General features: G+C 43.3%; 54 protein-coding genes, 1 pseudogene and 1 riboswitch (2 of these 56 cut by a window edge). Of the genes and pseudogenes, 18 read left to right on the forward strand and 37 right to left on the reverse strand.

All coding sequences use genetic code 11. From position 1 onward, the window contains the following. Both J5566_RS03460 and J5566_RS03465 read right to left on the reverse strand, forming a co-directional pair. Positions 1–3,417, reverse strand: partial view of a discoidin domain-containing protein gene (locus tag J5566_RS03460; protein ID WP_208562087.1) — the 5' portion only. Its footprint begins 1,701 nt before the window's first position; only the first 3,417 of its 5,118 coding nucleotides appear in the window; the start codon lies at positions 3,415–3,417; its stop codon lies beyond the left edge, outside the window. 201 nt (positions 3,418–3,618) lie between these two features. Then, positions 3,619–4,464, reverse strand: a complete 846-nt coding sequence (locus J5566_RS03465; RefSeq protein ID WP_208562088.1) for a DegV family protein — start codon at positions 4,462–4,464, stop codon at positions 3,619–3,621. 130 nt (positions 4,465–4,594) lie between these two features. Here J5566_RS03465 and J5566_RS10505 point away from each other — a divergent pair. Continuing rightward, positions 4,595–4,852 (forward strand): annotated as a pseudogene (locus tag J5566_RS10505) (TetR/AcrR family transcriptional regulator); the annotation flags it as partial. Between the two features lie 170 nt (positions 4,853–5,022). On the opposite strand, the gene proC reads toward J5566_RS10505, so the two are convergent. The 4 genes from proC to J5566_RS03490 all read right to left on the reverse strand — a co-directional run bounded on the left by proC (position 5,023) and on the right by J5566_RS03490 (position 11,024). Continuing rightward, positions 5,023–5,808: a pyrroline-5-carboxylate reductase gene (gene proC, locus J5566_RS03475; protein ID WP_208562090.1), complete on the reverse strand. Its 786-nt coding sequence runs from the start codon at positions 5,806–5,808 to the stop codon at positions 5,023–5,025. A gap of 9 nt (positions 5,809–5,817) precedes the next feature. After that, complete coding sequence (locus J5566_RS03480) at positions 5,818–7,056, reverse strand: glutamate-5-semialdehyde dehydrogenase (protein WP_208562091.1); 1,239 nt, start codon at positions 7,054–7,056, stop codon at positions 5,818–5,820. Between the two features lie 9 nt (positions 7,057–7,065). After that, the gene (gene proB, locus J5566_RS03485) at positions 7,066–8,142 is read right to left on the reverse strand and encodes a glutamate 5-kinase (protein WP_208562092.1); all 1,077 of its coding nucleotides are present in this window, start codon (positions 8,140–8,142) and stop codon (positions 7,066–7,068) included. Positions 8,143–8,561: 419 nt separating this feature from the next. Then, on the reverse strand, positions 8,562–11,024 hold the full coding sequence (locus J5566_RS03490) for a bifunctional DnaQ family exonuclease/ATP-dependent helicase (RefSeq protein WP_348002274.1): 2,463 nt from the start codon (positions 11,022–11,024) through the stop codon (positions 8,562–8,564). Between the two features lie 236 nt (positions 11,025–11,260). On the opposite strand from J5566_RS03490, the gene J5566_RS03495 reads away from it, so the two are divergent. Further along, positions 11,261–11,896: an MBL fold metallo-hydrolase gene (locus J5566_RS03495; RefSeq protein WP_208562094.1), complete on the forward strand. Its 636-nt coding sequence runs from the start codon at positions 11,261–11,263 to the stop codon at positions 11,894–11,896. A 33-nt stretch (positions 11,897–11,929) separates the two neighbouring features. Here the strand turns inward: J5566_RS03495 and ftsX are convergent, their stop codons facing one another. From ftsX to J5566_RS03525, 6 genes are all read right to left on the reverse strand, one after another. Next, positions 11,930–12,859, reverse strand: a complete 930-nt coding sequence (gene ftsX / locus J5566_RS03500; protein ID WP_208562095.1) for a permease-like cell division protein FtsX — start codon at positions 12,857–12,859, stop codon at positions 11,930–11,932. Continuing rightward, positions 12,852–13,544 (reverse strand): cell division ATP-binding protein FtsE, encoded by a 693-nt coding sequence (gene ftsE, locus J5566_RS03505; RefSeq protein WP_208562096.1) that lies wholly within the window; start codon positions 13,542–13,544, stop codon positions 12,852–12,854. Before ftsE ends, ftsX begins: the two co-directional genes overlap by 8 nt. Before the next feature lie 37 nt (positions 13,545–13,581). Next, a protein-coding gene (gene prfB, locus J5566_RS03510) for a peptide chain release factor 2 (protein WP_208562097.1) occupies positions 13,582–14,677 on the reverse strand; the annotation gives its coding sequence in 2 pieces (ribosomal slippage) (positions 13,582–14,604 and positions 14,606–14,677; 1,095 coding nt in all). 31 nt (positions 14,678–14,708) lie between these two features. Then, positions 14,709–15,836 carry a tRNA epoxyqueuosine(34) reductase QueG gene (gene queG / locus J5566_RS03515; protein ID WP_208562098.1) on the reverse strand — a complete coding sequence of 376 codons (1,128 nt, stop codon included), beginning with the start codon at positions 15,834–15,836 and terminating at the stop codon, positions 14,709–14,711. 5 nt (positions 15,837–15,841) lie between these two features. Then, positions 15,842–16,333: a hypothetical protein gene (locus J5566_RS03520; RefSeq protein WP_208562099.1), complete on the reverse strand. Its 492-nt coding sequence runs from the start codon at positions 16,331–16,333 to the stop codon at positions 15,842–15,844. A 127-nt stretch (positions 16,334–16,460) separates the two neighbouring features. After that, positions 16,461–16,817 (reverse strand): TM2 domain-containing protein, encoded by a 357-nt coding sequence (locus tag J5566_RS03525; RefSeq protein WP_208562100.1) that lies wholly within the window; start codon positions 16,815–16,817, stop codon positions 16,461–16,463. 135 nt (positions 16,818–16,952) lie between these two features. On the opposite strand from J5566_RS03525, the gene J5566_RS03530 reads away from it, so the two are divergent. Continuing rightward, complete coding sequence (locus J5566_RS03530) at positions 16,953–17,339, forward strand: hypothetical protein (protein WP_208562101.1); 387 nt, start codon at positions 16,953–16,955, stop codon at positions 17,337–17,339. Positions 17,340–17,360: 21 nt separating this feature from the next. Here J5566_RS03530 and J5566_RS03535 read toward each other — a convergent pair whose 3' ends face one another. From J5566_RS03535 to J5566_RS03545, 3 genes are all read right to left on the reverse strand, one after another. Then, a complete protein-coding gene (locus J5566_RS03535; protein WP_208562102.1) occupies positions 17,361–20,045 on the reverse strand; it encodes a cation-translocating P-type ATPase in 2,685 nt (894 codons plus the stop codon). 295 nt (positions 20,046–20,340) lie between these two features. After that, positions 20,341–20,730 carry a DUF1934 domain-containing protein gene (locus tag J5566_RS03540; RefSeq protein ID WP_158454318.1) on the reverse strand — a complete coding sequence of 130 codons (390 nt, stop codon included), beginning with the start codon at positions 20,728–20,730 and terminating at the stop codon, positions 20,341–20,343. A gap of 1 nt (position 20,731) precedes the next feature. Further along, positions 20,732–21,625 (reverse strand): sulfite exporter TauE/SafE family protein, encoded by an 894-nt coding sequence (locus J5566_RS03545; protein ID WP_208562103.1) that lies wholly within the window; start codon positions 21,623–21,625, stop codon positions 20,732–20,734. 97 nt (positions 21,626–21,722) lie between these two features. Here J5566_RS03545 and J5566_RS03550 point away from each other — a divergent pair, with 97 nt between their 5' ends. From J5566_RS03550 to J5566_RS03570, 5 genes are read left to right on the forward strand one after another with little or no spacing between them, the layout of a single operon-like run. Then, complete coding sequence (locus tag J5566_RS03550; protein ID WP_208562104.1) at positions 21,723–23,036, forward strand: HD domain-containing protein; 1,314 nt, start codon at positions 21,723–21,725, stop codon at positions 23,034–23,036. Further along, positions 23,026–23,835, forward strand: coding sequence for a sugar-phosphatase (gene yidA, locus J5566_RS03555; RefSeq protein ID WP_208562105.1), 810 nt, complete (start codon positions 23,026–23,028; stop codon positions 23,833–23,835). The genes J5566_RS03550 and yidA overlap by 11 nt, the downstream gene beginning before the upstream one ends. Continuing rightward, positions 23,835–25,052 (forward strand): aminoacyltransferase, encoded by a 1,218-nt coding sequence (locus tag J5566_RS03560; RefSeq protein WP_208562106.1) that lies wholly within the window; start codon positions 23,835–23,837, stop codon positions 25,050–25,052. Before yidA ends, J5566_RS03560 begins: the two co-directional genes overlap by 1 nt. Then, the gene (locus J5566_RS03565) at positions 25,052–26,290 is read left to right on the forward strand and encodes an aminoacyltransferase (protein WP_208562107.1); all 1,239 of its coding nucleotides are present in this window, start codon (positions 25,052–25,054) and stop codon (positions 26,288–26,290) included. The genes J5566_RS03560 and J5566_RS03565 overlap by 1 nt, the downstream gene beginning before the upstream one ends. A gap of 10 nt (positions 26,291–26,300) precedes the next feature. Then, on the forward strand, positions 26,301–27,539 hold the full coding sequence (locus tag J5566_RS03570; protein WP_208562108.1) for an aminoacyltransferase: 1,239 nt from the start codon (positions 26,301–26,303) through the stop codon (positions 27,537–27,539). A 143-nt stretch (positions 27,540–27,682) separates the two neighbouring features. On the opposite strand, the gene J5566_RS03575 is transcribed toward J5566_RS03570, so the two are convergent. The 11 genes from J5566_RS03575 to J5566_RS03625 form a co-directional block, all read right to left on the reverse strand. After that, positions 27,683–29,308, reverse strand: a complete 1,626-nt coding sequence (locus J5566_RS03575; protein WP_208562109.1) for a putative polysaccharide biosynthesis protein — start codon at positions 29,306–29,308, stop codon at positions 27,683–27,685. Between the two features lie 395 nt (positions 29,309–29,703). After that, entirely contained in the window at positions 29,704–30,456 is a 753-nt protein-coding gene (gene tpiA / locus J5566_RS03580) for a triose-phosphate isomerase (RefSeq protein ID WP_004298713.1), read from the reverse strand. Positions 30,457–30,629: 173 nt separating this feature from the next. Next, complete coding sequence (tuf, locus tag J5566_RS03585) at positions 30,630–31,826, reverse strand: elongation factor Tu (RefSeq protein WP_024531546.1); 1,197 nt, start codon at positions 31,824–31,826, stop codon at positions 30,630–30,632. A 253-nt stretch (positions 31,827–32,079) separates the two neighbouring features. After that, positions 32,080–33,021, reverse strand: a complete 942-nt coding sequence (locus J5566_RS03590; protein ID WP_208562110.1) for an anti sigma factor C-terminal domain-containing protein — start codon at positions 33,019–33,021, stop codon at positions 32,080–32,082. Continuing rightward, entirely contained in the window at positions 32,981–33,514 is a 534-nt protein-coding gene (locus J5566_RS03595; RefSeq protein ID WP_348002275.1) for an RNA polymerase sigma factor, read from the reverse strand. Before J5566_RS03595 ends, J5566_RS03590 begins: the two co-directional genes overlap by 41 nt. Before the next feature lie 124 nt (positions 33,515–33,638). Next, entirely contained in the window at positions 33,639–34,613 is a 975-nt protein-coding gene (locus tag J5566_RS03600; RefSeq protein WP_208562111.1) for an anti sigma factor C-terminal domain-containing protein, read from the reverse strand. Beyond that, positions 34,594–35,097 carry an RNA polymerase sigma factor gene (locus tag J5566_RS03605; protein WP_208562112.1) on the reverse strand — a complete coding sequence of 168 codons (504 nt, stop codon included), beginning with the start codon at positions 35,095–35,097 and terminating at the stop codon, positions 34,594–34,596. Before J5566_RS03605 ends, J5566_RS03600 begins: the two co-directional genes overlap by 20 nt. 113 nt (positions 35,098–35,210) lie before the next feature. Further along, positions 35,211–37,907, reverse strand: a complete 2,697-nt coding sequence (ppc, locus tag J5566_RS03610) for a phosphoenolpyruvate carboxylase (protein ID WP_208562113.1) — start codon at positions 37,905–37,907, stop codon at positions 35,211–35,213. 20 nt (positions 37,908–37,927) lie between these two features. Then, positions 37,928–39,148 carry a cell division peptidoglycan polymerase FtsW gene (ftsW, locus tag J5566_RS03615; RefSeq protein WP_208562114.1) on the reverse strand — a complete coding sequence of 407 codons (1,221 nt, stop codon included), beginning with the start codon at positions 39,146–39,148 and terminating at the stop codon, positions 37,928–37,930. Positions 39,149–39,257: 109 nt separating this feature from the next. Continuing rightward, positions 39,258–39,632 (reverse strand): DUF4430 domain-containing protein, encoded by a 375-nt coding sequence (locus J5566_RS03620; RefSeq protein ID WP_244228943.1) that lies wholly within the window; start codon positions 39,630–39,632, stop codon positions 39,258–39,260. Next, on the reverse strand, positions 39,629–40,126 hold the full coding sequence (locus J5566_RS03625; protein ID WP_208562115.1) for an ECF transporter S component: 498 nt from the start codon (positions 40,124–40,126) through the stop codon (positions 39,629–39,631). The genes J5566_RS03620 and J5566_RS03625 overlap by 4 nt, the downstream gene beginning before the upstream one ends. A gap of 120 nt (positions 40,127–40,246) precedes the next feature. Here J5566_RS03625 and J5566_RS03630 point away from each other — a divergent pair, with 120 nt between their 5' ends. From J5566_RS03630 to lysS, 6 genes are all read left to right on the forward strand, one after another. Further along, complete coding sequence (locus J5566_RS03630) at positions 40,247–41,098, forward strand: glycoside hydrolase family 25 protein (protein ID WP_208562116.1); 852 nt, start codon at positions 40,247–40,249, stop codon at positions 41,096–41,098. 21 nt (positions 41,099–41,119) lie between these two features. Further along, positions 41,120–41,215, forward strand: a riboswitch (TPP riboswitch). Positions 41,216–41,257: 42 nt separating this feature from the next. Beyond that, on the forward strand, positions 41,258–41,806 hold the full coding sequence (gene thiT, locus J5566_RS03635; protein WP_208562117.1) for an energy-coupled thiamine transporter ThiT: 549 nt from the start codon (positions 41,258–41,260) through the stop codon (positions 41,804–41,806). Between the two features lie 70 nt (positions 41,807–41,876). Further along, a complete protein-coding gene (locus J5566_RS03640) occupies positions 41,877–42,719 on the forward strand; it encodes a DUF368 domain-containing protein (RefSeq protein ID WP_208562118.1) in 843 nt (280 codons plus the stop codon). Continuing rightward, entirely contained in the window at positions 42,719–43,201 is a 483-nt protein-coding gene (locus tag J5566_RS03645; protein ID WP_208562119.1) for an aminoacyl-tRNA deacylase, read from the forward strand. Before J5566_RS03640 ends, J5566_RS03645 begins: the two co-directional genes overlap by 1 nt. A 2-nt stretch (positions 43,202–43,203) precedes the next feature. After that, positions 43,204–43,827, forward strand: a complete 624-nt coding sequence (locus tag J5566_RS03650) for a histidine phosphatase family protein (RefSeq protein ID WP_208562120.1) — start codon at positions 43,204–43,206, stop codon at positions 43,825–43,827. Positions 43,828–43,916: 89 nt separating this feature from the next. Beyond that, positions 43,917–45,407 carry a lysine--tRNA ligase gene (gene lysS / locus J5566_RS03655; protein ID WP_208562121.1) on the forward strand — a complete coding sequence of 497 codons (1,491 nt, stop codon included), beginning with the start codon at positions 43,917–43,919 and terminating at the stop codon, positions 45,405–45,407. Between the two features lie 392 nt (positions 45,408–45,799). Here lysS and J5566_RS03660 read toward each other — a convergent pair whose 3' ends face one another. The 4 genes from J5566_RS03660 to J5566_RS03675 form a co-directional block, all read right to left on the reverse strand. Continuing rightward, positions 45,800–46,858, reverse strand: coding sequence for an LLM class flavin-dependent oxidoreductase (locus J5566_RS03660; protein WP_208562122.1), 1,059 nt, complete (start codon positions 46,856–46,858; stop codon positions 45,800–45,802). A gap of 125 nt (positions 46,859–46,983) precedes the next feature. Next, entirely contained in the window at positions 46,984–48,231 is a 1,248-nt protein-coding gene (locus J5566_RS03665; RefSeq protein WP_208562123.1) for an ABC transporter permease, read from the reverse strand. Continuing rightward, on the reverse strand, positions 48,231–48,926 hold the full coding sequence (locus J5566_RS03670; protein ID WP_208562124.1) for an ABC transporter ATP-binding protein: 696 nt from the start codon (positions 48,924–48,926) through the stop codon (positions 48,231–48,233). The genes J5566_RS03665 and J5566_RS03670 overlap by 1 nt, the downstream gene beginning before the upstream one ends. After that, the gene (locus J5566_RS03675) at positions 48,907–50,061 is read right to left on the reverse strand and encodes an efflux RND transporter periplasmic adaptor subunit (RefSeq protein ID WP_208562125.1); all 1,155 of its coding nucleotides are present in this window, start codon (positions 50,059–50,061) and stop codon (positions 48,907–48,909) included. Before J5566_RS03675 ends, J5566_RS03670 begins: the two co-directional genes overlap by 20 nt. Before the next feature lie 202 nt (positions 50,062–50,263). Here J5566_RS03675 and gor point away from each other — a divergent pair, with 202 nt between their 5' ends. Together gor and J5566_RS03685 are read left to right on the forward strand one after the other, a co-directional pair. Continuing rightward, positions 50,264–51,613, forward strand: a complete 1,350-nt coding sequence (gene gor / locus J5566_RS03680; RefSeq protein ID WP_208562126.1) for a glutathione-disulfide reductase — start codon at positions 50,264–50,266, stop codon at positions 51,611–51,613. An 88-nt stretch (positions 51,614–51,701) separates the two neighbouring features. After that, positions 51,702–52,238 carry a biotin transporter BioY gene (locus tag J5566_RS03685; protein WP_208562127.1) on the forward strand — a complete coding sequence of 179 codons (537 nt, stop codon included), beginning with the start codon at positions 51,702–51,704 and terminating at the stop codon, positions 52,236–52,238. A 10-nt stretch (positions 52,239–52,248) separates the two neighbouring features. Here the strand turns inward: J5566_RS03685 and J5566_RS03690 are convergent, their stop codons facing one another. Next, a complete protein-coding gene (locus J5566_RS03690; protein ID WP_172043706.1) occupies positions 52,249–52,461 on the reverse strand; it encodes a YdbC family protein in 213 nt (70 codons plus the stop codon). A 93-nt stretch (positions 52,462–52,554) separates the two neighbouring features. Between J5566_RS03690 and J5566_RS03695 the strand changes: the two genes are divergently transcribed. After that, positions 52,555–52,881, forward strand: a complete 327-nt coding sequence (locus tag J5566_RS03695) for a hypothetical protein (protein ID WP_208562128.1) — start codon at positions 52,555–52,557, stop codon at positions 52,879–52,881. A gap of 15 nt (positions 52,882–52,896) precedes the next feature. On the opposite strand, the gene J5566_RS03700 is transcribed toward J5566_RS03695, so the two are convergent. Both J5566_RS03700 and J5566_RS03705 read right to left on the reverse strand, forming a co-directional pair. Then, the gene (locus J5566_RS03700; protein WP_158455375.1) at positions 52,897–54,186 is read right to left on the reverse strand and encodes a peptidase U32 family protein; all 1,290 of its coding nucleotides are present in this window, start codon (positions 54,184–54,186) and stop codon (positions 52,897–52,899) included. A gap of 1 nt (position 54,187) precedes the next feature. Further along, complete coding sequence (locus J5566_RS03705) at positions 54,188–55,117, reverse strand: peptidase U32 family protein (protein WP_208562129.1); 930 nt, start codon at positions 55,115–55,117, stop codon at positions 54,188–54,190. 152 nt (positions 55,118–55,269) lie between these two features. Between J5566_RS03705 and J5566_RS03710 the strand changes: the two genes are divergently transcribed. Further along, a complete protein-coding gene (locus J5566_RS03710) occupies positions 55,270–55,569 on the forward strand; it encodes a DUF3270 family protein (protein ID WP_208562130.1) in 300 nt (99 codons plus the stop codon). Between the two features lie 74 nt (positions 55,570–55,643). Here the strand turns inward: J5566_RS03710 and J5566_RS03715 are convergent, their stop codons facing one another. The 4 genes in view from J5566_RS03715 to hprK are tightly spaced (at most 1 nt apart) and all read right to left on the reverse strand, a layout consistent with a single transcriptional unit that may run on beyond the window. Beyond that, the gene (locus J5566_RS03715; RefSeq protein ID WP_208562131.1) at positions 55,644–56,207 is read right to left on the reverse strand and encodes a YtxH domain-containing protein; all 564 of its coding nucleotides are present in this window, start codon (positions 56,205–56,207) and stop codon (positions 55,644–55,646) included. Between the two features lies 1 nt (position 56,208). Continuing rightward, the gene (locus J5566_RS03720) at positions 56,209–56,601 is read right to left on the reverse strand and encodes a DUF948 domain-containing protein (protein WP_208562132.1); all 393 of its coding nucleotides are present in this window, start codon (positions 56,599–56,601) and stop codon (positions 56,209–56,211) included. After that, complete coding sequence (gene lgt, locus J5566_RS03725) at positions 56,601–57,386, reverse strand: prolipoprotein diacylglyceryl transferase (protein ID WP_208562133.1); 786 nt, start codon at positions 57,384–57,386, stop codon at positions 56,601–56,603. Before lgt ends, J5566_RS03720 begins: the two co-directional genes overlap by 1 nt. After that, positions 57,386–57,671, reverse strand: the 3' portion of a protein-coding gene (gene hprK / locus J5566_RS03730) for an HPr(Ser) kinase/phosphatase (RefSeq protein ID WP_208562134.1). Its footprint extends 653 nt past the window's final position; the window shows 286 of its 939 coding nt (coding positions 654–939); the start codon falls outside the window, past its right edge; it ends in the stop codon at positions 57,386–57,388. The genes lgt and hprK overlap by 1 nt, the downstream gene beginning before the upstream one ends.

Raw genomic sequence — 57,671 nt, forward strand, 5'->3', positions numbered from 1 at the left:
ACTGCCAATATAGGCAGTCGGCAAGGTCAAACTCACCTGCTTACCACCGGTTGCTTGACGGGAAAGGGTATCTACTAGCTCCCCATTGACATACAGCTGACTCATTCCAATCGAACCTTTGAAGGTTAGATGAACCCATTGGTCCCTCGGCAAGGTATAGTTAAAGGAATGATCATAGCCTTCAAGGGACAAACCGACTTTTCCAGTTTCTTTTTGAACCAGTTTTATGGCATCTCGACCTGACTCCATCAAAATCTGTTGGCCTTGGGCTGAAGCATCCAATTTTACCCAGACAGAAAGGCTGTTCTGAGGACCAACTTTCTCAAGCGGTGTCTTGAAATAAGAAGAACCGCCAGCTAAACGCAAGGCACGACCTGCTTGACCATCCGCAAATGAGATGGCATGTTCTTGGCTCCCATCAAAATTATTACCTGAAAAATCTTCTATATTGTCCAAATCAAACTTGTAATGCAGCAAAGTCTCCCCAAGACTGTTGATCTGGTGATGGGGATTGTAATTGGCAGGCTTGCCAATGGCTTCCACTGCAGCCAAGTATTGTCGATAGCTACCTCCATCTCGGTTGCCCCACATCTTGGCCGTCAAGGCTGGTAGCACTGCCTCAAAACGCTTGTAGATATCTTGTTCTAAGACACCGTTGGCACGGCGGTCAATCATATCATTCCAAATGGCAAAGGCAGCACCTTTCATCTGCTCAGAACCAGCAGGGATGATGGTATTGCCCATCTTATTGACTTCCCATTGATTGTAGAGTCGCTCAGCATTGAGGTAGTCGGCATAGTAACCAGCTGCAGGCACGATATACAGATCCCCATCCAAGGTATTAATCAAGGAGTAGCCTAGCTGGTACATATCCGCTGGCCTTGCCCAACCTGTTGACCAGATATTCATCTCCGTACCTTCCACACGGACTGGTGTTGTTCCTGGTTTTGCAGTCAAGCTCCCCCAAAAGCGCGGTGTTTTCCCTCGATCAATAGCAAAGCGCAAGAGCTGATCTGTGAAGGCACGAAAGGCTTCGTTGTTACCTTCAAATTCATCCACGCCGATGTGAATGGTGTCGGTTTCCTCAAATACAGGATCCTCACCTGTCAGGTATTCATCCCAAACACTCTTAATAAAGGCTAGACTTTCTGGATTGGAAACCTCCAGATGATCCGCCCATCGATTGACTGTTCGATCCGTCATGGTCAAATCTGGACGAACCTTGGTAAAGGCTAGAGCATGGGCTGGCGCATCAAATTCTGGCACAATTCGAATACCCCGATTCTTAGCAAAGGCAATCAGCTCCTTAAATTCTGCCTTAGAGTAAAAGACATCCTTTGCTGTCAGGTCTGCCTTGTTGAGACCGCCATTGCCTCCTTCTTTAATGTCTGATTCCAATCGAAAAGCTGAATAAGCACCGTAAGGATTGCCTTCGCGTTGGTATTCTTCAACCCAGATGTAATTATCATTGAGGTGGAGCTGGAAGTCATTGAACTTATACCAAGAGAGAGCTTTGATCATGTCCTTCAAAACGGAGAGCTGGATCGGTTTTCTCCCTACATCCAACATAAACCCACGGGTTTCATATTTAGGATAATCTCTGGCAATCCCTTTGGCAATCTGGTCTGGATTTTGGTTTAACAATTGCAAGAGGGTCTGGGTGGACCAAAATGCACCTGTAACTTGATTGGCCTCCACCTTAATATGGTCTCCGATGGTTAGGAGATAGCCTTCTTTTTTCAAGCCAGGATCACGATCATTGAGTTCAAAGTAGAAATCGCCAGCCTGTGGCGCCTCACCGTAAACAAGTGCAATGCTTCTTCCTGTGATAGCTTCATAGTCTTCCTTAAAACTTTGGACAGCATAGGCTAAGGCCTCTCGGTCATCCTCACGAACAACAATCCTGCTAGTTGCTCGCGCTTGAAAATGGCCAGTATGCCCCTTCCATTCAGCTAAACCTGGTGCGACTGTCAGCTTGGCATTATCAGACTCTTCTACTCGGTAGAGTCCCTCCACCAGGACAACTCTAGCTGGTGTTTCATAAACCTGATCCCCTCGTCGAAGACGGTAATTGTAGCTAACCGTCGTATCCACTAGTGGCCGGTAAATAGTTAAATCTCTATCCAGGATTTGCTCCAAATCTGCCCCGATAAATTCAATTTCGACACCTTGAGGAACCTGTGGTAGACTCCAACGGGTCAAGTCCCTAGTCAGGATTGGAATTTCCAATCGTGCAGCAATGTCACTCAGACTTTCTTCCTGCCGTGCGATAACTGCTTCCTTAAAGACTTCTATCTCATATACAGAAACGGTGTCCCAGGTAACCTGCCGACCATCTTTGGTTTCCCCGCTCGCATCAAACTGGTCAATCACTAGCTTGAGATAGCGACCAGTTTGGCTAGTTGACAGTGAAAAAATCTCCTTGAAGTCACTTGGTTTTTGAGTACGTATCAGGACATCTCTCCATTGTTGCCCATCATCTGATACTTGGAAGCGATAGTTGGAAGCATTTTTACGTTCCCAATCTACCGTGATTGTGGAAAAGGTCTCTCTTTGTCCTAAATCAATCTGGATAAATTTTGGACTATGGCCACGGTCACTCGCCCATCGTGTTGTCCCATTGCCATCTGTTACCCTGTCAGCTGATAAATTGGCTACTTCCTGACCATTTGCTTGGACTGATTTACCTTTGGCTAAATTGGTCAAGACCGCCTGCCCCAGCAACTCGATTTCATAGAGTGAAACGGACGGCCAGTTGAGTTGACCTCCGTCATACTGGTCAATCAAGAGCTTAAAGTAGCGGGCTTCAACTGCTTCTTCTAGCTGAAAACGAGTATCGAGTGCCACATGTTCTGTGCCAGCTTTACGGTAAACCGTTCGATAGGTCTGATTATCATCCGAAGCCTGCAGTTGGAATCCTGTGACATTATCCCTTTCCCAGTAAATAGCTACTTCTTCCACCCTCTTGGGACTTCCTAGGTCCAGTTTAAGTTGACGGTCATCTGTGCCCATCTCTGTTCCCCAACGCGACTGGTCCAGATTGGCTGCTGAACGATTGATAATCCCATCGACAGCTCGACTAGCTGGAAATTCATTCTCCTGGTTATCCGCAACTACCTGGGCACCTTGGGCATGATTAACCCAATGACGCTCACCAGCGCTTGCTTGGGAAAAGTTGGGCTCGGTTAGATCTGCTAGCTTCTCTTCTTGGTCTGGAGAAGAAGATCCTGACTCATCCTGTAAAACCACCGAATCTACTGCTACAGCTTCCTCTTGCTCTCCCTGGACAGGATGAGCTAGCTCATGGTCTGTTTCAAGTGCCAGAGCAGGCGTTAAGGCTTCGCCAGCACTTTCTAGTTGCTCTGCATGCACCAACTGCCCACCTTGGAGACTGGCTAATAGGCTACTACAAATCAATACCGAACCGACTCCTAGACAAGTTTTCCGAATAGAAAATGTCTCTACTAACCTTTTCGAAAAATGCTTCACCATATGTTTCCTTTCTGCTTTTTGTTCACGACTCTTTTATTTATATATTAACATATTTAAAATTGTCATTCAAGAAAAAGGACAAAACATGGCATAGAAAAAAGCAGGTCCTCTGCCTGCTTACTTTTTTTAGATTTCATAGCCCATCAAGAGACCACCTTCTTCTGCATAGAAAGAGCATAGTCCCGAAGTTGCCACTTCTTCAACGATGGCATTTGGATAGTTTTCTTTGACCAAATCAGAAAATTGTTGAAAGAACTTGTCATTATTGCGGTGAGCCATGATGATGCGTCCACCCTTATAGCCTGCTTTTTTCATTTCTTCAAAGGCTGCTGTCACAGATTTCTTATGACCACGCGCCTTTTGGAGCAATTCCAACTTGCCTTCGCTGCTGGCTTCACCGACCATACGGATGTTCAGTAAACCAACTACAGTTCCCACTAGCTTGCTCAGGCGACCGTTTTTGACTAGATTATCAACCTTGGCAAGGACAAAGAGTAATTTGCTATTTTCTTGGTAGGTGGTGATGGCTGAAACGACCTCTTCAAACTCCAATCCTGAGCTAATCAAACGATTAATCTCTGTAACCAGCAAGTCCATCTCCCCTCCGGCTGAAAGGCTATCAATCAAATGAATCTTGGCATCTGGATGCTCTTCCAAATACATGTCGCGTGCTACTCTGGCACTATTAAAACTGCCAGACAAGGTCCCTGTCAAGGTCACCACGATAATCTGATCTGCCCCTTCAAAGGCTGCTTGGTAGGCTTGAGGACTCGGACAAGCTGAACCAGCTGCCTCAGACGAAGCGTACATAACCTCCATCATCTTGTCGATATCCAAGTCTGCCTGGTCAACGAAGGTCTCTGCCCCAATTTGGACGGTCAAGGGAACACTAATAAATTCTGCGTTTGGCGCCAACTGATCCAGTTGACGGTAATCACAACCAGAGTCTGCAACAATTTTCCATTTTTTCATGATTTTTCCTTACATTCTTACTTTCTTCAACGATTTTTATTTGACAAGCAAAGTATCTTTCCTTACAATTATATCATGAATGGAGACCATCTGAAAGCATTTACTTTCAGATGTCACAAGGAGGATCCTTATGTCAGAGCGTAAGATTTCGCCACGGTCATTAAAAAACTTGACCAAGGCCAACCAGGAGATGAATCAGTTGACACGAGAGTCGATTGAAACTGCCCTACTCTTTTTAATGGAAAAAAAAGACTTAAAACAGATTTCCATTTCTGAATTGGTGAAAAAAGCTGGCGTATCTCGCAATGCCTTCTACCGCAATTACAAGTCCAAGGAAGAAATCCTTGAGGTATACTATGAACGAACTTCCAGTAACCTTAAAAAGAAATGGCATGATTTGCAAGATAAGGTTCAAAAAGAGGGCGTCAAGCAAAGCTTTGCAGATTTTGTCCAAGAACAAAAACGCAAGGCAGAGCAAAGCAAAACCCTATCCAACGTCAGTCAATGGATCAAAGAAAAAACAAAACGGGATTAAAAGTCCCGTTTTTTGCTTGCTTTCTATTTTTCGCCTAATTTTCTAGTCTTTTTGAGGGCGGCGGCGACTGCCTTGATGATGGCGTAGCGGAAGCCTTCTTTTTCAAGAGCCACCACGCCTGCAATGGTCGAGCCTCCTGGCGAGGTCACTTCCTGTCGGAGCTGGGCTGGGTGTTTGTCGCTGTTCAAGACCATCTGAGCAGTTCCAGCAAGGGTCTGAGCCGCCAAAACCTTGGCATCTTGAGCCGTCAGCCCATTTTGCACACCGGCATCGGTCAAAGCCTCAATCATCTGATAGACAAAGGCCGGGCCGCAGCCTGCGATAGCCGTTGCTGCGTCGATCAGGCTCTCTGGCACCTGCTGGACCTTGCCTGATTTTTCTAGGATTTGTTCCAATAGCGGAGCGAGATTTTGATTGACCAGGCTATAGGTTGTCATGCCTTGGCCAATAGCGACCGGTGTATTGGGCATGATCCGAATGAGGTTATCTGCCGACACAAATGCTGCCAGGCTGTCAAGGGTCACACCCGCTGCCATAGAAATCCAGATAGCTGACGGATTCTGGCTAATCTGGTCCTGTAAGCCAGACAAGACTGACTGAAGCAGGTGAGGCTTGACCCCAAGGAAAATGACCTCGGCCTGCTCTGCTATTTCCCCATTAGACAAGAGCTGACCGCCCAGCTGAGCTTGTAGAGCCTGGGCTTTTGCTGGGTTGTGGTTGCTGAGGAGGAGCTGGGTATCTGGCTGCTGACTGACTGCATGAGCCAATGCCGCTCCCATGTTACCCAGTCCGATAAATCCAATCTTCATCTTGTCCTCCTAACGAATATGGCCGTCGCCTGTGATGATGTACTTGTAGGTGGTCATCTCACGCAAGCCCATTGGACCACGGGCGTGCATCTTCTGGGTCGAAATGCCTAACTCGCAGCCCAGACCGAATTCGCCACCGTCTGTGAACCGAGTCGAGGCATTGACATAGACTGCCGCCGAGTCTACGTAGAGCGTAAAGAGGTCTGCCGTCTGGCTGTTTTCCGTCACAATGGCCTCGCTATGTCCAGTCGAGTGTTGTGCGATGTGGCTGATAGCTTCTTCCACACTTGAAACGACTTTGACAGCCAAGATAAAGTCCAGAAATTCTGTATCAAAATCTTGATCGCTTGCTGGTGTGGATTGGTTGAGAAGAGCCTGAGCCTTCTCGTCAGCCCGCAATTCTACCTGACCAGAAAGAGCTTCCTCAAGACGAGGTAGGAATAGGCTGGCAATTTCTTCATGAACCAATAAAACTTCAGCCGCATTACATGCTGAGGGACGATTAACTTTTGCATTGACGGCAATTTGTAAAGCCTTATCCAAGTCTGCATCCTTATCTACATAGACATGACAGATTCCTGTACCTGTTTCAATAACAGGAACTGTCGCATTTTCAACAACAGCTTGAATGAGCCCTGCGCCACCACGAGGTACCAGCAGGTCAATCTTGCCTTTGGCAGTCATCAATTCGGTCGCAGAGGCTCGGCTGGTATCTTGGACCAGTTCGATAACCTTGGGTGACAAGCCGACCTCTTCCAGACCAGCTTTTAAAGCTGAAACAATGGCCTGAGAAGAATGGAAGGCATCCTTACCACCACGCATAATGACTGCATTTCCGCTCTTGATGGCCAATCCTGCAACGTCGGATGTCACATTTGGACGGCTTTCGTAAATCATTCCTACCAAGCCAAAGGGAATAGACTTCTTACTAATCTTCAACCCATCTGCCCGAGTGGATTCTTCCAAGGTCAAACCAACAGGATCTGGCAAGGTTATCAGGGCACGAAGACCCTCAGCCATAGCTTCAATCCGCTCTGCTGTCAGGAGCAATCTGTCCTGCATGACTTGGCTAATCTTGCCTTGGGCATTTTCCATGTCAATGGCATTGCCTGCTAAAATTGCCTCAGTCTGAGCAAGCAACTGGTCTGCCATAGCTGATAGGGCTTGGTTCTTTTGTTCGGTTGTAGCTAGGTTGATAGAGGCCTTATGGGCCAATAAACTGTCTAATAATGCTTGTGTTGTTGTCATATCTTTCTCCTATAGGCTAACCCAATCATTGCGGTGAATAAACACACCTTCCGCTCTGCCATTTGCCAACCGGTCCTGCAAGTCCCGGGACGAGAGTTTGACCCGCCCTTTACCAATCAAGCGGTGGTCTGCCTGACTGTAAACTTCCACAACCTGCCCCACTTCAAAGTCACCTTCGAGGGCTTTTACACCAGCAGCTAACAAACTACGGCCTTGGTGCAACATAGCATCAACTGCTCCTTCGTCCACTTCAACCGCCGAGTCTGTCCGAGCGTAGAAAGCCATCCACTGCTTGCGTTGGTTCATGGCATGGTCGTCCGCTAAAAAGAGGGTGCCACGATTGGCTTGGGTGACTGCTTGTATGAGGGCCGTGTCCTCTTTTGAAGAGCAGATAAAGACTGGTACGCCTGACTTAGTCGCAATCTGCGCCGCCTGCAATTTGGTGGTCATACCGCCCGTTCCGTTGGACGATCCTGCTCCTGCTGCCATGGCAAACAAGTCTTCCGTAATTTCCTTAATCTCTGGCAAATGTTTGGCGTTGGGATCACTGTTAGGATTGGCCGTGTAAAGCCCATCCACATCTGTCAAAAGCACCAAGAGGTCTGCTTTCAAAAGGGAAGCCACTTGGGCAGATAAAGTATCATTGTCCCCTACCTTAATCTCCTCAATGGCAATGGTGTCATTTTCATTGATAATGGGAATAGCACGCTGCTTCAGCAAGACCTGCAAGGCCTGAGAAGCATTTTGATAGCGTCTGGCATCCGCAAAATCATCCTGGGTCAGCAAAATCTGAGCCGACACAATGCCATCTTTCATCAGGTTTTGCGTGTATTCCTCAATCAACAAGCCCTGACCCACCGCCGCAGAAGCCTGTTTCTCCGCAATCTTAGTCGGTCGCTTGTCAAAGCCCAATCTCCGAAAACCAGCAGCAATGGACCCCGAAGTCACCAGCACAATCTGGTAGCCCTTCTGATGCAACTGAGCCAACTGATTGGTAATCCGAGCAATCTTAATTCGATCCAAACTCCCATTTTCTTGGGTCAGGGAGCTGGTTCCTACCTTAAATACAATCGTTTTTTCTGTCATAGTAATCTCTTTCAAATGAATGGAAATATAGTCTCTCTATTAGCTTTTAGGACTAGCTCCAAGAATATGGGAGATAGGTGGAACTAGAAGGCTGTTCGTGTCAAAAGTCGTTTGTCATATTAGGTTACGACAAAGCGAGTTCTCTAATGATGACATTATTTCCAGTTGGAAACAAGGATTCGACGATTCCTAATACGTCGAAATATAAAAAGACAAACTGAATGACTATATTTGGAAAATTATACCATATTTTTACCCTAAAGAAAATGAATGTCAACTGTTACCACCTCTTCTGCGACTGACCTAGCCATGTCTTCCCAAATAGATAGAAAAGAACTGGGAATACCCAGTTCTTCTTAACGTACTAGTCTTTCCTTTAGAAAATTTTACCAGTCCTAATAACCTTCCCCTTCATTTCACTACTCATCAAAGAATTGTTGGACAGTTGAAGTAATCTGATCCAATGAAGCCTCGGTAACCAGATAATCTTGAGCCAAGAATCTCGTCACCTGTTTGCCATACCGTTTGGTTTGCAGGCGATTATCTAAAACAAAGACCTGAGACAGTTGACTCGGACGACGATTGGTCCGTCCAATAGCCTGCTTGAGCTTCATCATCATCATAGGCAAGCTAAAATCATAAAAGGGATGCTTGCCTTCCTGACGCAAACGCTGATTGATTTTCATGACAAAACGGTCGCGAGGATTTTCAAACGGAAGCCGACTGATGACCAAGACAAGTTGATCTAGGTTAGCAAAGTCAACACCTTCCCAGAAGAGGCCGCTCCCTAAAAGCAGAACAGTCTCCCCTTTTTCAAATCGCCGCTTGAGATGATCTGCTTGCCCATGTTTATATTGGGCAAGATGAGAAATCTCTTCCAACTCCAAAAGATCAGAAACAGCCAACAAGAGTGCTCGAGAGGTAAAGAGCACTAAAATTGGTTGCTGACCTGCCAATAATTTCTCCAATTGCCGCACCAAGAAATGGGCATGCTCCTCCAGACCCAAACCAATCACATCCGGCAAATCCTTGATGAGAACCAGTTCTTGATTGTCTTGAAAAGCGGATTCCAAATAGTCGCTAGTCGCATGTTGAAAGCCCAGCAAGTCAGCCAAACTCACCTGCTTGCTAATCTCTAAAGTCGCACTGATACAGAAAATCTTCGGACTCGGAATCAAACGTGCCAACTGCAACAATTCCTCTCTACTCGCCCGCAAATGTGCAATACGTTTCTCGTTCTGGAAATGATCTTCCAACCAAAAATAGGAATAAAAGGCTAGCATCCTTTCCAAATCCAGCAGATCTACATCAGCCAGTTCCAAACAATTTTGATGCAATTGTTCTAATCTCTCTCTGACAATTTCCCGCTGTCCAGTCGAGCGAAAATCCGTCAAGAGACTATTCAGTTCAAATAAAGTACTTTCATACAAACGACGTCTCAATAGAGAATCAGCTCGGTCCTTCTTACTCTGTAAGGATTGAATCAAACTGGTCAAATCAATGGTCTGACTTGCCAACTCTTCTGCTGCTAGCAAGATTTTTTGCGCTTCATCGATGACAAGGATATCTGCCTGCATCAAGGGATCCTGGTCTTTCAAATGACTCAAATAGTAAGCATGGTTGGTTAACAAGAGTCGACTGGCAGCCGCTTCTTCTTGAACTGCTTGCCAAAAATCCCAGCCCTGAAACAGGCTCTCTTTGTCCAACTTACCATCATGTTTGATTTCATCAAAGTAAGCCTGATAGCGGTATTTCTGCTTTAACTCATCCAGATCCCCTGTTTCTGTCTCACACAGCCACACCAAAATTTGCATCTTAAAGCAATTGAGTAGACGGTTTTCGTCTTCTCGCTGAAGAGTCTTCCAATAGGAATCCAATTTCAAAAAATGACCTGGTGCTTTGAGCGAAGCAATAGAAAGATTAAACACCTCTCGCAAGAGGCGACCTTCCTTGGCCAAGATCTGTTCTTGTAAGATTTTTGTTGGAACAGTCACTAAAATTTTTTGCTTGCCCTGACTGAGCAAGGGCAATAAGTAGCCGAGGGTTTTGCCAATACCTGCCTTTGCCTGGATAAAATGCACCCCTTGGTTACCAGTCAAATGCTGCTCAATTTTTTCTGCAAAGCGAACTTGATCCTGTCTTGGTTCCATATCCAAGAGACCAATATTAGTCGTAAAGTCCTGAGAAAAACATTTTTCAGCTTGATGCTGCTTTCTTTTTTTCAATACCAAGCCGTGTACCAACTCTAAGTTAGATGACAGCCCATCTTCCACCTGCTCAAAGAGGTCATCAAGGACCAAACGGGATTCGTAGAGCAGATGATCCGCCAAAGGCAGCAACTGAACCAAGACCGGACGAGGCAAACTGAGAATCTTCTCTTGGATTCGTATGAGAAGCTGCGCCGTTGCCTGGGCATCCGAAATGGCTGTATGGGCCTGGTCCAAGGGCAATTTCAAGGCCTCAGCCAGATAGGTCAAGTTGTATTTTTCAAATTGCGGGAAAAAAAGTTGGCTCAACTCGACCGTGTCCACTCGTGGAATATAGAGGTCATACCCTTCAAAGAACAAGGCTTCGGTCAGCAAGTTGGCATCAAATTGCACATTGTGGGCTACAAATACAGCATCTTCCAACATAGAATAAATCTGCCCAGCTACCTGACCAAATTCTGGTGCCAGAGCTAGCTGCTCATCGCTAATACCTGTTAAATCCTTGATATGATCATCCAAGGGCTCATGTGGGTTGATGTCACTAGCAAACTGGTCAACGATGAGACCATTCTCAACAATGACAATTCCAATTTGAATGATTTTTGCCAAGGAACTACTCGAGGTTGCTTCCAAGTCCACAATGGCATATTTTCTTGTCCGAATCCTGTTTTTCATATTCCCCATTATAGCAAAATTTTGAAAAGCTTACAAAAGCATACTAATACTCAATGAAAATCTAAATCAGACTAGGCGACGCAGATGCAGATAGAACTGAAGTTCATTAAATCAAGTCAACAACGTCTGATTTTGATTTTCGAAGAGTATAAACAAATAGAGAAATCTAGAAGATAAGGACCTCACTTGTGCCAATTCAAACATTTTTTGATACACTTACAAAGACAGGAGGTTTTATGAAACTACATACCATTACCAATTTTATTGCAAGAGAAAACACCTATATTTTAGAAGGAGAGCGAGATTTACTTGTGATCGATCCTGGGAGTGACTGGTCACGTATCCATCAACAACTGCTCCAGCTAGCAAAACCTGTGGCAGCTGTACTCTTAACCCATACCCATTACGACCACATCATGAGCCTGGAAGCCTTACGAGCAGCATGTAAGCAACCACCAGTATACGTTGCTGAGAGCGAAGCTGCTTGGCTCTATCAACCAATCGATAACCTATCCGGTCTCGATCGTCATGCCGATTTGGAAGATGTCATCTGCCAACCTGCAGAAGAGACCTTTCAGTATGACCAACCTTACCAGATTGGGGAGTTTACTTTTTCCGTAGTACCAACACCTGGCCACTCGATTGGCGGTGTGTCCTTTGTCTTTCCTGAAGCTTCTTGGGTCTTCTCAGGTGACGCCCTCTTTCGCGAAACCATTGGTAGAACAGATTTACCGACAGGTGATTTTGACCAATTGATCCAAGGGGTGCGCCAACAGATTTTCACCCTGCCCAACCATTACCAGGTCTATCCGGGCCACGGCTTTCCAACAACCGTTGCCCACGAGAAAAATTTCAACCCATTTTTTAGATAAAAAAGAAAAAGCCCTTAGGCTTTTTTCTTTTTATTAAATCTTCAAGAAACGGCGCATTGAAATCACCGAACCAAGTGAACCGATGACAATACCAACCAAGAAAAGGCTGCCAATCATACCCGGTATGAAGATGGATTTATCAATCAAGGATAGGTTTTGAGATGCCAAAGTTGAATTCACCTGAGCATAGACCATTTCATAGACAAAATAAACCAAAGTTGCTGGTGCAATGGCTCCTAACAAGCCAACCCATGCACCTTCCAAAAGGAACGGACCACGGATGTAACTGTTTTTCGCCCCCACCAAACGCATGATTTGGATTTCACGACTACGGGAAATGATGGTGATACGAATGGTGTTGGAAATCAAGAAGATGGCTGTGAAGAGCAAGAGAGCAGTCGCTGCAAAGCCCCATGTCCGGACCATATCTGCCAGTTTGAAAATGCGCTCTGTTTCAACTTCTCCATCACGGACTTCTGTCACTCCATCAATTTGTGCCACCTTTTCTGCAACTGTTTTCACGTATTGAGGATCAGTGGTATCGATGATGTAGGCATCATATAGTGGATTGGCATCCCCTGCAAAGAGATTCCACGTATCTCCCAATTTCTCAGTCAATTGTTGCAGTTGCTCATCCTTACTAGAAAAAGTTACGCTTTCCACATTGTCCAAGGCCATAATCTGGTTGTAGATGGATTTGTAGTTTGGATTGGCTACTGTCTCCCCCTGATCATTGACAATAGTCTCATCGTTGTCTGTCGAGTTGGCACGCAAATAAACATTAATTCGAACATTGTGTTCCAAATCAGATGCCAATTTTGCTGTATTCAAAATCACTGAAGCAAAAATTCCGACCAAGGTCAAGGTAATGGTCACAGAAGAGATGGCAGCAACGGTCATCCAACCATTTCGCTTCAAGCTCTTTAGCGACTCAATAAAGTGTCTAAAAAATCGTCTAATCATCGTATCCGTATTCTCCTTCCGCTTCATCACGCACCACACGACCGTCTTCGATCGCAATTACGCGGTGGCGAAGTGTGTTTACGATTTGGCTATTGTGGGTTGCCATCAGGACAGTTGTACCCTGCAGATTGATGCGCTCCAACAGATGCATGATTTCCCAAGAGTTCTCTGGGTCCAAGTTCCCCGTTGGTTCGTCGGCAATCAAGACTTTCGGATTGTTTACAATCGCACGCGCAATAGCAATCCGCTGCTGCTCACCACCTGAAAGTTCATTTGGGAAAGAACGGATTTTATGCTTGAGACCAACAAGATCCAAGACTTCCATGACACGCTTTTTGATATTGCGTGGCTTCTCTCCGATAACCTCCATGGCATAAGCAATGTTCTCAAAAACTGTTTTCTTTGGCAAGAGTTTATAGTCCTGGAAGACAACGCCGACCGAACGACGCAGCAAGGGAACATCACGCTTTTTAATTTTTGAGAGGTCAAACTTCCCAACCTTCAAGTGCCCTTTATCGATTTTTTCCTCACGATAAAGCAATTTAATAAAGGTCGATTTACCAGCACCTGAAGGGCCTACGATATAGGCAAATTCACCCGGTTCTACATTTATGGACACACCGCGAAGGGCTGTTGTCCCGTTTCCATATTTCTTGGAAACATCTTTCATTTCAATAATTGGCATAGGTCTTACTTGTCCTCTGACAATCCTTTCTATAGTTTTAGCTGATTCGCCATTTTAGGTAAGCATCGATAAATCCTTCGATGTCTCCATCCATCACCTTATCTACCTGAGCAACTTCATGTCCAGTCCTGTGGTCTTTGACCATGGTGTAAGGTGTGAAGACATAGGAACGAATCTGACTTCCCCAAGTAATCTCTTTCTTATCTCCTTTAAGAGAATCGACTTCTGCAGCCTTCTTCTCCTGTTCAAGCTGGTAAAGCTTGGCTTGGAGCAATTTCATGGCACGGTCACGGTTACCGTATTGGGTACGGTCAACAGTTGACTGGGTCACAATACCAGTTGGAAGGTGGGTCAAACGCACACCGGTTGAAACCTTGTTGACATTTTGTCCACCCGCTCCGCCACTGCGGAAGGTATCCATCTTGACTTCATCATCACGAATTTCAATCTCAATGGTATCATCCAACTCTGGCATGACTTCCACCGATGTAAAAGATGTGTGGCGACGCTTGGCAGAGTCGAATGGTGAGATACGTACCAAACGGTGCACACCCATTTCCGACTTTAGAAGTCCATAAGCATTTGGACCTGTGAAGCTAAGCGTCACAGACTTAATCCCTGCTTCATCCCCTGCTTGGTAATCAAGCGTTTCAACAGTGAAACCTTTGGCATTTCCAAAGCGTGTGTACATACGTAGGAGCATCTCACCCCAATCCTGTGCCTCTGTTCCACCAGATCCTGGATGAATTTCCAAAATCGCATTGTTATGGTCATAAGGCTCCGATAAGAGGAGGGTCATCTCGTAGCTTGCCATCAACTTATCAAGCTCAGCCAACTTGTCAACCAATTCTTCTCGAACGCTTTCATCTTCTGACAAAAAATCCAATAAGATTTCTGCTTCATCAAACAGGTCAATCATTTGGTGGAAATTACCATAGGTTGCTTTTAATTCATTCAAGTCCTGTGATGTTTTTTGGGCTGCCAGGTTGTCATTCCAAAAATCTGGTTCGGTCATCTTATTTTCTAAGATGGCAATCTCTTCTTCAAGACCTTCTAAGTCAAAGAGACCCCCTAAATGATGTTAATTTACTGCCAAGTTGTTCGATTTTCTGGCGAATTTCTGCTGTATCCATAGCTACCTCGTTTCTAATTCTTAACATTCTATCATACTTGAAGGTTTTTGGCGACCTTTAAGAAGGCCTCCTTTTCCGTCAAAACATCTGGATTGTCTGACGAAATCCCTTCAATAAAGTCAATCATCTCCTGATTGGGACGTTTGACCAACTGTCCAAGAGCCCAGATAGCTGTTGCCATGTGGACTGGATTCTGTTTTTTATCAATAATTTCTAATAGTTTGGGAATGGCAGAGCGGTCATTACTATTTGCCAATGCGATGATGGCATTGCGTTGTAAAATATTCTTGCCACGCCAGGATCCTGCTATCAAGCCAAACTTTTCTTTAAACTGCCCATTTGATAAATCTAAAAAGGGCAGCAATTCTGGATGTGCTAGGTCGGGATCAATGTCCACTAGTGGTGGACTGGAAATCCCCTTGTTGTAAGGACAACAAATCTGACAGATGTCACAACCATAAATGACGGTTTTAATTTTCTTGCGAAATTCCACATCCATCATGCCCTTATCCTGAGTCTGAAACGAAAGACAGCGCTGGGCATTCATAGTCGTATCTCCCAAGAGGCAAGAGGTCGGACAAGCATCCACACAGCGATTGCAGTCTCCGCAACCATAGTCGACAGGCTGATCAGGCTGGATATCCAAATTGGTAATCAACTCACCAAGAAACATGTAGGAGCCAAACTCTTTTGAAATTACTAGTCCACTTTTCCCGATAAAGCCAATTCCAGCACGCTGAGCAACTGCCGTGTCAACCAAGGCACCTGTATCTACCATGGCCTTGTACTCTAGCCCTTGAGTCAATTGCTCGATACCTCTCGCCAAGCGTTCCATCTTGTCCTGCAGGATATAATGGTAATCCAACCCCCATGAACTCGGAGAAATTTTTCCCCGTTTAAAAGCTGTTTTCTGAGGCTGCTGAGGCAAGTGTCGCGGATAAGCTACGGCAATTGAAATGATAGTCCTTGCTGACTTTAAGCTCAAGCGAGGTCTAATCCGCTCTTCAATATTTTTATGTTCAAATCCAGACGACCGACCTTCTTCAATTGAAGCACGCAAGGATTTCTCCAAGTAAGCAAAGTCATCTGCTGTTGTGAAGCCAATCTTGGAAATCCCAATTTCCTTTGACAAGGCTATTATTTCTTCTTTGAGATTCATCTCTTTCATTCTAGCAAAAATCCTATTTCTTGCCAATATTCCTTTAGTAAAATTGTACCAAAAAACACTAAAAAACCAAGCAAAAAGACAAGATGTAGTCGAGAATAGGCTTTTTCCCTCCACACACTAGTAGCAATATAGGCTACATTTATCCCTATGGCAGCTCCAAAACCTTGGAATAAGAGAAAATCAAGCCCCACCAGTTGGCCTTTGCAAAGATAGGTCACACAAGCCAAGAAGCTAGCTACAAGTCCTGTCAGTACTAAATTGTGCAACCAACTAGCGGTCCGAAAAACGAGTTCCAGAAGAATGCCCATAGGAAGATAGAGTAGGAAACCCGTCAGCAATTGCGGCAGAGAATGTGACCAAACTTGTATGATGTCCAGGCTCAGTATTCGACCAGTTTCTACTTGAAAGAGTTCAAACAAACCTGCATTCCAAGCTAAAACAAGAAGATAGGCCAGTAAGAATCCCCATGAAAAAGAGCGACTGCCCATAGTTTCCTCCATTTTAGAACATTTTTCTATTATAGCAGATTTTTTTACGTTTTTGGTTACAATCAGGTAACGAATCACCTCTGCTATTACAATTAAATGACAAAACATACCCTGAAAACAGAGTATGTTACGGCATGTAATAAGCCTCCAACAACTGCTGGTGAAGGCGTTCTAGATTTTTTTCCTTTGTCGATTTGACAATCAAAAACCAATCAACTACGATCCATAGCCCCAAGGTTGCCCACCACAAAAACAATTTTGCCAAGGCCAAGCCAAATTGTCCCAGATAAAAACGATCAACTGCCAAGTGACCAAAAAAGAAGGAAAAGACCCAAGCCAAAACGGGATCCTTGAGTTTCACGCTGAATACATATTCTTGTTGTCTAGGGGTTAGTTCTTCTAATCGTGCTTGTAAAAATGCAAGCGACTCAGCTGGCAGATAGCGACTATTACGGGCAAAAAATGATTCTGTAAGTGCAGACATAGCAAACCTCCATTTCTAGTCTAGCCTATGCAGGCTATTTTGTAAAGAATAAAGCTATTTTAAGAGAGTAAATCTCAAAAATAACATGTATTCTTATACCAATATGTGCTATACTAATGAAAAAGGAGGTCTGCAATGTCTATTACCATTAAACGGGATACAGGAGCAGTCGGGGCGGCCGGAAAACTTCACTTTTTAGTCAACGGTCAAACGGCTGGAAGTATCGGAAACAAGGAAACGATTACCCATAAGCTCACAGGCAAAACAGCCCAATTTGCTATCCGAGAAGATAAGAAATCAACCATCGAAGTGCAGAATGGCGATTATATCACCATACAACCAAATAAACTTTACTTCAGCATCTACATTATCAGCCTGCTAGCTATTATTGCCCTAGCCTTTCTAACCTTTGCCCCCATTGTCGAGACGGTTATTGCAGGAATAGCTCTGACAGTCTTCCTAGTCAGTAACTTCCTTCTCCCCCGCTACCACTTATCCAAAGATACAAAAAACTCAGACTAAGCCTGAGTTTTTTATGTATTCTTAGATCGCTTTTTCATCCAAGCCCATTTTACGTTGTACAAATTTGACAATTTCAACAACGACAACCATGAGACCTGAACCAATAATGGCTACCAACCATTGAGTTGGTGTCAAGATTGAAACCTTGAAGAAGGTATTGAATCCTGGAATTACCAAGGTTGCCATCAAGAGCAAGAAGGCAGCTACGATAGACCAGTTAAAGAGTTTATTCTTAAATGGACCAACGGTAAAGATAGATTGGTAAACAGACTTAACGTTGAAGGCATGCACCAACTGGATCAAACCAAGCGTCAAGTAAGACATAGTAAGAGCATCTGCGTGGATTTCAGCATAGGTACTATGCTCTGGATAGAGAAGAGCATAGCCGTAAACACCCAAGACAAGAGCTGTTTGAAGAATACCTTGGTAGACGATAGAGCTCAAGACACCACCTGAGAAGAAGCTTGAGTTACGACCACGAGGTTTGTGCTGCATGACACCTGGCTCAGCAGGTTCAACACCAAGGGCGATAGCTGGAAGTGTATCTGTTACCAAGTTAATCCAAAGAAGATGAACTGGTTCCAATACATCCCAGCCAAAGAGGGTTGCAAGGAAGATACACAATACTTCAGCTGTGTTAGCTGACAAGAGATATTGGATGGTTTTTTGGATGTTTGAGAAGACCTTACGTCCTTCTTCCACCGCAACGATAATAGTCGCAAAGTTGTCATCTGCAAGGACCATATCAGAGGCACCTTTAGAAACTTCCGTACCTGTGATACCCATACCGATACCGATGTCGGCTGTCTTAAGTGATGGCGCATCGTTTACACCATCACCTGTCATGGCAACAACCTTACCGTCATTCTGCCAAGCCTTAACGATACGAACCTTGTGTTCCGGAGATACACGAGCATATACAGAATATTGTTTAAAGACTTTTTGGAATTCTTCATCTGTCAATTCATTGAGCTCTGCACCTGTAAATACATGGTCTTCTGTATCGTTTGGATCGATGATACCAAGACGTTTTGCAATCGCCTCAGCTGTATCTTGGTGGTCACCTGTAATCATGATTGGACGGATACCTGCCTCCTTAGCGACACGAACAGCTTCTGCTGCTTCAGGACGCTCAGGGTCAATCATACCAACCAATCCTGAGAAGACTAGGTCATTTTCAAGGACTTCAGATTCCAATTCAGGAATAGCATCCACATACTTGTAAGCCATCATCAAGACACGGAGAGCTTGCTTAGCCAACTCTTTGTTTGTTGCAAGGATAGCTTGCTTATCCGCATCAGTAATCGGACGAACTGTACCGTTTTCTTCAATTTGCGTTACACGTTTCAACAACTGATCTGGAGCACCTTTCACAGCTACGAAGAAGTTTCCAGCAGCTTGCTGATGAATGGTTGACATCAATTTACGTGTTGAGTCAAATGGCAATTCAGCCACACGAGGCTCAGAAACCAAGACTTCACGAACGTCAAAGTTTTGATCCAAACCAAATTGAACAAGTGCCGTTTCAGTTGGGTCACCAATCAATTTACCTGTTGGGTCAACTTTCGTATCGTTGGCAAAGTTCATAACACGAAGCGTTGTATTGCTTGCGTCCAAAGCTTCTTTAGCATCCACCAATTGGCCGTTTGTATAGACTTTCTCAACCGTCATCTGGTTCATGGTCAAGGTACCAGTCTTATCGGATGCAATGATTTCAGTCGAACCAAGTGTTTCAACGGCTGGCAACTTACGAATGATAGAGTTCCGTTTTGCCAAGACCTGTGTACCAAGAGAAAGGACAACAGTTACGATTGCTGGCAAACCTTCTGGAATAGCCGCAACCGCAAGGGCTACAGATGTCATAAGAGCAGGCAAGATACCTTCGCCACGTACAAATACTGAAACAGCCATTGTAATCACAGCGATGACCAATACTGCATAAGTCAAGACCTTAGACAATTGGTGCAAGTTTTGTTTCAACGGTGTGTCTGTCTCATCTGCATTGGCAAGCATGCCTGCGATGTGCCCAACTTCCGTGTACATACCTGTGTTTGTAACCACACCAAGACCTCGTCCGTAAGTAACGTTTGAGTTTTGGTAAGCCATATTGACACGGTCACCGATTGGTGCATCTTCAGCCAAAATTGCTGACAAGTCTTTATCAACTGGGACAGATTCACCTGTAAGAGCAGCTTCCTCAATCTTCAGTGAGTTAGCTTCTAGCAAGCGCATATCCGCTGGAACAACGTCACCTGCCTCAAGCAAGACGATATCACCTGGAACCAAGTCTTTCGAATCAACCTCTACAACGTGACCATCACGAAGAGCACGCGCAACAGGACTAGACATGTTCTTAAGAGCTTCGATTGCCGCTTCTGCCTGACCTTCTTGGTAAACACCGAAGGCCGCATTCAAGATAACAACCGCTAAGATGATAATAGCATCCGTCAAACCGTGTGAACCCTCTGTAATCACTGTTAGGATTGCAGCCGCAATCAAAATAATGATCATCAAGTCCTTGAACTGATCCAAGAATTTGGCTAAGAGTGTACGCTTTTCACCCTCATCCAATTCATTACGACCATAGTCCGCTAGACGTTTGCTAGCTTCGCTGCTAGACAAACCATCTAAAGAAGACTCCATGCTTGACAATACTTGCTCTTCGCTTTGTGTATAAAACAAATCGCGTTTTTGTTCTTTTGACAATTTCCTTCTCCTTTTCGGTCCCTTTTCTACCTTTTTCAATAAAAAAGAGACCTGTTTTTATTAAAACAAGTCTCGCTATTTAATATATTGCCGGAAACAAGTCGGATTGACGACAATATCACGGATGTCCTCTTCTCTCACCTTTTTCACAATTCCTGACTTTTCATCACTGATAAACAGGTTGCTCTATAAAGATGATGGAAAAAGCGAAATCCGCTAGCTACTCCCTCGATTTGTCACCTATCATAACAAAATTAGAGCAAAATTTCAAGAATTTTTCCTTTTTGGAAACGTTTTAATCTCCCCAAGAAATCTCCATCTGATAGCGGGCAAAGACTTGATCCCTCTCTAAAGGTCGCAATTCATAGGACAAAGCCAATTTTCCAGCCTCTGGCTCAAATTGATAGCGGTCTGTTTTTGTGACAAAGTGCTGAATTCCCATCGGAGTCGGAATGGTTACGATAGCTTCTTGCTGAACCAAGAAACGCATGATTGATTTTGGATTTGAAAATCGCGTCATGGTCAGCTCATCCCTTGTCATTTTCAAAACAACCTTTTCTTCTTCTTCATTTTGATAATGAAGATAAAGAGAGCCATTTTTTTCTGTCAATTCGACTGGAAAAACTTGATGTACCACCTCTGTCTGGTCATCCAATTGAATCTGATTCAGTAACCGGATCTGCATCTTATACCTCTTTCTTTGCCTGTTGAATAAAAGATGAACGTAGCAAGGTCATACCCGTATAGATTGCAATAAAGACCACTAATATTTTCAAATTATTAATATCCAGGCTCGAAAGGAAAAAGGCCGCTGTCAGAACCCCCAAGACCCCTCCGACAATAATCCCCGGAACACCTGGCCAAGAAACCCGACCCGATTGAATGAATTGCTTGGTCCCAGCAGACAACATCATGGCAGCATTCAACATCATAACCGGAAGAGCAACTGCTGGACTAATCCCCATTAGGGAGAAGAAAATCAATTCTGGAGCATAATTTCCCAAGCCCATGCTGAGCAACATCCCAATTAAGAAATCAAATCCAATTCCAACTAGCAACTTCCAACCTGTTAATCCACGAACATCTGTCCCCAAATCTGCACCAGGATTCGTTACCATTCGATAAACCATGATTCCCGCCGCAACAATGAGTAAGACCCCCAAGACCCGCTGAACCTTCTTGGTATCCCAGTTTTGGGTCACACGCGCACCGACAGAAGCCCCAAAAAAGGAAGAGATAGCAAGAGGGACAAGGGTGGTCATCTCCACCTCTACAATGGTAATGAACAGTAGAGCTTCCAACAAGATTGGGATGATATGGGCCGTCGTCATAGTGGCTGGGATACGTCGATCTTCCTCCACCAGTTTGGTTGCCTTAAAGAGACTGGTTGTCGTCGCAAAGGTGCCAATCCCCAAGGTATCGAGCAAGTCCGTCACAAAACCGATTCCAAAACCTGTCCAAAATCGGTCCGTCATCGAAACCTTATGCTGGCGCATATATGAAACAATCAAGTACAAAATCCAAACAATCATCGCAATCAAAATCATTTGGATAAGGGTCAATATCATCTTTTCAGTCATTTCTTTATTATAATCCAAACCAAGAAAAAGGTAAATACCCGCCCCCAAAAAAGGTTTATAGAAGAAGAATGAAGCAGATTTTGATATAATGGAAGGTATGATTGAAAAAGTTTTTCGAGATCCAGTACATAACTACATTCATGTTGATCACGAATTGATCTACAATCTGATCAACATACGTGAGTTTCAGCGTTTACGCCGTATCAAGCAACTTGGAACAACCTCCTATACCTTCCATGGAGGAGAGCATAGTCGTTTTTCTCATTGCTTAGGTGTCTATGAAATTGCTAGAAGAATCACGCAAAAATTCGAGGATAACTATGCCCATATTTGGGATGCAGGAGAGTCCCTCTTAACCATGACAGCGGCCCTCTTACACGATTTGGGGCACGGGGCCTATTCGCATACGTTTGAACGATTATTTGATACCGACCATGAGGAAATGACCTGTCAAATCATCCTGTCACCAGATACGGAAATCAATGCACTCCTATTGCAGATTTCGCCAGATTTTCCAGAAAAAGTAGCAAGTGTCATCCGACATACCTATCCTAACAAACAGGTGGTCCAACTGATTTCCAGCCAAATTGATGTCGATCGTATGGACTATCTCTTACGTGATTCCTACTTTACAGGCACCAACTATGGGGAGTTTGATTTGACCCGCATTCTCCGCGTCATCTGCCCAACTCCGCAAGGAATCGCCTTCAAGGAATCAGGTATGCACGCTGTGGAAGACTATGTCCTTAGTCGCTATCAGATGTACATGCAGGTCTATTTCCATCCAGCCAGTCGCTCCATGGAAGTGCTGCTGCAAAACCTTTTAAAGCGAGCAAAAATTCTCTACCCCGTTGAAAAACAGTTTTTCCAATTAACATCTCCGAGACTGATTCCCTTTTTCGAACATCAGTTTGATTTAGAGGACTACTTGGCCTTGGATGATGGGGTTATGAACACCTATTTCCAATCCTGGATCAATGGACCTGACCGAACACTTTCAGACCTAGCTCAACGTTATATTAATCGCAAGGTCTTTAAGTCCATTACCTTTAAGGCAGAGCAGGAAGAGGAACTTGATTCTCTCCGACACCTGGTCGCAGATGTGGGATTTGATCCCGAATACTACTCGGCTATCCACCATAATTTTGACCTGCCTTACGATATTTATCGACCAAATGACCAGAAAAAACGGACCCAGATTGAAATCATGCGAAAAGATGGTAGCCTTGTCGAGCTTTCGCAATTGTCTCCAATCGTAGCCTCACTGTCTGGTACAGTGCACGGTGACAGCCGCTTTTATTTCCCTAAGGAAATGTTGGATGAAGCAGGGATTTTTTCCCATTACAACCAAGACTTCATCAGTCATATTCACAACGACCAATTTATCAAAGGAAACGATCATGAGCATTAAACTCGTTGCTGTCGATATAGATGGCACTTTACTCAATAGCCAACACCAAATCACACCTGATGTCAAGCAAGCCATCCAAGAAGCAAAGGAAGCCGGCGTCAAGATTGTCATTGCAACAGGACGCCCTATTTCTGGCGTACACCATATTTTAGAAGAATTGCAGCTCAACCAAGCTGGCGACTTCGTCATTACCTTTAACGGTAGCTTAGTACAAGATGCCCATACTGGTGAGGACCTGGTTAAAAACACCCTGTCCTATCAAGACTACTTGGACTTGGTTCACCTTTCCAATACACTCTCCCTTCCAATGCATGCCAGCACCAAGGAAGGTCTGTTTACTGCCAACCGTAATATCGGAAAGTACACAGTCTATGAGTCTACCTTGGTCAATGCACCGATTTTCTATCGGACTCCTGAAGAAATGACGGACAAGGAAATTATTAAGGTCATGATGGTGGATGAGCCTGAGCGGCTCGATAGAGCTCTTGAAACCATTCCAGCAGCCTTCTTTGATCGCTTTACGATTGCCAAGTCAGCCCCATTTTATCTGGAGTTCACACCAAAACAAGCCAATAAGGGATTGGCCATTATCGCGTTAGCTCAAACATTAGGCTTAACCATGGACCAAACCATGGCCATTGGTGACCAGGAAAATGACCGACCAATGTTAGAAGTTGTTGGCCATCCAGTTGTCATGGAAAACGGAAGCGATTCTGTCAAAGCAATCGCCAAAACCATTACCAAATCAAACGATGAACATGGTGTTGCACACGCCATTAGAGAGTGGGTATTAAACTAATGTACACCTATAAAATTGGCATTCCTGCCCAAGAACACGATGAATTTGCAAAACAATCGTCCCAAGTCAACCTCTTGCAAAGCAGCAACTGGGCTGCGATTAAAGACAGTTGGGGCAATGAGCGCTTGGGATTCTACCAAGATGGCAGTTTAGTGGCCGTTGCTTCTGTCCTAATCCGCCCCTTACCTGCTGGCTTTAGCATGCTCTATATTCCACGTGGCCCGATTATGGACTACTCAAACCAAGACTTGGTTCAATTTGTCCTTGCTTCTCTAAAAAAATTCGGTAAAACCAAGCGAGCCCTCTTCATTAAATTTGACCCAGCTCTCCTACTCAAACAGTATAAAATTGGGCAAGAAGTTGAAGAAAACCCTACAACCCTTGCACAGCTGTCAATTCTCCAAAAGGCAGGTGCTGAATGGACAGGACGGACTCAGGATATGGCACAAAGTATCCAACCCCGCTTCCAAGCCAATATCCACAGGGACTACTTTTCCGACGAAACTCTGTCGAAAAGCACACGCCAAACCATTCGCACATCCTTGAATAAAGGACTTGTAGTTCAAGTTGGGGGCATCGAATGGCTAGATGAATTTGCTGCACTCATGAAAAAAACTGAGAAACGCAAATCGATCTCTCTGAGAGATAAAGCTTATTATGAAAAAATACTGACAACATATCCAAAGCATTCTTTTATCACCATTACGCAACTGGATTTAGACAAACGCCACAACACCCTCCTTGCCCAAAAGGAAAAGTTAGCACAAGAAGCTCTCAAATTTACAGAAAAGACCAAGCCAGGTAAACGAGCCCAACATCGGGAAGACACAGAAAAAACATTAGAAGAACTGGCATTCCTGGGAAAGAAATTAGCTGAGGGTCATCACCTTGCCTCTCTCGCTGCAACACTTTCAGTTGATTTTGGCCCAACTTCTGACAATCTCTATGCTGGAATGGATGAAGAATATCGCCGTTACCAACCTGCCATTCTGACTTGGTATGAAACAGCAAGACAGGCGTTTAATCGCGGTGCCTCATGGCAAAATATGGGAGGGATTGAAAACCAACTAGATGGTGGGCTCTTTAGTTATAAATCAAAATTCAACCCTCTCATTGAAGAGTATCTTGGGGAATTTACCGTCCCAGTAAATCACTTCCTCTACAAATTAACAACCACCGCCTATACAATCCGAAAAAAATTAAGGAGTAAACACTAATGACATTTAGGACTATTAGCAAAGAAGAATTTCTGGAACATTGTCAGCTGGCAACCAGTAAATCATTTTTGCAGTCACCTGAAATGGCTACTCTATTAGAGAAACGAGGCTTTACGGTCTCCTTTCTTGGTCTTTGGAATCCTCAACAAGAGTTAGTTATCTCCGCCCTCATCTATACCAAGAAAATGTTTGGGGGGATTTACATGGAGCTAAATGCTGGTCCTGTGTCAACAGATGATAACTATTTACCTGAATTTTATAAGCATTTAAAAGAGTATGCAACCACAAACGGTGTCCTAGAGCTAGTTGTAAAACCAGCTCAAGATTATCAGCAATTTGATAGCGATGGCCAGCCAACCAGTTCAGAAAATCAAGAAGGAATTACTTATTTAACCAATCTAGGCTATCAACATGACGGTCTTAAAACAGGCTATCCGGGTGGAGAGCCTGACTGGCATTATGTAAAAGATTTGACGGGTATCCAGTCCGAGAACTTGATTGCTTCTTTCAGTAAAAAAGGGCGCCCAATCATGAAAAAAGTCCACAGCTTTAACATGAAAATACGACCCCTAAAACGTGACGAACTCCACATTTTCAAGGAAATTACTAGCTCCACATCTGAACGTCGTGAGTATGCCGATAAAGGGCTTGCTTATTACCTAGACTTTTATGATAGTTTTGGTTCGTCTGCTGAATTCATGGTTGCCACCCTCAATTTTCAGGAATACCTCCAGCTTCTGATGCAGGAACAAACAACAATCCAGGCTGAAATGGAAGAAATCTTCGCTGTACATGGTCCTCAACCTGATAGCGTCAAACCAAAAACTAAGCTGAAAAATCTCATTAAACAACTAGATGCTCTTCAACAACGGATAGAAGAAACCAATGGTTTCCTCCAAAAGTACGGTCCTAAAGATGTCGTTCTTGCAGGAAGTCTATTCATCTATACACCACAAGAAGCCGTCTATCTCTTCAGCGGTTCCTATACGGAGTTCAATAAATTCTATGCACCTTTCCTACTGCAGGAACATGTGATGTTGGAAGCCATCAACCGTCAGATTAACTTTTACAATTTCCTTGGTATTATGGGAGAATTTGACGGCAGCGATGGCGTTCTACGATTTAAACAGAATTTCAATGGATACGTTGTTCGGAAAATGGGAACTTTCCACTTTTATCCACAGCCACTAAAATACAAGACGATTCAAATACTAAAAAAATTATTGAGACGTTCATAAAGGGAAACTTATGACTTTTACATTATTAACCGAACATGAATTTGAAACCTTTGTCCATTCTCAACCCAAGACAAGTTTCGAGCAGTCACTTGAAATGGCAAAATTACGACAAAACCGCAGATACAAGGTCCAGTTTCTTGGATTCAAAAATGGAACTGGAGAAGTGACGGTTGCCGCACTTGCCTACTCACAAAAACTCTTTGGCGGAATCAAGATGGAAATTTATTGGGGACCCGTTTACACCTCTTCCTCCTATCTGGCTAGCTTTTTAAAGGAGTTAAAACACTATGTAAAAAAGCAGAATGTTCTGGAACTGTCCATTATTCCGAATGAAGTCTATCAACTATTTGATAACAACGGAGAAGCTATTAGTCAAAAAAATGACGAACTCTTGTCCGTCTATCAAACCTGTGGGTTTACTCATCAAGGATTCCAAACTGGCTATGACGGTAGTCAATTATTTTGGCAATATGCAAAAGACCTTTCTCATCTGACTCTCGAAAACCTGCGAAAATCTTACACCAAAAAAGGAATACCTTTAGCCAATAAAACAGCCAGCTTTGGTATAAAGCTAAAAAAATTAGAAAGAAGCGAACTGCACCTTTTTAAGGACATTACCACTGCTACCTCTCAGCGTCGTAACTATGCTGATAAGAGTTTAGAATATTACCAACTCTTCTTTGATGCATTTGGAGATTGTGCCGAGTTTATGTTGGCAACAATCAATTTTTTAGAATATTACTCCAATTTGGACAAAGAGCAGCAAAAATTAGCACAGAAAATTGAACAATTAAAAGCCGATTTAGATGTTAATCCTGCCTCTGTCAAAAAACAAAACAAACTCCGAGAATATACCGATCAATTCAATACATTTACCACACGTAAAGAGGAAGCACAAGAATTGATCAACCAATATGGAGAGCAGGATACCCCTCTTGCAGCCAGTCTCTTTGTCTATACTCCACAAGAGGCTGTCTACCTCTACAGTGGATCTTATACTGAATTTAACCGTTTCTACGCCCCAGTTGCCTTGCAGGAACATGTCATGCGAACAGCAATTTCAAAAGAAATTCCTTTCTACAACCTCCTTGGTATCACTGGTCAATTTGATGGTAGTGATGGTGTTTTACGATTCAAACAAAACTTTAACGGCTACATCATCCGCAAGATGGGAACCTTCCTTCATCACCCATTCCCCATTAAATACCGTCTGATACAAGTATTGAAAAAAATACTGGGACGGCGATAAAAACAGCCAATAATAAAACTCATCAGTAGTTACTCTCTAGCTCTAAATTATTTATTTACTAATTCATACTTTCAGCCTAAAAAATAAGCTTGAACACATCGTTCAAGCTTATTTTTATGATTTGATATGATGGAATAATAATCCTAAAGATGAAGTTTCTGTCTAAGAGTATGGGCACGTTCTCCAATCAATAAATCGAGCTGGCGAGTTTTCAATCCCAAAACAATAAAAACCAATCCCCCAATGCTACCTGAAACCATAATATGAACAAAACTGGAAAAATAACCCGTGACTGGAATGATTCCATTAAGGAAGAATTCTACTACCCACACGCACGCTCCCATCAGGAGACTAATCCATATGATACTACTGTTGTTTTGTTTTAGAGAATCTATATCAAACGGAACTGCCTGATGAATACACCTATAAAACAAGACCAGGGTGACTGCTAGACCAATCGCTGTTGAAATCAAGGAACCATATACTTGGAACAAGTAGATACTAGGAATTTGTATAAGTAATTTGACAGCAAATCCAATTCCAAAATAGATTAGTCCTTTTTTCTTCTGGAAAACTGCTTGAATTGCAATTCCAAATACGGCATAGAGTCCTTGTAGGAAAATCAACAAAAGATTGGCAACAAAGAGATGGATAGCTACATCTTCTGATTGACCATAAAAAATTGTATAGAGAGGTTTGGCCAAAAGAACCGCCCCAAGAATGACCGGAGTCACAAAGATAAACATCATTTGTAAATTGCTGGATATGAGACGAGCAGTTTCTTTAAAATCCTTCTGAATATAACTCTCTGTAATCAATAAAAATGCAACACCACTAATCGAATTAGCAATGCCAATAATCAACATCGTAATCTTACTTGGATTTGCCACTAGATAAGAGTACAGAGTCAGCAGCCTTTCTCCCGTAAGGTCGGTAAACTGCTTCATAGTATTGATAAAAGTCAGTTGGTCAACAAATTGATACAACTGGATAATCATACCAAGTATGATTATCGGAACAGCTTCCTTCAAGGTTTCAATGATCAATACTTTGATATTGACTTCCACAGAAGTTGGCTTTTTCTGCAAGATTTTTTTCAAATGCCCCGATTTTTGAAGCTCAATCACTAAAACAATCACACTTGCAAGCATACCAATGAATGCGGCAAAGGTTGATTGAGTGACAGCATCTAGATAGTTTCCTGAACCCATCTTCATAATGGCATAAGTTGTAGAAAGAATCCATACAACACGCACAATTTGTTCTACAATCATACTAATGGCAAATGGACGCATATCATGGTAGCCTTGGAAAAATCCTCGAATGATGCTCATTGCTGGGAAGATAAATAAAGGCGGAACCAAACTATACATAATAGGAATAAGATCCGTAGGTTCACCTGAAGCAGCCGATAATAATGGAGACGAAATAAACATTAGGACTGCTGAAAAAGCACCCATCACCAGCATGAATTTTAAAAATTCTCTTACTAGGTAGTAAGAAATATCCTGCCTCCCCTTAGCATTATATTGAGTGATTTGCTTTGCTACCGCTGTTGGAATACCAATCGTTGAAAAAGATAAGAAATTAGCATAGACTTGATATCCCATACTGAACAAGGCGTTAGCTTCTGATTTGTATTCTCCCATCCAAATAAGCCAAGGGATAATATAGATAATACCTAATAACCTACTGATGATATTTCCCGCAGTAATCCAGATGGCTCCCTTCACCATCTTCTCCTGACGTTGATTATTTACTTCTGACATTATTTACTTTCCTCACTTGTATAACTCCTACATTATAAACTTTTTCAACAAACTTGTAAATTAGCAACATAATAATCCAGACATGTGCACTTTACTAAGAACTGATCGTATCTTACATATCAATTACGAATTCCATATCAATCTATTTATTTACAATTGAAGTCTTATTATGTTTCCGACTCCATTTAGAAAACACTACTTTACTTTTTAAATAACTTTAAACAAATATTTACTAAGTAATAAAAAACTTATCAAATAAAAAAGAAATGGATTATTTTTGAGCTAATCAAAAAAACTATGAAAAAGGGTTTAGTTCTGAACTATTCAGAACCAAACCCAAACAATACTTAATCAGCTAGCCATAGTAGAAACAGCTCACTTATGATTATTATTAATTAGAAGTTCAAAAGTGCCAAGAAGCTTTCAGCTTCAAGTGAAGCACCACCAACAAGGGCACCGTCAACGTCTGGACAAGCCATGTATTCAGCAACGTTTGAAGGGTTTACAGAACCACCGTATTGAACGCGAACCTTGTCAGCCACTTCTTGACCGAAGTCAGCTGCAACAACGTCACGAACTGCTTTACACATGTTTTGTGCATCATCTTTAGTAGCTGATTTACCAGTACCGATTGCCCAGATTGGCTCATAAGCGATAACAAGTGATGCTACTTGTTCAGCAGTCAAGTCTTTCAAAGCTGCAGAAACTTGTGCACCTACGAATTCCACTGCTTTACCAGCTTCATAGGTTTCAAGTGACTCACCACAGCAGATGATTGGAGTCAAACCGTTGCGGAAGATAGCGTGAGCTTTTTTGTTGATGTCTTCATCAGTTTCATGGAAGTAATCACGACGCTCTGAGTGACCGATAACAACGTAGTTAACGCCCATTTCAGCCAATACTTTTGGAGATGTTTCACCAGTGAAGGCACCTGCATCTTCAAAGTAGCAGTTTTGAGCAGCAACTTTCAATTCAGAATCTTTAGCGAACCACAAAAGAGCGTTCAAATCTACAGCTGGAGCTGCGATAGCTGCTTCAATCTTGTCGCCTGCAGGCAATTTCCCTGCAATTGCCTCAACGAAAGCTTGTGCTTCTTGAGGATTTTTGTTCATTTTCCAGTTTCCTGCAATGATTGGTTTACGTGACATTTCACATACCTCTTCTTTTTTATTTTACAAAGCCCATTATAGCATAAAATCAGGCAAGGATAAAGCATTTCCGTGCATTTTATGAATACTTACAGAAAAACTCTCTACCCGAAAGTAGAGAGTTACAATTTAGTTGTCTGACTATAATTGTTATTTCTGGGAACTCAATCGAATTAAGCTTCGATTTCTGTAACCATACCTGAACCAACAGTACGTCCACCTTCACGGATAGAGAAAGTAGTACCTTGTTCAACGGCGATTGGGTGGATCAATTCAACGTCGATAGTAACGTTATCACCAGGCATTACCATTTCAGTACCTTCTGGCAATTTGATTGAACCAGTTACGTCAGTTGTACGGAAGTAGAACTGTGGACGGTAGTTGTCGAAGAATGGAGTGTGACGTCCACCTTCTTCTTTAGTAAGGATGTAAACTTCACCTTTGAATTTAGTGTGTGGGTTGATAGAACCTGGTTTAGAGATAACTTGACCACGTTCGATTTCATCACGTTGAACACCACGAAGAAGCACACCAACGTTATCGCCGGCAAGACCTTCGTCAAGTTGTTTACGGAACATTTCAACACCAGTTACAACTGCTTTAGATTTTTCTTCTTGAAGACCAACGATTTCGATTTCGTCGTTGACACGAACTGTACCACGGTCGATACGTCCTGAAGCTACAGTACCACGACCAGTGATTGAGAATACGTCCTCGACTGGAAGCAACAATGGTTTGTCAGTGTCGCGTTCTGGTTCTGGAATGTACTCATCAACAGTGTTCATCAATTCCATAACGATGTCTTCGTATTTAGCGTCACCTTCAAGGGCTTTAAGAGCTGAACCTTGGATAACTGGAAGATCATCACCTGGGAAATCGTATTCTGAAAGAAGGTCACGGATTTCCATTTCAACCAACTCAAGCAATTCTTCGTCGTCAACCAAGTCAACTTTGTTCATGAAGACGATAAGGTGTTTAACACCAACCTGACGTGAAAGAAGGATGTGCTCACGAGTTTGTGGCATTGGACCGTCAGTTGAAGCTACTACAAGGATCGCACCGTCCATCTGAGCGGCACCAGTGATCATGTTTTTAACGTAGTCCGCGTGTCCTGGAGCGTCGATGTGAGCGTAGTGGCGTTTTTCAGTTTCGTACTCAACGTGTGCAGTGTTGATAGTGATACCGCGCTCGCGCTCTTCTGGAGCAGCATCGATAGACGCATAGTCTTTAGGTTGGTTAACTGATGAAGGCAAGCGACGTGCCAATACAGTTGTGATAGCTGCAGTCAAAGTAGTTTTACCGTGGTCAACGTGTCCAATTGTACCAATGTTAACGTGGGGTTTACTACGATCGTATTTTTCTTTTGCCATTTTGGTAAAAGCCTCCAATAAAATATATTTTATAGATAGACAGTAGGCAATACGGTCTAACTTTACCTTACTATTCTATCAAATTGTAGCAGAAATGCAAGCATTTTCTATCGTTTTTTAATTTATTGCCGATTCCTGCTAGCCGGCTTCCAACTTTCTGGATGAATATTTCGCATTTCCAAATCACAATTGAGTAAAAATATAACTACCCTACTTATTCCAATAGTACAAACTACCCCTTCAACCATACTTTCTATTCTCCAACTAGTTGATAATATGGTTGGTTTTGTATGCTAGCTCCGATACTGGCTGCGTAAATCCAATCTTGACCGACTAGCTCTGCCATGTCTTCTGCTCTGCCTGTCAAAATTATGCCTGCAAAGCGTGTCTTACTACCATCTTGGTTTTCAGCAATGAATTGCTTGATTTCCTGGTCGATCCCCTCTTCCTTGTAATATGATTGTAGGTCTTCGGATTGTAAATTGGTGAGAAACTGTTGGTATTCTGTTTGAAAGCCCATCATTTTCTCTTTGTTAAACCAGACACGTTGGTAGCTTTTTAGACCATATAAGTCTGCCGGCCCTGCCCACATATCGTAATTGGACAGCGGTCCAATCCAGTACCAGTTAATCGATAGTGCTTCTGGAATCTTGTCTTGGATTTCAGAAAAGGTATAGCCCTGATCAAAAGTAATGGCTACTTCAACCAACTGGCCTTGCATTTGACTGGTGTAGGCAAGGTCCTGATGTGGTGGCATCTGTTCTGCCATTTCCGCATCCACACTAAAGAATTGGGGGTATTTTTGCCGCAAACCGTAAGTTGAATAATAACCAAATGCGTCAACAACCTCTTCTCTTGCTAGGTCAATCGTATGCTGGCCGATGGAGTAGGCTCCCTCAAAAGACTCGTAGGGCACCTCAATTCCTGCTAAGGTTTTGTAGCGATCGGCTCGGAAGGTTCCCGAAAACGGACTAATTGCGTTGGTAGCCCACCGATCAAACTGAATATTAGGATAGGCAATATTGGACAAGTTATACACATAATCTTGCAGTTGGTCACGATGTCTAGTGGCTAGGGTTTTTCCGATGGTGTAGAGGGAATAAAGACTAGCGCATACCACAAAAAAACTGACCAGGAGGATCTTCAAATTTAACCTACGATTTTTCTTCTTTGCTAATAATTCTAATGCTTCCATTTCCAAATCCTTTCTCTTCTAATTGTTTTTTTAGCTTTTTCCTACTCCGAAAGAGACTAACCTTGACCTTACTTAGTCCCCATCCTAAGAGAGCTGCGATTTCCTTTTGGGAAAAGCCCTGAAAGTACATCAAGTCAAGGAGCAATTGATCTTGCTTGGGCAGACGAACTACAATTTCTTTTAGTTCTTCATAACAGGCATTCTCAAAAGGAGCAAGAGCTTGCTCTCCCAAAAACGAAGCCTGCAAGAGTTCCATATAGCGAACCTGCCGACGGTATTTGTCTATATAGCGCCGAATGGAAGATCGGTACATCCATGCTCGCAACTTCTCCTGGCGAATGGTAGTCGGAATTTCCAGCAATTTTACGAAAACATCTTGCACCACATCTTCTGCCTGTTCTGGAGGAATGCCTGACTTGACCAAATAGGCAATGATTTCCTTGGCAAAGCCAATCAATTCTGTTTCATAGGAATCCAGTTTCAGTATCGCCACCTCCTTTTCGCTAGCTTCCTTTCACTTATTGGACGAATGGATTTCTGGAAAAGTTACATTTATTATCATTTTAACATATTGTTAACAAGAAAAATCTGAGAACCAATCTCAGATTTTAGCTTATTTATTCCAAATGAAGTTGATAATATGGCTGATTTTGAACAGAAGCTCCGATACTCGAAGCAAAAATCCAGTCCTTACCCTCAAGTTGGGCAAAGTCCTCTGCATTGCCCGTTAGGATAATGCCTGCGAACTCCAGCTGATCAATCTCTTCTTGATTGGTGAAGTCTGTATCGCCAAACTTGTCGATAAAGGCCTGTAAGTCATCCACAGGTATGTCTAGATACTCCGCTCTCCCTCGATCCCCTGTTTCTAAGAACTCTTCCATAAAATCGATACCTGTCATATAATCATCCGGCATGGCCGAAAAGACCAGTTGAATATCCTCTGGCTCTAATCCCAAAAGCTGCTCTGGACGATAGTAATAGGTACTCTGCTTTCCTTCGGTCCCTATCCAATACCAATTTTGCTTGAGGTTGCTGGGAATCCTTTCCTTTATTTCTGCTAAGCTGTACTTCTTATCAAAGGAAATAGCCACTTCTACCAGTTGACCGCTCATATCTCTTAGATAGGGCAATTCAGTGGCAATGTCTTGAACACTCCAAACGGACTCTTTTGTATTGTAAAAAACGGGTACCTTTGTATTGGTTGAATGATCATATAGGTATTTGAAGGTACTACCAGGTAAATGCTGGGCAAAGTCATAATGACTATCAAACAGGTCATAGTAGATTTCATGTTGACCAAAAGCCATTGGAACACCGTCTAAATCCTTGTACAAATCGAAGTAGAGCTTCCCAGATACATAACTCGTACTTTGGATTTTAATGCCATCATGATTTATATTTGGATAGGCGATTTCCATTAGCATCGTTTGTTCCCACACCTCACGACCTTCTCGTGCACCGACAATTATTTTTACAGTTTGAATACCAATCAACAATAAGATAAAGCCGATGAACGATGAAAGCCCAACTGTCTTCCATAAATTCTTCCGCTTACTCTTTTTTGTCACTTCTTCAAAAGTCTTCATAGTCATACCCTCTCTCTTCTAGTATTTTCCTCAACTGCTTGCGTCCGCGGTAAAGGATAATTTTCACCCAACTTTGACCAGTCCCTAAGATATGGGCAACTTCTTTGACACTCATATCTTGAAAATAATAGAGGTCAATCACTTGCCGGTATTTTTCTGGCAGGTCTGCAACTGCTTGATATAGTTCTTCATAGCATTCTTGGTCATAGACTAAAAGGTCTTCTCTTCTAAAAAACTCATTTTGTAAAATTTCATGGTAGCGCTTGTCTCGCCTGTATTTGTCAATGTAAGCCCGAACTGCTGAACGGTAAAGCCAGGCTCTTAGTTTTTCGAAAGGAAGGACAAGCTCTGCTTCTAAAATTTTCACTAGTATATCCTGTGCGATGTCCTGACTATCTGCATAGTTGGCGCCAGATTTTTGTAGATAGTAGGAAATCTCCTCAGCAATACCAATGACTTCTTTTTCATATTGATCAAGTTTGATACTCATCTCCTCCTTTCACTAGTAAAACGAATAAAGGATAATTTGGTTACGCTTTCTTATAAATATTATATATTTTTAGAATAGAAAAAAACAACCTCAAAAGAAGTTGTTTTTCCTGATTAACCTGAGTTACGCAATCCCGTTGCCACACCGTTGATGGTGATGTGGATCAAGCTTTCTTGCTCCTTGCTGAGTTCGCCTCGGCGGAGACGGTTGATGAGTTCAATCTGAATATAGTTGAGCACATTGAAGTATGGCATGCGGTAGTCCAGACTGGCTTTGAGGAAAGGTAATTCTGCCAAAAGTTCATCATTTTGTTCAATAGCCAAAATCATATCCTTGGTCAGTTGCCATTCATCCAAAATAGTATGGAAAATCGCGCGAACTTCTTCGTTTTCACACATCTTGGCATATTCAAATGCAATGTTCATGTTGGATTTAGACAAAACCATATCTACATTTGACAAGAGGGAACGGAAGAATGGCCAGTTTTGGTACATCTTCTGTAATTTACCTAGGTTTGCAGGGTCTTTGTCAATGAAACGTTTGAAGCTAGAACCAACCCCATACCATCCTGGCAACATCACGCGGTTTTGAGACCAAGAGAAGACCCAAGGAATGGCACGGAGACCACCGATTTCTGTGATGGTCTTGCGAGCTGCAGGACGTGAACCGATATTGAGGCTCGAAACTTCACGAATAGGACTTGCAGCAAAGAAATAGTCATAGAAATGCTGATTGTTAAAGACTAGATCACGGTAAATTTGGTAGCTATCTTCAACGATTTCATCCATTGATTCACGGTAGCCGTCAATCTCGTTGGGATCGGTAATCATCTGGGTCACCATACGGTCAAGAGTTGCGGAAACCAGCATTTCTAAGTTAAAGTAGGCTGCATCTTTGTTTCCATACTTGTTACCGATGACCTCGCCTTGTTCGGTCAAACGAATACGGTCTTTGATGGAGCCAAATGGTTGCGAAGTGATAGCATCATAAGATGGGCCACCCCCACGACCAACTGTTCCTCCACGACCGTGGAAGAATGTAATCTTAACGCCTTCTTCTTCACCGATTTGGGTCAATTCATTTTGCGCCTTATAGAGTGTCCAACCAGAAGACAGGTAACCTCCATCCTTGTTGGAGTCGGAATAGCCAAGCATGATTTCTTGGTAGCCCTTGTTCCCAGCAATCCAACCTTTGGCCAAATCAAGCTGCAGGTACTGACGCATGGTCTCAGAAGCGTTATCCAAGTCTTCAATGGTTTCGAAAAGAGGGACAATCTGCACACGGGCTTGTTGAGCATCTACTAGTCCAACTTCTTTGAGGAGAACGGCCAATTCTAAGAGGTCTGAAACACTTTCAGAGTGGGAGATAATGTGTTGCTTGATAACTTCTTCTCCTAGCTTGTCTTTGAGCTCACGGGCAGCTGCAAAGATGGCCAACTCTTTCTGCAATTGTTCTGACTTAGGTGCATTTGTCGCAGACAGAATCCGAGGATCTTCTTCCAACTCTTTGAGAAGGACCTGACACTTATCACTTTCTGACATGCTTGAATAATCCTCCACAATTCTCGCTGAAGCTAAGAGCTCTGCCACACTTGCTTCATGGATAGACGAATCTTGGCGCATGTCGATGCTAGCTAGATAGAATCCAAAGGCTTCTACGGCTTCCAATAATTCTGTCAAATCCCCTTTAATCAGCGCTGCTGTGCGATTTTCCTCTAAGGAAGCCTTGATGGCTTGAAGATCTACCTTAAATTCTGTGACGTTGGTATAGCGAACTCCTTGCTCCTTATCAGCTACTAGATAAGCTCGGGTGTTTGCCAGCTTCATCTGGATGTAGTGGAAGGCACGACGATAGGGCTCATGTTCGCGGTAAACTGACTGGTCTTGTGATAGGTCTGCCAAGGCTTGAACGGCTGGACTGACTTTCACAATAGTGGTCGATAGGGAGAAGGTGCGGTAGAGTTTGTACAACTGCTCATCATAGTAATTCATGATGACATCACACTGGGTTAGGGCAGACAATTTGAGGGTTTCTGCTGTAACGAATGGGTTGCCATCGCGGTCTCCTCCAATCCACATGCCCATGGTAATTGGGCGCGGGTTGGTCAGCTGGATGCCTTTTTCAGCTGCCAAGCGCTTGTACTCCCGTTGGAGCTTGGTTACAGCCTTGATAAAGGAGCTGTTATAATACTCCATCACGTTAGTGATTTCGTTTGTAACCTTTAGCTTCTTCTCACGAATCATCTCCGTCTGCATGATGATTTCGATGTAGAGGCGTAGTTCATCTTCCCACTTGGTACGGTTCATCAAACCCAGTTTAACATCCCGATAACGACGAAGTAACTCATGGATATGCTTGGTTAAATCAAGCATAGACTGGCGTTGAACCTGAGTAGGATGGGCCGTTAAAACTGGAACAACATTTAATTTTTCAAGGATTTCTGCTGCATTTTCATGCTGGGCTACCATGTCGATTGTGGTTGAAATTTTCCCCAGATAATCCTGACCAATATTGTTTTGGTGGTTGATTTCATAAGCCAAATCAACGTCTTCTGAGATATTAATCAAGAGGGGAAGAACTGCGAAATAGCGGGAGATCACTTCCAATTCTTGGTTGGACAGTTGCCCGATAATCGCAATCAATTCATGGTAATTGTCCTCTGTGGACAGCTGCCCCAATTCGATGATCTTGTTGAAGGTTTCTTCTGAAATCATCTGACGGGCAACGTCTTGAAGGATGGAGGTAAGAATGATAACCTCCTCCCGAATAGCTTCTTTGTTATTGTAGTTTTCTAATTTTTGTAATGTCATCTTTCCTCCCTCATTTACTCCTAGGCAAGAGTTCGTTCGATCTCTTCCTGGAGAAGCACTCTCTTTTCATTGGCATCAATGTTTAGCACAAAGGCAATTCCAATGGAGATGGTCAACAAGCTATTTCCCCCCTGAGAGATGAATGGGAAGGTCACACCTGTCGCTGGAATCACACCGGAAATACCGCCGACATTGATAAAAATCTGGATCAATAGCATGGCTGCCACACCAAAGGCCATCATTGCATTAAAAGGATTACGTGCTCGAATCCCTACAACGATGATTCGAAGAATCAGGAAGACCAGGAGTCCCAAAATCAAACTTCCTCCAAAAAATCCTAGCTCTTCAATCACGATAGAAAAGGCGAAATCCGTATGGGCTTCTGGTAGGTAGCCATTTTTTTCAATAGAGTTCCCCAAACCAAGTCCAAACCAGCCACCATTACTCATGGCATAGTAGGAATTGGCCAACTGCAAACCTGATTCCGTCGCATCCACAAAGGGGTTAAAATAAGCTGCAAAGCGGCGAGCAATATAACCAAAGACTGGGATTTGAGCCACTAATTCGACCCCTAATATCCGAATGGTCGATAGGAGAACAAAGGCTCCTAAGACAATTCCTGCAATAATAGTGGAAAACCAACGGTAACCAATCCCGCTTGTAGAAACCATCACCACCATAATCAAGCCAATGATGGTCGCATTTCCCAAGTCTGGCAAAGAACCAACTAGAGCCAGGAAAACAAGACTCACCACACGCCAATCATTGAAGGCTTTCGGAATCCAGCTCCCCTTTATCAAGGCCTGGTAATCGTAGATGCGAATATCGTCCTGCATCTGTGAAAACTTGTCTGCTAAATACCAGATGATAATCAACTTTAAGTATTCCGCAGGTTGCAGACCGATGATTCCTCCTGGTCCCAGACGAATCCATCCATGGGCACCGTTAACAGGATCAAAGAAACGAGAAGCCACCAACATAGCAACTTCTGCCAACAAGACAACCATAATGAGTTTCTTTTGGCGCAAAAAACTCAATTTCATTCGGTAAATCATATAAATAAAGCCAAGACTAAGTACCCAGAAAGCAGCTTGAGTAATCACCATTGAGAAGGGATTGCCTCCTTTTTGAATCTGCAAGGCACTCGTAGTCGAATACACCATCACCAGACCAATAATCGATAAAATCAAATAGGGGATGAGGATGGAGTAATTGAGTAGGTGTTTTTTATCAATCTTCATGTAAACTCCTTAAAGTCCGAGACTATCATTTCTATTATATCACAGAAATAGTGCTTTCCTGTTTTTTTTCCATGAAAGTAACAAAAAAAGAGCCTGATTGGGCTCTTTCTTACTCAAAAGCTTCCAGATAAAAACGAATTTCATCGTTTTCCTGGACCAACTGTTCTTCAGCTCCCTTAGGTGCCAACTCACCATTTACATCATACATCCAATAGGTATTGGTTGCTGGGTCTTGACTAACACCATCAATCACCGTAATCAAGCCAGCATCCTCCTCGATTTCATAGGCATCATCCAAGACATCCATTACGGAATCTCCCGGCTCTACCGTCACCTGTTTTTGGTCGGTCCGTTCCCCAAATTCAACCGTCAATTGTGCAGTATAAGTTTGCGTATCAAGCTCTTCAAAGTCTTCCGTCTGACAAGCCAATAATACTGGTGCAAATACAAGGGCGACTATAGCTAAAAGCCATTTTTTCATCATAAAATCCTCCTAAAAATGGTAACAATAATGGGATAAAATAGGGCAGTAGATAAAGCATGAGCCATATCAAACGATAAACCAGCAAGCCAGTAAACCAAAAAAGGCGTGCTATACTGCCATGCAATTAAAAGACTGATGACAAAACCATATAAAAAAACAAGTACACCAGCAAAAGTCGCTTCCAACTTAACCAAGTTAGTTGATGATTGAAAGATTGGTACCAGCAACCTAGACCATATAGCGAGCACCACCCCATAGGCGATGATTTGCCAGAGGACAACCAGCCCAAAACCTAAATAGATTCCTGAAACCAACATGGACAAGGACATAACCAACACGGCTTCAACCAACCCCCAAGAATAGGTAACCCACAAAAAGATTGCAGTCACCGGTTTAACATTGGGAAAGGCAACAAAGGCAAAGCGTAAGGCAACGGTCAAGGCACTCAACATGACGATGCGACTGATAAACTGACTCTTGCTAACCTCACTCACTTCTCTCTCCTTCCTACTTCGATACTAGACTAGCCTAAATCCGCTTACATGTCAAGAAAATCCAGCTATTTCAAACCTATTTTTTTGATTTTTTTCAATAAATAGTGTAAACTATTCTGGATGAGAAAGAAAATAAAACCAATATTTGTTGCCATTTTTTTCCTCTTATTTACTGGTTTGCTCCTTTTGACAAGAGGAATCTCACAAGAAAAGCAAGCAAGTAGCACAACTGAGGCACAGGCATCAACAAGTAGCAGTTCTACAAGTTCCTCTTCTTCGGTTGAATATATTGAGGTAAACATTACAAATGCCTTAGAAATGAAGCCCATCATTGATGTCTCTGGTTGGCAACGACCTTCTGAGATTGACTACGATGTCCTATCGGCCAACATTTCTGGCGCAATTGTTCGAGTGCAGAGTGGTTCACACACCACCAAGGACAACAATGCTTCTGATGAAAATGGCATAGACAAATCTTACAAAACCCACATAGAAGAATTTCAAGCCCGAGGTATTCCTGTCGCAGTCTATGCCTACGTAACAGGAAACAGCATTGACTCCATGAAAGAAGAAGCCAAAACCTTTTATGAAGCTTCTTACAAATATAACCCTACCTTCTACTGGTTAGACGTAGAAGAAAAAACTATGGAAGATATGGATGCTGGTGTCGAAGCATTTCGCCAAGAACTGATTAATCTCGGTGCTAAAAATATCGGTATCTACATCGGAACCTATTTCATGGAAGAGCACAGCATCTCTGTTGACAACTTTGATGCCATCTGGATTCCAACCTATGGAACCGATTCGGGCTATTACAATGCTGCTCCAAATACCGATTTGGACTACGACTTGCACCAATATACCTCCCGAGGCTATGTAAACGGCTTTGCCCATCATCTAGACCTCAACCTTATTACAACTCTCAAGGATCCTAATGAAGTCTATCAAAAACTCTTTACAGTTCCTGAGTAATTTAGTATAATTAATTTAAATACATACACAAAGGAGTGCTTCGGCTGAGATCGCTTTTGCGAAATCCTCGAACCTGATCTAGTTAAGACTAGCGTAGGGATTGTGGTGTTGATCTACGATTGACTTGCCAAGACTCCTTTGTAATACAAAGGAGTTTTTATGTTGTCACATCGTCTTTCCCTCTTGGCAGAAATCGCTATTTTCTCAGCCCTTGGCTTGATTTTAGACAAGCTCGTTCTCTTTACCATGCCGCAAGGTGGCTCAGTCTCACTTGTTATGCTCCCAATTCTCTTGGTTGCCCTTCGACACGGCCTAACGGCTGGTTTGCTAACAGGAGGGATCGTGGGCACCATTCAACTCTTCTATGGCGGTTATTTTCTGAATGTCTTTCAAGTCTTCCTTGACTATGCCCTCTCCTATGCTGGAATTGGTTTAGCAGGATTATTGGCATCACTCCTAACCAAACAAAAAGACCTCAGACAAGCTGCCCTCATCATCAGCCTTTCTGGTTTACTTGGTGGTAGCATTCGCTTACTTGCTACCTTCCTATCTGGTATCATCTTCTATGCTGACTACGCTACACCTGGTATGCCTGTCTGGCTCTATTCCTTTACCTATAATATCAGTTATATCCTCCCTTCCACGCTACTTGCTTGCTTACTGTTAATCTTGCTGTATAAGGCTCAACCAAATTTCTTCAAGAAATAAGCCCACTTTTCAAGGGGCTTTTTTTACTTTTGTGTTATAATGAAGCGTTAAAAAAATTTTTGGAGGTCTTATGTCATCTTGGATTTCTCGTATCATCAAAGGGATGATCATTGCCCTTGGCTTCATTCTGCCGGGTGTTTCTGGTGGGGTTTTGGCAGCTATCTTAGGGATTTACGAACGCTTAATTGGATTTTTGGCCAACATTCGAAAAGATTTTAAAGAAAACCTACTGTACTTTATTCCAGTTGGAATTGGTGGTATTTTGGGAATTGCCCTCTTTTCATTCCCAGTTGAATATCTCTTACAACATTTTCAAGTCATCACACTGTGGGGTTTTGCGGGAGCAATTGTGGGAACTGTGCCCAGCTTGGTCAAGGAATCCACTCTTAAAAGTCAACGGGATAGCCTTGACTGGGCTTGGTTAATCGGAACTTTTGTGATTTCTGGGCTCTTACTCTATAATTTAAATAACCTAGTTGGAACCCTTCCAGCAAACTTTGCTAGTTTTATTTTGGCAGGCGCCCTGATTGCACTAGGTATTCTGGTCCCTGGACTTAGCCCTTCAAACCTCTTACTGATTTTGGGTATTTATTCGCCAATGCTTAATGGCTTTAAATCGTTAGACCTTTTTGGTACCTTCTTGCCCATCGCAATTGGTGGTGTTTTAGCCATGGTTGCCTTTTCCAAAGCCATGGACAAAGCTTTAAAGATCTATCACTCACGCGTTTACCACTTTATCATCGGAATCGTTTTATCATCTACCCTCTTGATTTTAATTCCACAAGTGGGGAATGACGAAGCAATTTCTTATGCAGGTACTGGTATCGGTACCTGGCTAGCGGCCCTCCTCTTCTTCGGACTCGGAATCTGGTTAGGACTTTGGATGAGCAAATTAGAGGAAAAGTATAAATAATGGCTAAAAAGGTTAAAATCAAAAAAACCTTGGTGGCCCAAATGTTAGACAAGGCTAAGATCGATCATGATAGCCTTGTTTTAAATGCCCTTGACGGCCAGTTGCCACCAGGAATTGAAGAACACGAAATATACAAAACACTAGCATTGACAGGAGATAAGACAGGACCTGTCATTGGTATTGTGCCTATTGCAGAGCACCTGTCTGAGAAAAAATTAGCCAAAATTTCTGGCAATAAAAAAGTCAGCATGATCCCACAAAAGGACTTGGAAAAGACAACTGGCTACGTCCACGGTGCCAACAATCCTGTCGGAATCCGACAAAAACACAACTTTCCTATCTACATTGACCAATCTGCACTCGAAAAAGGCCAGATGATTGTGTCTGCTGGTGAAATCGGGCGTTCCATCCGCATTGATAGTCAGGTCTTGGCTGACTTTGTCAGAGCGAGTTTTGCAGATATCATTGAAGGGAGGAAGTAAACTTGAAACTCTATTTTGTCCGTCATGGAAAAACGGAGTGGAACTTGGAAGGGCGATTCCAAGGAGCTTCTGGGGATTCTGCCCTTTTGCCCGAATCCTATCAAGATTTGGAAAAATTGGGCACTCACCTTTCTCAAATCCCATTTGACGCGATCTTCTCAAGCGATCTTCAACGTGCGCAAGTAACAGCCCAGGAAATCGCTAAAGTCAATCACCATCGCCAAACCGTCCAGACTAGCCCTCAATTACGGGAATGGAGTTTTGGAAAATTAGAAGGAAGTAAGATGGCAATTTTTCGTGCCATCTACCCCAAACAAGCCTGGGCTCTCAAACATAATCTAGCCCTTTTTGACAATGACCTATTTGAAGCTGAGAGCGTTCGCCAGGTAACTCAACGAATGGTGGACTTTGTCCAATCCCTGAAAGGGCAAGACCTGGAAACAGTCCTCATCGTCAGTCATGGCGCCTTTCTAACCGCTTCTATCCATCGTCTGCTCGGATTTACACCAGCCCAACTGCGTCACCGAGGCGGCTTGGACAATGCCTCCATTTCCATTTTGGAAACGACAGACTTTGAACACTTTACCGAGCTGGCGTGGAATGATACTCGCTATAAATCTCACTAAGAAAGCAGTTTCCTGCTTTCTTTTTTGCTGATTTTTTACCTCTTCTATGATAAAATAGAAGGAACAGACTTTGGAGGAATGAAATTTTTATGTCAACTGAACATTTTGAAGAATTAAATGACCAACAGATTGTCCGTCGTGAGAAAATGACGGCTCTTGCTGAACAAGGCATTGACCCTTTTGGAAAACGTTTTGAGCGTTCTGCCAACTCAGCTGAATTGAAGACCCAGTACGAAGACAAATCAAAAGAAGACTTGGAAGAATTGGGCCAAACAGCGATCATCGCTGGCCGTATCATGACCAAGCGTGGTAAGGGTAAGGCTGGTTTCGCCCACATTCAAGACCGCGAAGGCCAAATTCAGATCTACGTTCGTAAGGACGATGTTGGCGAAGAAAACTATGAAATCTTCAAAAAAGCAGACCTTGGTGACTTTATCGGTGTCGAAGGGGATATTTTCAAGACCAACGTTGGTGAGTTGTCTATCCACGCTCGCAAGTTGACCCACCTGTCTAAATCGCTCCGCCCATTGCCAGAAAAATTCCACGGTTTGACAGATATCGAAACCCGCTACCGCAAGCGTTATTTGGACTTGATCACCAACCGTGAAAGTTTTGACCGCTTTGTGACTCGCTCAAAAATCATCTCAGAAATCCGCCGTTACCTTGACGGACTTGGTTTCTTGGAAGTGGAAACACCTGTCCTTCACAACGAAGCTGGTGGTGCTGCTGCTCGTCCATTCATCACCCACCACAATGCCCAAAACATTGACATGGTGCTTCGTATCGCGACCGAACTCCACCTCAAACGCTTGATTGTCGGCGGTATGGAACGCGTTTATGAAATCGGACGTATCTTCCGTAACGAGGGTATGGATGCGACTCACAACCCTGAGTTCACGTCAATCGAGGTCTACCAAGCCTACGCAGATTACTTGGACATCATGGACTTGACAGAAGGCATTATCCAACACACTGCCAAGGCGGTTGTCGGCGACGGTCCTGTAACTTATCAGAATACTGTCATCAACATTCACGAACCATTCAAGCGTATCCACATGGTTGATGCCATTAAAGAACAAACTGGCGTGGACTTCTGGCAAGAGATGAGCTTCGAGGAAGCAAAAGCTCTTGCAGCTGAGCACAAGGTCCCTGTGGAAAAACACCATACTGAAGTTGGCCAAATCATCAACAGCTTCTTTGAAGAGTACGTTGAAGCAACTCTTATCCAACCAACCTTCGTCTATGGTCACCCAGTAGCCGTGTCACCACTGGCTAAGAAAAACGATGAAGACCCACGCTTCACAGACCGCTTCGAGCTCTTCATCATGACCAAGGAATACGGAAATGCCTTTACAGAATTGAACGACCCAATCGACCAATTGGAACGCTTTGAAGCCCAAGCTAAAGCCAAAGAATTGGGTGATGACGAAGCGACAGGTGTGGACTACGACTACATCGAAGCCCTCGAATACGGTATGCCACCAACAGGTGGACTTGGAATCGGTATCGACCGCCTCTGCATGCTTTTGACAGATACTACTACTATTCGGGATGTACTCCTATTTCCGACTATGAAATAAGCAAGAGTAGCTTGCTAGGTTTGTTTTCACTCGGATGTTCCAATCGCTTTCCAATTTCTTGGCGATTGGCTGAAAAGGTCTGCTAGACCTTTTTACTCCCTACAATGAAGTAAGAAACAGTGGCTTGCTAGGTTTGTTTTCACTAGGATGTTCCAATCGCTTTCAAGTTTCTTGGCGATTGGCTGAAAAGGTCTACTAGACCTTTTCACTCCCGACGATGGAAATAAAAATTTCAAACTGTTTAACAACCTTACTTAAAACACTCTTGGAAATTCCAAGAGTGTTTTTGCATGCAAAAAATCCCGACCACTTGGTCAGGATTTTCAGGAGATTATGAAAAATATTTAGGATTGACTATAGTATAACTCATCCTATCAACTATCTCATCAGTCTTAGGACTGATTCTCTTCTTTTTTTGCAAAATATTCTCGAACAATTGGCGCGACTTCTTTTCCGTAGAGTTCGACGGCGCGGAGGACATCTTCATGTGGCATTGAGCCGATTGGGAGATGGAGGAAGAAACGGTCCAAGTCAAGTGTTTCAATAGTCTTGATAATTTTTTCAGCGACTCGTTTTGGATCTCCGACGATGGTTGCTCCTTCGTCTGTCAGAGAGTAGAGATACTGCGCCTTGGTCATCTCGCTCCAATGTGGGCGGTCTTTAGCAATGTTATCTGTCAAAACCTTAGTTGGATAGAAATATTCTTCCACAGCCTTGTCATGGTCCTCTGCAATCCAGCCCCAAGAGTGTGCTGCAACCTTGGTTTTCTTCGGATCATGACCAGAGTTGCGGGCTACCTTACGGTAGGCATCTGCCAGTGGTTTAAAGCGATGGGCGCCTGCTCCAATGACTGCATAAACGATTGGCAGACCTTCCTTGGCAATCTTGATCGTAGATTCTACATTTCCCCCAGTTGCAACCCAAATGGGAAAATCTTCCTGGACAGGACGTGGATAGACTGGCTTGTTATCAACTGACTGAGTGAAATGTCCATCCCACTTGAGATTGGTTTCCTTGTCGATTTCCAAAAGCATGTCCAACTTTTCATCGAACAGTTCTTCATAGTCATGGAGATCATAGCCAAACAAAGGGAAGGACTCGGTAAAAGAACCACGACCCACCATGATTTCCGCTCGGCCATTTGACAAAGCATCAATGGTGGTATACTGCTGGTAAAGTCTCACGGGATCCATAGAGGAAAGGATAGAAACTGCTGATGTTAGCTTGATATGCTTGGTATTGACGGCACCCGCTGCCAGCACAATCTCAGGTGCAGAAACCGCAAAATCTTCTCGGTGATGCTCCCCAATCCCATAAACATCCAGACCCACCGCATCTGCTAACTCGATTTCTTTAACCAGTTGACGGATCCGCTCGTCGTGACTATAAGTTTCTCCTGTTTTTTCTAGTGGAGTTGTTTCGCCAAATGTTGAAATACCTAATTCTACCATGATGTGTTCTCCTTTTAAATTACTATTTCTTAATTGATGCGTTTATTTTATCTCTAATTAGTGATAAAGTCAATTGATTTGCTCAAAAAATAAAACGACTAGGAAAACCTAATCGTTTTTGAATCTTATTCGTATCGTAAGGCCTCGATTGGATCCAACTTAGACGCCTTGTTAGCAGGTAGGACACCAAAGACAATTCCGACTACTGCTGAAAATGCCAGACTTCCCAGAACAACTGGAATTGAAATTTCAGCCGTCATTTCTCCCATTACCTTTGTGGCGTTGAGAGTAAACACAATGGCTTGAGCAATAGCTAGTCCGATTGCTCCACCTAAAGTAGTCAGCACCATAGCTTCTATCAAGAACTGCATCAAGATATTTCCTCTGGTTGCTCCAAGTGCTTTTCGAAGACCAATCTCTCGGGTCCGCTCAGTAACGGATACCAACATGATGTTCATAACACCGATACCACCTACCAAGAGGGAAATCCCTGCGACTGATCCGATGAAGAGCGTAACGCCTGACATCTGCTGTTTGAATTCATCCAACATGGTTGACATATCAAAGATATCATAGCGAGACTCCTTGAGCCCAGTTGCTTGCGTCAAATAGTCTGCTGCTGCAAGACCAACCTCACTTGCTCGTGTTACATCTTCCACATAAAGGTAGAGTGAGGAGTTTTCCTTCATCCCTGTTTCTGCAGCCAACTGAGTATTGGTCATGACAGCATTACCGCCTGAGTTCATGCCGTAAATGGCAGTGCCTGCTTTGGGATCCTTGTACACTCCGACTACAAGATAGGAATTTTGGTTCATATCCACAATTTGGTTGAGTGAGGCTTCAACTGTTCCAAATAGCTTTTCAGCCAAGGCTTGGTCTAACATGATAATCCGTGCAAAACGGGAGTAATCATTTTTTGTAAACTGACGCCCAGCTATGATTTCATATTTTTTGACATCAAAGAAGGACTGGCTAACCCCCGTGATGGTGACATTTTCAGCTTTCTTGCTTCCGAAAGAGATTTCAGACATGGTATTGATACTGATGTAGTAGTTGCTGACACCATCAATATCTAATAAGCCTTGCAAGATGTCATCCGTCAGATCTGGCTCTTCCTCCATGGAAACTTCTTCACTTATTGAATAGAGCATACCGCCTATACCTCCAGTATCTCCTCCATAATTTTGAGAGAAATAAACTTGAACATTGTTTTGGTCACCAGCCAGTGATTTTTCAATGCTGCGCGACATTCCTGTCCCCATTGCTACTATTATCACAACAGCTGCAACTCCAATGATGATTCCCAACATGGTCAAAAGAGAGCGCATTTTATGCGACAGGATGGACTTTAGGGCAAATTTCCAGTTTTCCATCAGCTACCTCCCTTCCGTTTGTCTTCAGTGATGACACCATCGCGCAAGACAATCGTTCGACTGGCATAGGCAGCGATTTCGGGCTCGTGGGTTACCATGATAATGGTCTTACCTTCACGGTTCAAGTTAGTCAGGAGTTCCATTATCTGCTGTCCAGTCTTGGTATCCAAGGCTCCAGTTGGCTCATCCGCCAAGATGATAGCTGGTGAGTTGACCAAGGCACGAGCAATGGCAACCCGTTGCTTTTGTCCACCCGATAACTCTGAAGGCAGGTGGGTCATCCGCTCAGACAACTCCACTTTTTCCAGCAGTTGTGTCGCTAGTTTCTTTCGCTTGGCAGCTGGTAAACCTGCATAAATCAAGGGCAATTCCACATTCTGAATGGCGTTCAATTTGGCTAATAAGAAGAATTGTTGAAAGACAAAACCAATCTGGTCATTGCGGACCTGAGCCAATTTTTTCTCAGATAACTGACTCACTTCCTGACCTTCTAGCCAATAATTGCCTGTTGTGGACCGATCAAGGAGACCGATAATGTTCATCAAGGTCGATTTCCCTGAACCAGATGGTCCCATAATGGCTAGAAATTCTCCTTCCTCAACCTCCAGATCAATATCTTTTAGTACACGGAGTTCCTGATCTCCATTTTGGTAGCTTTTATTGATAGCATGCAGCTTAATTAACTGTTTGGTCATAGGCTTCCACCTCTTTTCCTTCTTCGAGGGTGTTATTCGGATTTGAGATGACTTGGTCACCTACTGTTAAACCTGCCGTTACTTCCTGATTAAGTGCATCTGCATTGCCCAACTCAACCGCCACTTTCTTAGCCTTGCCATCTACCAAGGTCCACACATAGGTTCCTTCTTCTTCAAAGACAATGGCTGTTACAGGCACAAGAATTGAACTGCTTGTATTGATTACCTCAATATTGACTGTAAAGCCTTGCTTGAGCTCTGCCATATCACTTGTGATGGCAACTTTGAATGGGTACTTAGCACCACCAGTACCTGTCCCACTTGTCGCATCTGCTGCCTGGTTGCCTTCTGGATAGTTTGAAATGTAGGTAATTTTTCCAGTCCATTCTTTGTCTGGATATACCTTGGTACGGATACGCACCTCTTGATCCACTGCAAGGTTGGCTAAATCGTATTCAGTCAAACTGCCTGTAACTTGTAAGCTTGATTGGTTGACAATATGTACCACAGTTTGGCTGGTTGTGGCTGTTTTTGAAACCGATTGGTTAACTTCGACAACAGTCCCAGCTACGGTTGAACTAACTGTGGCTTCAGTTACAGCCTGATAAGCTTTATCCACTGCTGCCTGCGCATCTGCATAGGCATCATTGAGATCTTGCAACTGCATGTCCACACTTCTCTGAGTGGATGCCGCAACTTGGCTATCTGTGCTAGCATCACCTGTCAAATCAACTGTCTGACCATTGGTTTGGAGATCATAGATTTGGCGTCCAACCTTATCACGTGCACGAACTGCTGAATCTAAATTGCTTTGCAACTCAGAAGTATCATATTGAACCAAAGGAGTGCCAACTTGAACCTGATCACCTTGGGCAACCAACAAGCCTGTCAAGTCCCCTTTTGAAGAATCATAGTAAACATACTGTTCCTCAGCTGCTGATACTGTACCTGTCAATAGCGTAGCTGAAGCGATGGATCCTTCTGATACAATAGTATAGATCAAGGGCTCTTCGTAAGCACCTGCAGTGCTAGTTGTTGAACTCTGCGTCATAAAATAGCCTGCAGCTGCAAGGCCTGCTACCAGGACTCCCAAACTAGAAAAAAGCGCAATTTTTGCTTTCTTTGACTTTAACATATCTGTCTCCTTTTTACTTTTATCTGTGTTAAATATATAATACACCAACACAAAATGAAATGCAAGAATATCATTAAAAATATTCTATCAAAATTTGGGGCAATTCCTCTTACACTTTTGTAAGCTTGACCAGGCGTAGCAGATTTAAGCCAATTTTTTCAAAAAACGATACAATACACTTAGATAACGAGGAGGTTCTTTTATGAAGGAATACGATATTATAGCAATTGGAGGGGGAAGCGGTGGTATCGCTACCCTAAATCGAGCTGCAAGTTATGGTGCAAAAGCAGCCGTCATTGAAGCGAGTTTTCTTGGTGGAACTTGTGTCAACTTGGGTTGTGTTCCCAAAAAAATCATGTGGTATGGGGCCAATATTGCAGAAGTATTTGACCACTACGGTGCGGAATATGGCTTCCAGGCAAGAGAGGTTCAGTTTGATTTTGCAACTTTACGTGCCAACCGGGAAGCTTATATTCAACGTTCACGCTCATCTTATACCACTACTTTTGACAAAAACAAGGTTGATGTTATCCAAGGCCATGCCCGTTTCCTAAGCAATAATCAATTGGAAGTTAATGGGGAAATCTATACTGCCAAACATATTGTTATTGCAACCGGTGCCCAGCCTAGCATCCCCTCTATTCCAGGAGCGGAATTAGGTATTAGTTCTGACCAGGTTTTTGGCTGGGAAGAGCTACCTACATCTGTTGCGATTATTGGAGCAGGTTACATCGCCGTAGAATTAGCTGGTGTTCTTCATCAATTTGGGGTTAAAACCGATCTATTCGTCCGAAATGATCGCCCCCTACGCAACTTTGACCGCTATATTACTGATGCCTTGATGGAAGAAATGGATCGTACCCATCTACAACTTCATACCTTTAAAACACCAAGCCGACTGGAAAAAACAGAGGATGGTGCCATTACCATTCATTTCGAAGATGGCAGCAGTCACACCGCCCAAGAAGTGGTTTGGGCAATTGGTCGCAAGCCTAATAGCAATCAACTAGGACTGGAAAACACTGATATCCAAGTCCACCCATCCGGTCATATTGTCGTCGACGAATTTCAAGAAACAGGTGTTGAAGGTGTTTATGCCCTTGGGGATGTGACTGGCGAGAAAGAATTGACTCCTGTTGCCATTAAAGCTGGACGCCTACTTGCCGAGCGCCTATTCAATCACCATGACGGAGCAAAAATGGACTATACCTGTATTCCAACCGTAGTCTTTTCTCACCCTGCAATTGGAACTGTCGGACTCACCGAGGAAGAAGCAATTAGCTGCTATGGGACTAACCAAGTAAAATCCTACACCTCAAGTTTTACTTCAATGTACACGGCCCTTGCCAACAACCGCCAAGCAGCAAAATTTAAGCTAGTGACCGCAGGGCCTGAAGAAAAAGTGGTCGGCTTACACGGAATTGGTTTTGGTGTCGATGAGATGATCCAGGGATTTGCAGTTGCCATCAAGATGGGAGCAACCAAGGCAGACTTCGATGCAACGGTGGCAATCCATCCAACAGGTTCGGAAGAATTTGTCACTATGCGCTAAAATATGTGACAGCGGATTGGAAACTCTTGACCCTGAGATGAGAATTTTTTATACTATTGTTACCATGTGTTTTTAAAAAGGATAACAAATGAAACCATCAAAAGAAACAGCTTTTATCGCTATGGGCCTTGCCCTTCTCATCACCTTGTCACAAATCAGCATTCCAATCGGCCTCATCCCTCTTACACTTCAAACCTTTGCAGTTGCCCTGATTGCAAGTCTTTATAAACCAAAGGCTGCTATGACCATTACAGGTCTCTATCTACTTTTGGGAGCCATCGGCCTACCCGTATTTGCTGGCTTTAGCGGAGGCTTTGCTGCCTTGATTGGACCAACCGCCGGTTTTCTCTGGGGTTTCCTTGCCTTCTCAGGAGTAACAGCCAGTCTGACCCATTCTGACTCCAAACCATGGACAGTCTTTTTGGCAGCTCTAGTCGGTGATGCTGTCTGTTTTGTCGCAGGCTGCATCTTCTTTAAATACAACCTGGGAGTTGACTGGGGACAAAGCATTAGCCTGACGGTTCTCCCCTTCCTCTTCCATGAAGGAATCAAACTACTTTTGGTCAGTTTGATCCACAAAGGACTCCAACCAATGCTGAAAAAAGAAGCCTACTTTAACAAGTAAGCTTCTTCTTTTAATTTCGAAAGGCATCTAACAATACTTGGAATTCCTCATTGCTCAAGGTAATGCCCTTGCCCATCTTACTATGATCTGGGCTCCAAGTGCGAATGTCGTACTTAGCTGGGGCACCATTAAATGATACTCGGTTCAATTCCTTAGTCCAACCCTTGTCATTTTCAGACAGGACCAACAATTTTTCCTCAATTTCAAATGTAAATTCTGCCATTTTTTCCTCCTCACTTGATCAATTCGAAAAATACCTTGTTTTTTTATCCTAAATTGGATAAGATAATTATATCAAGATTGAAAGGATTATGCTATGAGAAATTTTCTGTCCGTATTAGCCAAACATCTCTACCAATTTATTAGCCAGAAGGGACCTCATATAGAAGAGAATCCTGAAGAACTTGCATCTATCCTAGATACTATTCAACTGGCACTCTATAAAAAAGCCGCTATTCACGTGATTTATGGGCAAAAGAGTTTTACGGGTGAAATCGTCAAATGGGACCCCGACAAAGAACGATTAATCATGAAAAATTTTCAAAAGAATGTTTCGAGTTTGATTCAGCTGAGAGACATAAAAAGGATTTCTCTCCTTCCTGAAAGCATTCAAGAAACACAGAAAAAAGGTCATTTCCACTAAGGGAGATGGCCTTTTTTAAGCTCGAATGGTCATGGACTGGCCATTGTCTTTATAGAGATTAATCAAGCCAGACTGACAGGAACGGATCATATCTCCTGGACACACTGGACGATCAAGCTTGATTGTCAAGAGCTCCATTGGTCGATTGGCTCTGTCAATTGGAAGCCCATCCTGGTCTCGCAAATCTTCCACCTTGGTCTCGAAATGACGGAAGCCTGGCCCGTAACACTCAATCGCTTCTCCTTCTTTGATGACATTGCGCTGGCGAATGGTCGCCCGCATGGTTTCAGGATCAAAGGAGACAACCTCTGCTACAAATTTATAACGTGGAATTTTCCTACGTGCTCCAAAAAGTTGCTCATCTTCCGATGGTGTCTGGTAATAGAATCCTGTCGAAAGTTCCCGTTGAGCAACCTTCCAACATTCATCAATCAAGTCCTGTTTGATGGCTTCAAAGGCTTCAGGACTTTCAAGATAGGCATCCACAGCAGCCTTGTAGCAATTGGTTACCGTCGATACATAGTGAACGGATTTCATCCGACCTTCGATTTTCAGGCTATCCACACCATTTTCAATCATGTCTGGAATATGCTCAATCATACACATGTCCACAGCAGACATGGAGAATTCCTCTGGAATCTGCCCCTGAACAGATTGACGGCCATCTTCTTCTGTTACTTGGTAGAGATCATATTTCCACCGGCATGACTGGCAACAGCCGCCACGGTTGGCATCTCGGAAACTCATATGGTTGGAGAGAACACATCGTCCAGAATAAGAAATACACATGGCACCATGAACAAAGGCTTCAATTTCCACATCTGTCCGCTGACGAATCTGGGCAATCTCTTCCATGGATACCTCTCGTGCCAAGACAACCCTGGTCAGCCCCATTTCCTTCCAGAATTCAAATGTTTCCACATTGGTTGAGGAAGCTTGAGTGGACAAGTGGATTTCCAAACCTGGTGCTTCTGCTGCACAGATAGCAATTAGAGCTGGGTCGGAAACAATCACGGCATCCAAGCCCATGTCACGTAGCTGGCAGAACCATTGACCTGCACCAATCTCATTGCCCTCATGGGTAACCATATTGGCCGCAACATAGACTTTGGCCCCTCTTTCATGGGCATAATCAATACCTTCCTGGAGTTCTTCCATGGAGAAATTCCCTGCCCGGCTTCTCAATCCATAAGCCTGTCCACCGACAAAAACGGCATCAGCACCGTAGTCGACAGCTACTTTCAACTTTTCCAATGTCCCTGCTGGTGACAATACCTCTGGACGTTTGAGTCGTTTTTTTTGCATCTTATTTTACCTTATCTTTATCAAATTCATAAAAACCAGTGTCTAATTCCCGGCCTTGGGGATGAAGACTTGCTACTTCTCTTGCCAATTGACTCGCCACCTCCGCTGAAAAGCTACCGCTTTCTAACAAGTCACGCGCCTGACAGAACAAAGATACAATAGCGACAAAATCTTGACCTGGTGTAAATAGCCCATCCAATTTCCAATGGTCATAACCCATCTCTAGCAACTCCTCCAGTTGTAAGAGCATGGAAATATCCTTGTCCTTGAAAATGTGGGTACCATGTAGGTCTTGAAAAATGGAATAATGGGTTTCAGGTTTACCTGGTTCCGATAGGAAGAGACCTTCTTTTTTGGATGCAACCTCTGAGTCAGCCTGAATAAAATTGTAATAGTTATCCAAGAGAGGCCGCTTGGAATGGTGGATGACCGATGGACCATAGACCAAAATTTCCCCTGGAATAGCCAAATTTTCACCAATGCTAGCTAGTTCTTCACGAGGCAATTCTCTTGCCAGAACAGCCTCTACCACACCATGGTCTTTCCAAAAATTAACCTGCCGGCTCGAAGTGACAAACACAGAAGTGTCATAGATAATCGGAAATTGGTAACCGTCTTTTTTGTTCTTATAAATCAGGCCTGTATCACCAACCACCAAATAATCTACTTGAATCTCCTCCATCAAGTCCAAAAATGCTGGAATAGCATCCATTTGTTCCTGATGAAAGAGACCGTTGGCCGCAACTGTCAGCGCTCTCCCAGACTGATGGACCAAGTCTGCCAACTCCCGCAATTCTTCCTGTGAATAAGAATGGCCTAATCGCAAACCGTAGGCTTCTTGTCCAACATAAATCCGGTCCACACCTAGTTCCAATAATTGTTTTGCTTGATCGATTGATTCTGCTGTTGCAGTAAGGATTATTTTCTTCATATTGTACATTATATCACAAAGTTTCACGACTGATACTAAAAAATTTTGTAAATTTGTCTGATTTTACCAGTATTTTGTAACCGTTTTGTAATCTAATTGACATAAAAAACAATCAATGTTATGGTATTCTAAATAGGCATAAAGGAGACGATATGGCATTAAGAGACTATCGGCCTGACCTTAACCCGAATGAGATTAATTACCCGAAAGAGAAACAGGCTAGATTCCAAGAATATGAAACTCCCTCGGAAAATCGAGAGAGATTGCGTGAATTAGTATTTTTCATCAACATTGTGATATTCTGTATTATCACAGTTTTTTCTGCGTATATCTTTTTGTCAAACGATTTCCCAGTCTTCCTTTCCTTCTTACTTGCCATTCCATGTGGTGCCGGTGGTTTACGCCTGGTACAATTGGCACTTAAGAAGCAGAAGCAAAAACAGACAAAATAAGTAAAAAATAGGCAGCTCAGCTGCTTTTTATGTTGAGAAAAATCCCACTAGATTCACCTAGTGGGATTTTGAAATTACAAAACTGATTCCGAATGTGGAGCTTGTTCATCTTGAGCTGCTTGAGGCAGTTCAGTCTCTGCCACTTCTTCTGAGACTAGCTCTGGCTGAACTTCTTCTGCTAATTCTTGCGCCAACTCTTCTGACACTTCTGCATCTGGACTGGTGAGGTCAATTTCAATAACAGCCGATTCTTCTGACACTTCTTCAGATACATCTTTGGCTGTCAGGGCTTGCTCAGATAATTTTTCTTTCATCTGCTCAAATTTTTCAAGAGACTGGTCTTTGAGACTGGTCACTTTTTCTTTACCAGTCTTCACCAAATCATCGACTGTTAATTCACCAGTTTCAAACTGCCCTTTGACAGTTTGGAAACGCTCAACAGCTTGATTTTTCAACTCAGTCGCCTTGTTAATCAATTCTGCATTGGTTTCTTCTGGATTTTCTTTGGCTTCTTTGATAAAATCTTGCACCTTATCTTTGATAGCCTTGCCTGATTTGGAAGCTAGAAAAACAGCTGCTGCAGCACCACCGGCTGCACCGAGGACAATACTGGTGAGTAGGCTAGATTTTTTTACCATCTTACTTTCCTTTCTTTCCCAAGAGGGAAGATACTGTGCTAACTGCTGAAAGAATACCTCCAGCCTTGGCTGTGGATTTACCTGCAGCAGTCGCCTTTTGTGTTAAGTTACGGGCTGAACTGTTGAGATCTGATACAGAGGTTGATAGATCTGCAACTGCAACGAACAAAGGATCGAGGGTAGATACTTTTCCATTGACGTCTTCTACCAATACGTTTGTCTTAGCCAGCAATTCGTTGGCTTGGTAAAGGGTTACGTTGACATCACTGGTCAACACCTTGAGTGTTTGTTGGGCTTCTTCTACAACGGCTGTAACCTTGCGGAGCAAGAGAATCAAGTAGATAGCAATACCAACAAAGGCTAGGGCAATCAAAAGGACTGCAAATTCAATCATCATTCTTCTCCTTTTTCATAATAGGGAATACGACTGTCGGATCTGCGATAAATTAATAGGGCTAGTCCGACAAGAATCAAGAGGGCTGATAGCCATTGCGACACACGTAATCCCATAAAAAGAAGACTATCTGTTCGCATGCCTTCAATCAACATCCGACCACTTCCGTACCATATCAGATAGAAGAAGAGGATGTCACCTCGTTTGAGAAATCTAGATTTCCGTCTTAGCCAGCAAATCAGAGCAAAGCCAAGCAGATTCCACAGGGATTCATATAAAAAGGTGGGAGTCCGATAGGCTCCATCAATATACATTTGATCACGGATAAAGGCTGGTAGATAGTTCAAGTTGTCCACTGCCTGTCCGTATGCCTCTTGGTTGAAAAAATTTCCCCAACGGCCGATAGCTTGTGCCAATAAGACCGACGGAGCAACAATATCCAAGAAATCAAGTGTGTTGATGAAACGGCGTCGGGTAAAGAAATAGAGAACCATGGCTCCTGCAATGAGGCCACCGTAGATAGCAATTCCACCATTCCAAATGGCAAAGATAGAGGCTAGATTATCTTTATAGGTGTCCCAAGAAAAGGCCACATAGTAAAGTCTTGCTCCGACCAAGGAAAGGGGGAAACCGATGAGAATAAAATCGTAGATATCGTCAGCTTGGATCCGTCTTTTTGGTGCCTCCTTGGCAGCAAGATAGACACCTAGAATCAGCCCTGTCAAAATACAGATGGCATACCAGCGTATTTGGAGGGGGCCAAGTTGGATGGCAATGGGATCCATTAGTTCACCTCCTCTTCCTTATTGGATTCAATAAGGTTAGCAAGGCGTTCTTCAAAACTCTTGGTTGCATCGTAGCCCATCTGTTTAGCACGATAATTCATCGCAGCAGCTTCAATGACAACTGAAATGTTTCTACCAGTCTTGACTGGTATTCGAATTTGAGGGATGGAGATTCCAGCTATTTCAATTGTGTCACCACCGTTTCCAAGACGATCAAAGTTTTTGCCAGTTTCATAATTTTCCAGATACACGGCTAGCTGAACCTCGGATGATTCTTTAACGGCA

Source organism: Streptococcus suis (assembly GCF_017601095.1).
Lineage (GTDB): Bacteria > Bacillota > Bacilli > Lactobacillales > Streptococcaceae > Streptococcus > Streptococcus suis_Z.

Excerpts from the sequence above, each read along its gene's own strand:
- J5566_RS03575 (WP_208562109.1), bottom strand. The coding sequence starts at position 29,308 with ATGTCAGAAGTAAATAATCAACGTCAGGAGAAGATGGTGAAGGGAGCC.
- J5566_RS03520 (WP_208562099.1), bottom strand. The coding sequence starts at position 16,333 with ATGGGCAGTCGCTCTTTTTCATGGGGATTCTTACTGGCCTATCTTCTT.
- proB (WP_208562092.1), bottom strand. The coding sequence starts at position 8,142 with ATGACAGAAAAAACGATTGTATTTAAGGTAGGAACCAGCTCCCTGACC.
- J5566_RS03660 (WP_208562122.1), bottom strand. The coding sequence starts at position 46,858 with ATGGTAGAATTAGGTATTTCAACATTTGGCGAAACAACTCCACTAGAA.
- J5566_RS03640 (WP_208562118.1), top strand. The coding sequence starts at position 41,877 with ATGTCATCTTGGATTTCTCGTATCATCAAAGGGATGATCATTGCCCTT.
- J5566_RS03560 (WP_208562106.1), top strand. The coding sequence starts at position 23,835 with ATGTACACCTATAAAATTGGCATTCCTGCCCAAGAACACGATGAATTT.
- queG (WP_208562098.1), bottom strand. The coding sequence starts at position 15,836 with ATGAATCTCAAAGAAGAAATAATAGCCTTGTCAAAGGAAATTGGGATT.
- J5566_RS03570 (WP_208562108.1), top strand. The coding sequence starts at position 26,301 with ATGACTTTTACATTATTAACCGAACATGAATTTGAAACCTTTGTCCAT.
- ftsX (WP_208562095.1), bottom strand. The coding sequence starts at position 12,859 with ATGATTAGACGATTTTTTAGACACTTTATTGAGTCGCTAAAGAGCTTG.
- J5566_RS03690 (WP_172043706.1), bottom strand. The coding sequence starts at position 52,461 with ATGGCAGAATTTACATTTGAAATTGAGGAAAAATTGTTGGTCCTGTCT.
- J5566_RS03705 (WP_208562129.1), bottom strand. The coding sequence starts at position 55,117 with ATGAAGAAAATAATCCTTACTGCAACAGCAGAATCAATCGATCAAGCA.
- tpiA (WP_004298713.1), bottom strand. The coding sequence starts at position 30,456 with ATGTCACGTAAACCAATCATTGCAGGAAACTGGAAAATGAACAAAAAT.
- J5566_RS03540 (WP_158454318.1), bottom strand. The coding sequence starts at position 20,730 with ATGCAGATCCGGTTACTGAATCAGATTCAATTGGATGACCAGACAGAG.
- yidA (WP_208562105.1), top strand. The coding sequence starts at position 23,026 with ATGAGCATTAAACTCGTTGCTGTCGATATAGATGGCACTTTACTCAAT.
- J5566_RS03530 (WP_208562101.1), top strand. The coding sequence starts at position 16,953 with ATGTCTATTACCATTAAACGGGATACAGGAGCAGTCGGGGCGGCCGGA.
- J5566_RS03490 (WP_348002274.1), bottom strand. The coding sequence starts at position 11,024 with ATGAAAAACAGGATTCGGACAAGAAAATATGCCATTGTGGACTTGGAA.
- thiT (WP_208562117.1), top strand. The coding sequence starts at position 41,258 with ATGTTGTCACATCGTCTTTCCCTCTTGGCAGAAATCGCTATTTTCTCA.
- lgt (WP_208562133.1), bottom strand. The coding sequence starts at position 57,386 with ATGGATCCCATTGCCATCCAACTTGGCCCCCTCCAAATACGCTGGTAT.
- J5566_RS03630 (WP_208562116.1), top strand. The coding sequence starts at position 40,247 with ATGAGAAAGAAAATAAAACCAATATTTGTTGCCATTTTTTTCCTCTTA.
- J5566_RS03670 (WP_208562124.1), bottom strand. The coding sequence starts at position 48,926 with ATGACCAAACAGTTAATTAAGCTGCATGCTATCAATAAAAGCTACCAA.
- J5566_RS03480 (WP_208562091.1), bottom strand. The coding sequence starts at position 7,056 with ATGACAACAACACAAGCATTATTAGACAGTTTATTGGCCCATAAGGCC.
- J5566_RS03605 (WP_208562112.1), bottom strand. The coding sequence starts at position 35,097 with ATGAGTATCAAACTTGATCAATATGAAAAAGAAGTCATTGGTATTGCT.
- J5566_RS03525 (WP_208562100.1), bottom strand. The coding sequence starts at position 16,817 with ATGTCTGCACTTACAGAATCATTTTTTGCCCGTAATAGTCGCTATCTG.
- ppc (WP_208562113.1), bottom strand. The coding sequence starts at position 37,907 with ATGACATTACAAAAATTAGAAAACTACAATAACAAAGAAGCTATTCGG.
- J5566_RS03665 (WP_208562123.1), bottom strand. The coding sequence starts at position 48,231 with ATGGAAAACTGGAAATTTGCCCTAAAGTCCATCCTGTCGCATAAAATG.
- J5566_RS03700 (WP_158455375.1), bottom strand. The coding sequence starts at position 54,186 with ATGCAAAAAAAACGACTCAAACGTCCAGAGGTATTGTCACCAGCAGGG.
- J5566_RS03675 (WP_208562125.1), bottom strand. The coding sequence starts at position 50,061 with ATGTTAAAGTCAAAGAAAGCAAAAATTGCGCTTTTTTCTAGTTTGGGA.
- proC (WP_208562090.1), bottom strand. The coding sequence starts at position 5,808 with ATGAAGATTGGATTTATCGGACTGGGTAACATGGGAGCGGCATTGGCT.
- J5566_RS03620 (WP_244228943.1), bottom strand. The coding sequence starts at position 39,632 with ATGATGAAAAAATGGCTTTTAGCTATAGTCGCCCTTGTATTTGCACCA.
- J5566_RS03465 (WP_208562088.1), bottom strand. The coding sequence starts at position 4,464 with ATGAAAAAATGGAAAATTGTTGCAGACTCTGGTTGTGATTACCGTCAA.
- tuf (WP_024531546.1), bottom strand. The coding sequence starts at position 31,826 with ATGGCAAAAGAAAAATACGATCGTAGTAAACCCCACGTTAACATTGGT.
- J5566_RS03645 (WP_208562119.1), top strand. The coding sequence starts at position 42,719 with ATGGCTAAAAAGGTTAAAATCAAAAAAACCTTGGTGGCCCAAATGTTA.
- J5566_RS03715 (WP_208562131.1), bottom strand. The coding sequence starts at position 56,207 with ATGGTAAAAAAATCTAGCCTACTCACCAGTATTGTCCTCGGTGCAGCC.
- J5566_RS03495 (WP_208562094.1), top strand. The coding sequence starts at position 11,261 with ATGAAACTACATACCATTACCAATTTTATTGCAAGAGAAAACACCTAT.
- J5566_RS03545 (WP_208562103.1), bottom strand. The coding sequence starts at position 21,625 with ATGACTGAAAAGATGATATTGACCCTTATCCAAATGATTTTGATTGCG.
- ftsW (WP_208562114.1), bottom strand. The coding sequence starts at position 39,148 with ATGAAGATTGATAAAAAACACCTACTCAATTACTCCATCCTCATCCCC.
- J5566_RS03695 (WP_208562128.1), top strand. The coding sequence starts at position 52,555 with ATGAGAAATTTTCTGTCCGTATTAGCCAAACATCTCTACCAATTTATT.
- J5566_RS03685 (WP_208562127.1), top strand. The coding sequence starts at position 51,702 with ATGAAACCATCAAAAGAAACAGCTTTTATCGCTATGGGCCTTGCCCTT.
- J5566_RS03720 (WP_208562132.1), bottom strand. The coding sequence starts at position 56,601 with ATGATTGAATTTGCAGTCCTTTTGATTGCCCTAGCCTTTGTTGGTATT.
- J5566_RS03590 (WP_208562110.1), bottom strand. The coding sequence starts at position 33,021 with ATGGAAGCATTAGAATTATTAGCAAAGAAGAAAAATCGTAGGTTAAAT.
- J5566_RS03565 (WP_208562107.1), top strand. The coding sequence starts at position 25,052 with ATGACATTTAGGACTATTAGCAAAGAAGAATTTCTGGAACATTGTCAG.
- J5566_RS03600 (WP_208562111.1), bottom strand. The coding sequence starts at position 34,613 with ATGACTATGAAGACTTTTGAAGAAGTGACAAAAAAGAGTAAGCGGAAG.
- ftsE (WP_208562096.1), bottom strand. The coding sequence starts at position 13,544 with ATGCCAATTATTGAAATGAAAGATGTTTCCAAGAAATATGGAAACGGG.
- gor (WP_208562126.1), top strand. The coding sequence starts at position 50,264 with ATGAAGGAATACGATATTATAGCAATTGGAGGGGGAAGCGGTGGTATC.
- lysS (WP_208562121.1), top strand. The coding sequence starts at position 43,917 with ATGTCAACTGAACATTTTGAAGAATTAAATGACCAACAGATTGTCCGT.
- J5566_RS03710 (WP_208562130.1), top strand. The coding sequence starts at position 55,270 with ATGGCATTAAGAGACTATCGGCCTGACCTTAACCCGAATGAGATTAAT.
- J5566_RS03550 (WP_208562104.1), top strand. The coding sequence starts at position 21,723 with ATGATTGAAAAAGTTTTTCGAGATCCAGTACATAACTACATTCATGTT.